The organism is Thermoactinospora rubra, assembly GCF_002093975.1.
Lineage (GTDB): Bacteria > Actinomycetota > Actinomycetes > Streptosporangiales > Streptosporangiaceae > Nonomuraea > Nonomuraea rubra_A.
In genome coordinates, this window is record NZ_MSZZ01000064.1 from 1 (window position 1) to 50,312 (window position 50,312).

Here is a 50,312-nt window from a genome sequence, read left to right on the forward strand (position 1 = left end):
CGGCACAGGCTGAATCCCCGGCATTCATGCCGGGGAGCACGTCAACAGCTGGAGCGACGACATGTGGGACGAGCCGCTCTACCCCCAAGACAAGATCGTGGGCGTGGGCCGGTGTGTACGGGGCTGGGTTCCGTTCGAGGCCCCGAAGACGGCCAAGCCTGTGCGGGTGGTGTACCAGCCGAGCACCGGCCCGATGATGGAGTGGGAACTGAATTGACGTCCTCTCCGGCTTGACTTCCTCCCCGCCTAAAGGCGGGGGAGGAAGTCAACATGCCACGACCTACCGCGACCGCACCGGCTCGCCGTACTCCAGCACATACCGCTCCGCCGATAGCACGATGTCCGCCGTCTGCACCGGCCGGCCCTGCGCATAGCAGGTCCGCTCGATCGCGAAGACGACGCTCCTCGGCGGGATCTTCAGCCCGGCGCACTCCTCGACTTCCCCGGTCCGGGCCTCGACCAGCTCGGTGCAGCCATCGATGACGACGCCGATCGAGAGCATCCTGTCGGCCACGCCGACGTGGGGGCCGTCCTCGGGCATGACGATCGGCGTGCCTCTGGTGAGGGCGAGGGGCTCCCAGCTGGTGGACAGCATGACGGGCTCGTCGTCGCGGCTGTAGACGTAGGCCGTACGGACGACGTCCTCCACACCGGTCGCCTCGGGCAGGGCCAGGCGCTCGCGGATGTCCGACGGGGCGACGGTTGTGCGCGAGTCGTAGGACCAGATCCGGTGCCCCCGCCGCTCCATCTCGTCCGGGCCAGAAGAGCCCGGCATCTCCAGGCGCAGCGTGAAGGCACGGGTCATCTTCTGTCGCGTAGGTCTGCCCCGCACGAAGGTGCCGGCGCCCGCCCTCGCCTCGGCCAGCCCTTCGGCCTTCAGGATCTCGCCGACCCGCAGCGCCACGGTGTTGGAGACACCGTAGTCGCGCATGATCTCCGGCCGCGATGGCAGGCGCGCGCCGGGCGGCAACTCGCCGGAGGCGATCTTCCGGCGGAGGTCGTCGACGATCTGGAGGTACTTCGGGCGCTCATCGGTCACGGGAACAGCTTGACAGGCTGTACCGTCAGGTATCAAGCTAGCGGTACAAGCAATAGCCTGTACCTACAGCTCAGGCGGTGCCCCTGTGTATGACCTGACCCTGCCCCCCAGCCCCGACAGCATCGAGTCCGCCGGCGTCTGGGCGCGCAACATCGCCCTCGCCGAGCGGCCCGACCGCGCCGACGACGCCGAGCGGATCGCCCGCAGCCTCGTCTCCCAGCTCATCCCGCTCACCGGCCTGGGCGACCAGATCCGCGTCGCCATCACGTCCACGGCGGACGGATGGCTGCGGATCGAGGCCCACACCCCCGGCAGGCGGCGCGACCTGCGCGGCGGCCACGAGTACGCGCAGACCAGCGCGGTCACCACCCGCATCGGCTCGCTCGACGGCCCCGAGGGGCACACCGAGTGGGCGGAGCTGCCTCCCCAGCTGGCAGTGACGGCATGACGGTGCTGATCACCTGCCCTGGCCTGCACCTCGCCCGGCCCACCCCCGGCTGGCAGCTCATCACCTGGAACCCCATGATCGACTACGTCGACCGGGTCCGCGTCGTCACCGCCACCTGCTGCTCCTGCGGCAGCGGCCAGCCATACCGCCAGTGCTGCGGTCGCTGACCGCCCACAGCCCCCGGCACGGGCTCATCCCCATAGCCGCCCGTGCCGGGCCGGGCCTCCCGCCCCGGTGACCTCCGTACGGCACCCGGCCCCGTCCCGGGCGCCGAGCGGACCGACACCGGCCCACCCCACCACCGACACGCCCCGGAGCGTCAGATGAGCAAGTCCCGCTGGAGCGACAACTACAAGCTCACCGCCGAAGCCCGCACGTCCGGCCGCTGCTCGCAGTGCGGCAAGCCCTTCCACGAGCGCGCCTGCGGCCCCACCCACGCCGTGGCCGCCGAGCTGTACTACGCCGAGACCAACCGCGGCACGCACTGAACCCGGCCGCGACTCCACCACGACTCCACGAGGAGAGCACCACATGCCCAGCAAGACCATCCCGGCCGACGCCGCCCGCCCCTGCAACCGGCCCGGCTGCGGCGGCACCTGGCGTCCCACCGGCAAGCCCGACTACGACAGCGACGGCTCCGCCCTGGTCGGCCTGAGGTGTGACAGCGGGTGCGGCATGCAGTCCTTCTACTCCTGGATCTGGAAGTAGCCATGCCCGAGCTGCGTAAGTCCCAGATCACCAGGATCGAGAACGCCCGCAGCGAGCTCGCTCGCGCCGAAGCGCGGGGCGCCGATGAAGACGAGATCAAGCGGCTGCGGACCGTCCTGGCGCGGGTCCAGGACAACGCCAGCGACCTCGAACTCAAGGTCGCCTGGCGGCGCATCTACCTCGGCAAGACCCGCGACTGAGCGGCCCCGGCCCGGCGACTGCACCGCCTGGCCGGGGCCTCACCCGACCACCTGCACAACCAGGAGATCGAGCTGATCGCAGTGATATCCCACACGCCCCAACCGGCGCCAGAGAACACCCGTTCGACCGCGCCCGTACCGCCCACGACCGCCCCGGCCCGGCCCAGCGGCGACCGGCACATCCGCGCCGCCACCGTCACCGTCGTGGTCATCCTCGCCGTCGTCGCCTTCTACGTGTCGTACCGCCACCAATACGACCTCGCGCTCGGCTACGGCGAACCCGCCGACACGGCACGCCTGTTCCCGATCACCATCGACGGAATCATCATCACCGCATCGCTGATCATGCTGTACTGCGCCCGCTGGGAAAAACCCGTACCGCGCCTGGCCCGCCTCGCCCTATGGCTCGGCATCGGCGCCACCCTCGCCGCCAACGTGGCACACGGATGGCCCGCCGGATGGGGAGGACGCCTGGTCAGCGCCGCACCCGCAGCGGCACTGGTGATCGCCTACGAGCTGCTGATGTGGCTCATCCGCACCATGCGAGTCGAGACCCCCCAACCCGTCGCCGAGCGGGTGGTGTACCGCGACCGCACGATTGAGATACCCGTCGAGGTCGAGATCCGGCAGGTCCCCGCCGACCGGTTCGAGGCGGCACGCTGGGCCGTCGACGACGCCCTAGCCGCCGGACGCCGCCCGCCCGGCCGCCGCGCCCTGGCGGACCGGTTCGGGCTGGAAACCCGCGAGGCTGTGGAGATCCTCGACCAGGCGGCACAGGACCACGACCGGCAGGCCCGTCCGGAGCCGGGCCCAGACGGCGGGCCTGTGCCGGTCGCCGCCGTCAACGGCACCCCCGGCGCCAGCCGTACCGAGGAGGTGGCCTGATGACCGCCGCCCTCGTCCTCCTGGCCGTCCTCACCATCGTCCTGTCCGCTACCCGCACCACCCGCGGCGCGCTCACCGCGGCCGAGATGTGGCACCTCGCCCACGCGGCCGGCTGGCGCACCCTCACCTACGCCGCGGCCGGACTGTGCGCCGTCGCCGCGCTCGCGCTCGGCGCCGGGCTGGCCGCTCTCCTCGACCTGGCCGTCGAGCTCGGCATGCGGGCCGCCGTCTGCCTGTGGCTCATCTGCGCCGCCGTCTGCTGGCACGTGCGCAGCCTGCGCGGCGAGGTCACCCTCATCCCGCGGACGGTGGCCGCGTGAGCGATGACCTGCCCCGCCTCCGGGTGGTCCGCGGCGACCACGCCCGCGGCCCCGGCGACGAACCCGCACCCGAGAAGGTGCTGCACACCGACACCGCTGGCCGTGCCGAGCTCGCGCTGCCGGAGGAGTACGACGCCGAAACCGTCGAGGACGGCGACGAGGTCGTCACCGACCGGCCCGTGGACATCGACGACGGCGACGAGCCGGTGCTGTACGGCAAGGTCGTCACCCGGCACGACACGGCCCGCGCGCCGATCGTGCCGCTGTGGCTGCGCTCGGCCCGCGAAGCCCGGCAGGTGCTCGCCCACGAGCTGGACCTGGCCTGGTACCGGCTGCGCAAGCATGCCTGGAACAGCCCCAAGTACCTGCTGCGGATCCTGCGGTGGGCGCCGGTCGGCCTGGCCCGCACGCTGGGCGCGTTCTGGCGGTGGGCTTGGTGCAGCGAGCAGGCGCCGCTGCGCAGGCAGCTCGCCCAGCCCGGTGGGGACGTGGCCGCTTACCTGAAGCTGGAGGAGCTGCGCGCCGAGCGGGTCCGCATCCGCCTGCCGATCTTCGCCGCCACGATCGTCGCCTGTGCGGGCGGCACGGCTGCTGCGATCACGCTGGCGCCGCGCGGCTGGCTGCTGCTGGCCGGCCTCGCCGTGGCCGCCGTGCTGGCCCGCGTCGGCCGGCCCGTCGACCGGCCCATCGTGGAGGTGGCCGTCACCATCGAGCGCAAGCGGCGGCTGACCGCGCTGGAGGTGCGCGAGGCGCTGTGCACGCTGGGCATTCCCGGGCTGAAGGACCCTGCCAAGGTCAACTTCCCGGTGGAGATCCACCGCGACGGGCCCGGCCAGCTCGCCCGGGTCAACCTGCCGCGCGGCATCGAGGCCGTGGAGGTGTGCGAACGCCGCGGCAAGCTGTCCTCGGCGCTGCGGCGGCCGGTCGATCAGGTGTGGCCCAAGGGCGGGCCCGACCACGCCGGGCAGCTCGATCTGTGGGTGGGCTATAAGCCGGTGTCGCAGATGACGCCGCCCCGCTGGTCGCTGTTGAGGGACGGCGCCCGCACCAGCGTGTTCGAGCCGATCGAGTTCGGTACCGACCAGCGGCAGAACCCGATCTCCGCACCGTTGTTCGAGCTGAACTGGCTGATCGGAGGCCGGCCAGGCAGCGGCAAGTCGTACTTCGCTCGGGCGGTCGCGCTCGGCGCCGCGCTTGATCCGACCGCCGAGTTCATGATCGCCGAGTTCAAGGGGACCGGCGACTTCATGGACTTCGACGAGGCCGGCCTGTGCTCGTCCTACGTGTGCGGCGTCGATGACGAGGCGTTCGACGAGGCCGCCGACATGCTGGGCTGGCTGCTGGCCGAGTGCGGGCGCCGCGGCAAGCGGATCAAGAGGTATCGGGCGCAGGGCCGTGCCCCTCAGGGCAAGGCCACCCCCGAGCTGGCCGCCGAGCCTGGATCCGGGCTGCATCCGATCGTTGTCGTGTTCGACGAGGTGCACGAGCTGTTCGGTGCCCGCTCGGCGGCGGCCGACGCCGCCGAGCGGATCATCAAGCGCGGCCGGGCGTTGAACATCATCGTCATCCTGGCCACGCAGATCCCCGACAAGGACAGCCTGCCGAAGAACATCACCCGCTGCGCGGCGATGCGCGCCTGCCTGGCGGTGGATGACTACATCGCCAACGACATGATCCTGGGCACCGGTGCCCACAAGCGCGGCGTGACCGCGACGCAGTTCCGCCCGAAGATCGACGCCGGATGGGCGATGGTCACCGGTCTGGAGGAGCCCACCGCCGTCCGGGCCGCCTTCCCCACCGAGGCCGAGGGACGCGCGCTGCTGGCCCGCGCCGTGCAGCTGCGCGGCGGTGTGCTGCCCGGCCGCGATGAGGAACTGCCCAAGCTGGACATCCTGGTCGACGTCGAGCGTGTCTGGCCTGCCGGACGTGGCGGCTTGCAATGGCCGCAGCTCGCCGAGTTGCTGCGGCTGCACCGTCCTGAGCTGTACGGCGAGGACACCGCGGAGACGATCAGCGCCCGCCTGCGCCGTCTCGACGTCCCCTCAGTGGATGTGAAGGCGGACGGCAAGACCTTGAAGGGCTGCCGCAGGGAGGCGGTCGAGGAGGCGCTGAGACGGCGGGAGCTCGGCCATGGGTAGCGCCGACATCTGCCTCCACACCACCCTCCAGGAGGCCATTTCCGGGGGTTGGCGAGGCTGCCGCGACCCGCGACCTTGGCCTGTTTCCGCAGCTCACCATAGGTCGCCCCCCTGGTCGCGGTACCGCGACCTTCATGATCGCGCCGCGACCTCTCAGAAGGAGATCACGTGGAGCAGTTAATCGCGACGGTCACCCCCTACGTCGTCGTCCTCGGCGGCGGCGCCTGGGTCCTGTACAAGCTCGTCGCCTACCCCCTCCGCAAGTGCCCCCGCTGCCGCGGTGGCGGCAACCTGCCGGCGGGTCTGCTGGGCCGGTACCGGCGGTGCGGCCGGTGCGGCGGCACCGGTGAGGTGCGCGGGATGTTCGGCCGCAGGACCTGACCCGGGCGGTGGTTGCGGACGCCCCTTCCGACCGGGAGGCGTGTCCGGAGCCACCGGCTCCACGATCCCCACACACCAGATCAGCAAAGGGAGGAATCCCATGGGGCTTTTCAGCAGCAGCATGACCCCCGAGCAGCTCGCCCAGGCGCGCCAGAAGGCCAAGACCGCCGGCCAGGTGCGGAAGCTCGCCCAGGCCGCGAACGGCCACGGCGTCACCCGCGCGGAGAAGGAGAAGGCCAACAAGCAGCTGGAGCAGATGTACGGCAAGCGCGGCGCAGCCCGGCTGAAGGAGGCCGAGCTGCGGTCCGCCGGCGCCCAGCCGCGCGGCTTGGGCCGGTTCTTCGGCTGAGCGCTGAGGTTGCGGATGCTCCGCCCGCTCCGGCGGGTGGGGTGTCCGGAGCAGAGCGCTCCACCACGAGAGGAGACAACAATGATCAAGATCATCGGTAGCAAGGCGGACCGCGACAAGCTCAAGGCCGCACGTAGGAACCTCCAGCGCGTCAGCGACGAGGAGGTCCGCAAGAACGGCGGCCAGCCGATCAGCGACGACAACGAGCGGTACCGCAAGGCGAACAAGGCCGTGCTCGACGCCGAGCGCAACGTGCCGTTCCTGGGCCGGTGGTAGCCGCGGCCGACAAGCGACCCCAGAACATCAGCGACGAGGAGTGGAAGCGCCTCCAGGAGAAGGCCCGCAGGGCAAACCCGGACCTGGACCACTGGACCCACCCGCAGGCGGCACGCGCCGCCACCCGCCAGCCGGGTCGGCCGGACCCCGCTGTGGGAGCAGGCCGACGTGGACGCCTGGCTGGCCGGCACGTGGAGGCCCGAGAGGGACGAGGTTTGACGTGCATGCGCAGCACGGAGCAGGAGTTCGGCACCACGACCGGCCGCTGACCTTCGCCCCGGCCGCTCTCCGCGGATGGGGCCTCTTTTTGTCTTGCATATCTGACCTATCCAATGCATACTTGTCTTATGCAGAACGCAACGGTTGTGAACCCCCTCGGGATCGACGTCTTCGACACCTCCGGCTACGCGCCGCTGCACGAGGTCCGCGACGAGGACAAGCTCGACGCCATCGCCGACGACATGCGCCGACGTGGCTGGCACGGCCCGCCCCTGGTCGTCATGCGCGACAACCTGAGCTCCCTCACCGGCGTCCACCGCCGCGCCGCCGCCGAACTCGCCGAGCTGGAGGAGATCCCCGGCGTCGAGCTGGCGGACCTGTTCGAGGCGTGCGGCCTGGACATGTGGGAGATCGTCGTCGGCGACGAGAGCCTCGACGACGAGGTGGCCCACAACGACTTTCGGCGCCTGCTCGACTACCTGCCCGAGGACGTCCGCGAGGCGTACGGCCTTGACATGCACTGACATGCCACACCGCCCCCACGACATCTCCTGGCACGAGGAGTTCCTGGCCCAGGTCCGGGACGGGAAATCGTTCAGCGAGGCGATCAAGGACGTGGGGTCAACCAAGCAGACCCTCTACCAGCATTTCCAGGCGTTTCCCGACTTTCGCCAGCAGGCACTGACGTTGCGCCGCACGTCGGGACGCTCCAGGTCTGGTCCTCTACCGTACGTCCACGGCCGAGAAAAACAGCTCGTCGGCCTGGCTATCGCCGGGCTCACGGTGGAGCAGACCGCCTACGTCCTCGGCGTCGCGTACCACACGGTGTACAACTGGTTAAGGCGGCACCCCAAGGCGCAGGCGACCATCAGGGAGAGGCGAGCCGAGCAGGGCCTCCCCAGCACCCGATCCCTCGACTGGCCGGTGGACATCGACGACCTGCTAGAGCTGCTGCGATTGATCGCCTCCGGGCTGGATCTCCGCGCCGCCTGCGGACAGGCCCGCATCCCCGAGCCGACGCTGAAGCGATGGCGGCGCGGCTGGCCACAGGTCGATGCCCTCGTCGTCGCCGCCGCGGCAGACGGCCGACAGCGCGCTATCCGCCCCTACCGGCGGCTGGAATGCCCGGGACGGTACTGCGGCACCAGCACCGGCTACGACTACGGCTGCCGCCGTACGGCCTGCCGAACAGCAGCCGTCACACGAGTCACCCAGCAGCGCGAAAGTGAAAGGAAAACCCGTGAACGACCCGAGTAGCACCCTCGGCTATGAGGCCGAGAAGACCGACGTGGACGCGATCGTCTCCGACGTCCTGGCCAGCCTCGACGACATCACCGACCTTGGCGAACGATACCACCGGCTGACCGCCGAGCAGGCCCTCTATGAGGCCGTCGTACGGCGCCTGGCCGAGCTGCGCGAGGAGACGGTGGCCCGCCTCAACATCGGCGACGGCACCGGCCGCCGCGCTGGCCGGATGAGCTATGAGCAGATCGCGCAGGTGATCGGCAAGAGCCGGGCCGCCGCCCAGCAGATGGTTGAGCGAGGCCGTGCGCGCCTGTAGCCCGGACAGCACGAAGAAGGCCCCCGCCCTCTCCCGAAGGAGAGAGCGGGGGCTTGCGCTTCCCAGGCTCGCTCACACCGTACGTCAAGGCGCGTGCGTCGTGAACCCCGCCGTCTCCGGGTCCGTCGTCGTACCCGCCACGATGGACGCCAGCAGGCTCGCCGCCGCGGCGCCCGCGGCGATCGAGCCCACCGCAGGCCAGGCGACGTCGAGGATGCCGACAGCGCCGGTGCCGATCGTAGCCAGCGCCGAGCTCGCGGCAGCCCGGATCATCCGCTCCAGGGCGTCGCCCCAGAAGTGGCCGGTCAGGAGTCGTCGGGTCGTCATGGTCATCACCTCACGAGAGGTTGTAGGGCCCGGCCAGCCCCTTCGCCGGCCGGGAGTCTGTGTGCGCAGCAGGTAGAGCTGCGCCAATGGGTCGATCACCCGCGCTCGGGCGCAGGGTCGGGGACGTCGAGCCGGACCGTGACGCTCTCGACCGCCGTCTCGATCTCGGTGCGGATCCGCTCGACCAAGGCCTCGACGTCGACCGCGGAATCCCGCCCCGCCAGAGCGTCGACCAGGGCGTCGATCGCGGCAGTCTGCGCCTGGAGCAGCGCGAGCACCTCGGCGCCGCGCTGGTAGCCCACCTTGGAGTAGGCCCAGATCTGCCTGAAGGCGGTCTTGGGGTCGATCCGCTGGCCGGGGGTCAGGATGCCCTCGCGGGCGGCCCACACGTCGTCTGGGACTTCGTGGGTGAGCCGTTCGTAGACGGCGTCGGCGATCTCTTTCGCGGTGGGCATGTCGTCCTCCTCATAGTCGGGGTTCCAGAAACCGGCGATCACGCTCGGGCCGCGCACACGGCGCGCACAGGTGTCAGCGGTGTTGCCCTCGATCGTCACCACGCGGCCGTCGCCGAGGTTCCGCTCGATCAGGCCCACGTGGTCGATCGCACCGATCGTGTTGGTGCCGTCCCAGTCGAAGAACACGATCGCCCCGGGTCGCGCGTACCGGCGGATGTTCTCGGCGGTGCCGGCATGCCAGAGGCCGAGCCGCTGCCCGTCCTGCGCGTGCCACACCGTGTAGGCTCGATCCCCGGCAGGCAGCACGGCGTCGACGTTGTCGGACTCGTGCGCCCAGTGCGTGATGCTCATGTCGCACCACGGCGCGTCCAGGAACTCCTCACCGTGCCGGGAGGCGTACTCGCGGGTGATCGGATTCGGCCGGCCGCTCATGCCCAGATCTGCGCGGGCGGCGGCCAGCATGTCCGCTGCGGTGCCCACGTCAGGCCCCCTCGCCGTAGTACACGCCGTCCTCGCCGGCGGGGCCGTACAGCTCCTGGAGGACCTGCTCCTCGTCGGGCTCGGTCGGCCCCCACTCGTGCCGGTCCACCCCGGCAACGACTAGCTCGGCCTCGCTCTTGTCGCTCGTCATCGCATCCTCTTCCGTTTTCACGTGCTGTCGTCGTCTTCGCTGCTCACCACGGGCACCAGTCCCGCGTCGCGCACTTGCCGCATGAGCCGCGCCACCTGCCGCTGCAACGCGTTGATCTGGCGGGCCTGCCGGTCGATCTCCGCCTGCATCCGCCGCAGCGCCGCCTCGTAGGCTTCCTCGGCCCGCTTGTAGGCGCCTGCCTCGATCTGCCGTATCGCGGCGCGGTCGTCCGCCTCCACCTTGGCCTGGCTCGCTTTCGTCGCCGCGCGGGCCGTGAAGTAGGCCGCGGCGACGGACGCCGCTGCGCCGATCACGGCGACGACGATCGCGGTGTCCATCACAGCCGCCGCGGCTCGGGCCAGGAGGCGATCACGGCGACGAACCCGGCGAACGCCAGCCAGATCACCGCGGCCACGTAGCCGCGAGGGATCTCGCCGAGCAGCCAGCCCGCCAGGTGGAGGGCGCCCCAGCCGACTTTCAGTCCGGAGGCGGCGACGAACGCGAGCCGGTCTTCGGCCATGAACGCCTGGACGAGGCAGACGGCCCCGACCGTGGCCCAGGGGATGGCCCACGCCCACAGGGGCAGCAGCGTGGCCAGGAAGGCGTAGGTGGGGCTGGAGGCCGCCGAGGGCGGGATGGCGACCATGCTGGCCGCGAACACCAGGTCCAGCAGGGCGAAGAACAGCAGCGCGCTGCCCCGGCGCCCGATGCGGGCCCGGACTGCTCGTATCCACCGGACGGCGCTGGTCATGGCATCGGGATGACGGTGATGTCACGGCTGGCGATGTCGGCGGTGTCGGGGTCGGTGCCGTTGCCGACGGCGTACATCGTGCGGGCGTAGTAGCGGCGACCCGGGGTGAGACCCTCCAGCATGGTCACGTGGGACTGGTACTGAAATTCAGTGGATTCTGCCGGGCTGCCGGCGCCTCGCTCGTTGGAGGGCGCGAGGACCTCGGTGCCGCCGGAGTCCTCGAGGAACACCTGCGGGACGATGAACACTCTCTCCCCGGCGGAGTTGTCGCGGAGGCCGCCGCCGACGGTGATGCGGACCCGGCCGCTGGTGGGGGCGATGAAGAACACGCCGATCTCCGGGTTGCCCGCGACGTAGGTGACGCCGGTCGCGGCGATGTTGGTGATCAGCGTGTCGTCGCTGTTGTAGGCGGCCGGGGTGTGGGCGTCCGCGGTGCGGATGTCCTTCCCGACCGTGATGTCCGCCATCGTGTCACCTCCTCGGCTAGGCGCCTGCTGGCGGGGATCAGACGTCTTGGAGGACAGCCGCGCCCGCGAGAGACAGGTAGCCCGCGAGAGACAGGTAGATGGTGCCGACGGTCAGACCCGCGTCCTCCAGGGCGTCCTTGATCTGGCCCATGAGCGTGGCGAACTGGGTCGGATTCATGCCTTCGCCTGAGTTGACCGCTGTGCAGTCGATGCCGACGACGCCGTTGCTGATGCTGAAGATGATCGGCTCCTGGTAGGTCGTGGTTGCCGGGTTGGTCCACTGGTAGGTCATCGGATGTTCCTTCCTGCTGGGTCATGGGAGCGGGGCGACGAGGATTTCCCGCACGGCGATGTCGGCGGTGGTGGTCCCGGCCGGGTCGTCGATGCGGACGTACTTGACGGCCGCCCAGTACTGCTGGCCCGGCGTGAGCCCGTCCAGCACGGACTCGCGGCTGCCGTAATGGAAAGCGGCGGCCTGGTTCTGGGAGCCGTAGCCGCGCTCGGTCACCGACGCCTGGACGATGACCGCGCCCGCGCTGTTGGTGAGCCGTACCTCCGGACTGAGGAAGATCCGATCCGAGCCGGCGCTGTTGCCGAGGCCGCCGCCGACCACCAGCAGTACCCGCCCCGAGGTGGGGGCGATGAACGTCACGGACACTTCGGGCGTGCCGAGGATGTAGCCGGTGTTGGCAGGGTTGTTGATCTGCGTGGAGTCCTGGCTCCAGACGGCGGGTGGGTAGTCCAGCGCGCGGATGGGCTGGCCGGCGTAGTTGCCGCCGAGCGGCAGGGGGCAGACGATCATCTCCCGCACGCCGATGTCCGCCGAGGTGCCCCCGGACACTTTGTGCAGCCCTTGCACGTGGTAGGTGCGGCCCGGCGTCAGCCCCTGAAGGAGGGTGGTTCTGCTGTGGTACTGGTAGTCGGCCGACGCGGAGCCGGAGCCGACGCCGCGCGACCCGACGTCAGCGGCCAGCACGATCGCCCCGGCCGCGCTGTCCTGCCGCACCTGCGGGGCGAAGTGGACGCGGTTGGTGCCGCCGTTGTCCCTCATCCCGGCGCCGACGGTGAGGAGGGCCTGGCCGCTCGTGGGTGCCACGAAGGTGAACGCCAGATCCGGGCTGCCGGCCGCGTAGGCGGTGTTGGCCAGGTTGGCCAGGGCGGTGGAGTCCTGCATCCACACGGCGCGGGGGAAGTCGCCGGCCTTGATGGTGGCTCCGACGAGGGTGTCAGGCACGCGCGTACCTCCCTAGAGTCCGTATCGGCTGACGCGGAACAGCTGCACCTGGGCGCCGCTGGAGTGGGATTTCACGACACCATTGACCGAGCGGATCACCGTGAACGTCTGGGGGCTGGAGGAGCCGCTGATATCCAGCACGGTCATCCGCTCGCCGCCGATCATCAGGTCGAACGGGAACTCCTCGTCATCCGTGGTCCACAGCGGCCCCGCCGAGGTGGCCACCGACAGCGACGTCGCCGTGGTGTTGATGCCGGCGGCGAGGGTGGAGGCGTGCGGCTGGTAGCGGTCCACCAGGTCTTCGGTGGCGACGTTGCGTATCTGGACGGCGTCCACGTACGCCACCACCTGGCCATTCGAGTGCGTGTTGTCGACCTGGAACCTCACCTGGACGTTGTCGATGTCCGCGCTCAGGGCGCCCGTGACGGCGATGCGGGTCCAGGTGTCGGCCGCCGGGATACCGCTCACCGTCGTGGTGGCGAACCCGGTCGCCGAGATCTCGATACTCGTGATCTTCGGGCGTGAGGCGGCCGGGATCCGGACGTAGCAGGAGATGGTGACCACATCACCCGACGTCCCGGTGCCGTCGACGTCCTGCCCCTCCGCGTAGTGCAGCGTCGAGGCGGCCGAGCGGGAGATGGCCAGCGACGCGGTCCCGGCGTACGCCTGGCCGGTGTCACGGGCAATCGACGTGTTGGCCCCCGCGACCCAGCCGGTCGTCGCGGTCTCGAAGTGACCGTTGTTGATCAGGTTGCCCGAGCCGTACACACCCGGCCGGTACGGCGACTCCGGCACACAGTTGAAGGTCAACTGGTGCTCGAAGTTGCCGAGCAACTCGCTGTAGCCGACGACGATCTGGGAGATCGCCTCGGGCGGCAGCCAGGCGGGCAGGCCGGTGATGGCGAGCCGGTCGCCCACCTCGGCCAGCCGCAACGCCTGGGTCAGCGCGCTGTCACCGGCGATCTGCGGGCGGGACAGGTCCACGTGGATCTGGGGGTAGCGGGCTTCGTCGACGGTGCCCAAGTGCAAGCGCCACCCGGCTTGGTCGAACAGGTCGAGGTCGTACTCGACGTTGACCGTTTCGCTGACGTCGTAGCGGCCGACGCCGTTCGGCGGGGCCAGCACGGACAGGGTGCCGGTCTCCTGTACGGCCCGCGCCGAGGATCCTCCCTCGCGGCTGACGGTGACGTCGTTGCGGACGTTCTGGTCGTCGTCGACCGGGTCCAGGGAGTCGGCCAGGTGCTTGCCGCTGTAGGACAGCGCCACCCGCGCCGCCTGGTTGTAGAGGCTGCTCCTGGTCCTGTAGCCGAGGCCGAAGCAGTCGCGCGGCTCGTACAGCAGGCCGCCGTCCGCCTGCGCGCACGCTCTCACCAGGTCCAAGAAGGCGCCGGGGGCCTGGACGCCCATCCGCGTGCTGTCGTCCAGGTCCCCGATCGCCCGGAACGCGATCCCCTCCTCCTCGCACAGACGTTCGATCCGGCGTCCGGCGGTCTCGCCCTTCCACCCGGCGAGCTGCGCGCCCAGGTCGAACAGCGTGGTGACCGCGTTCTGCACGGTCACGTGGCCGATGCTGATGCCGTCGATCCCGCCACCCGGGCTGATGGTGACGGTGCCGATCCGCCCGAGCGTGTTGCCCGCGAGCGTGCCGTTGAAGGTCCCGCCGACGGTGGCGCCGGGCTCCAGCGTGCTGATGCTGTAGTCGATGTCGGCCCCGAACTGGTCCAGCTCGATGCTGACCCGCAGCAGCTCGCCGTTGACGTTGAAGGTGATGTTGCCGGTGGTGAACAGCTGCGTGCCACCGCTATCGAAGCCGCGCAGGCCCAGCGTGCCGCCGGTGCCGTAGAACAGCTCCCAGCGGCGGACGGTGCCGGTGCCGTACAACATCATGATCACTTCGCCGTTTTCGGCGCCGGCGGCGGGGACGTTCATCAGGAAGCGGATCTGGATCAGGCCGCCGGAGGTGTCGTAGCTGGGCACGCTGCCGGTGAAGCTCGCGCCGTTGAGGGTGACGATCGGCAGCGAGCACGCGAACCCCTCGAACGCCGCGAACTCGGGGCTGCCGGTGAAGGTCATGCCGCCGTGCGTCGCCAAACCGGGCCCGGCCAGCTGGGCGCCCTGCTCGTCCTCCAGCGGCCAGTACGCCACGAGCGCGGCGGTGTCGCGCAGGATGGCCCGATACATCGCGCTGCCGTCGACCCTGGCTTGGCCGAGGCGGCGCATGATCCCGGCGGCCTCGATGGGGACGTAGACGTCGGTGCCGGTCTTGTCCCACCTGGACGGCCAGGCGGACACCTCGCCCCAGAACCGGTAGACCTTGTTGGTGATCTCCGCCCCGTTCTGCACCGTCCAGGTACGGCCCGCCGAGTCGGCGAAGCTCGTGGTGCCCGCGGCCAGGTTGCGGAAGTCGGGGCCGGCCACGACGGTGCCGCCGATGCCGTTCCTGACCTCGAATCGGTGCACCTGCCCGGCCATCGCCCCGGTGACGAGGTCCTCCACCATGCCGAGCTCCAGCGCCGCCGTCGACGCGAAGATCGACGTGGTGCCCGACGTGACCACGGGGTCGCCGAGCTGGGCCCACGGCCCGTCCATCGATGGCGCGGTGTAGAACACGACGGTGTGGCCGCCCGCCCCGTTGTTGACGTCAAGGGTCACGCGGAGCGCCTGCCGCCCGGAGGCGGGCGCGGGTACGGGGACGGTGGAGTTGCGGGTGGAGAGGTTGATGTTGCCGCCGTCCGTCGACCAGGAGAAGCTGAGCACCCCGTCGTGGTTCAGCCACCACGTCCAGCTGCGTTGACTGGACGTGTCGTACTTCCCGGCCAGGTCCTGCTCGCGCCGCCACGAGCCGAGCGTCACCTCCAGGCGGACGTCGATGTCGCCCGTGATGTCCAGGCTGGCGTGGTCAGGGGTAGTGATCCGACGTCCGGTGGTGCCGTCCAAAGCGAGGTAGCTGGAGCTGCCGGTCAGGCTGGCGCGGATCTGCGTGTTGCGGCCCAAGATGCCGTAGTACGGCGAGATCGGATTCCGCGGCGAGTATCGGCCGTCCCGGTTGTTGATCGTCGCCGTGAGCCGCGAGGCATCGACGTCGCCGGCCTCGGCGGACCGGCCGCGGGTGACGGTGACCATGCCGTCGCGCCGCTGCACATGGCCGAGCGCGGTGATGCTGGTCCACGTGGAGCCGAGCAGCAGCTCGATGTTGAGCGGTAGCGGGGTCTGGGGGAAGGCCACGGCTCACCTCACCCTCGGCCCAGGACGGCCTGGACGTTTCCGCCGCGGGTGCGGACGGCCTTACGCAGCGGGTCGATGATCAGCTCCCCGAGGGTGGTGGTGCCGATCTGCAACGTGACGTGCAATTCGCGCGGCCCCGACCAGCCACCACCCGCCAGGGCCGCCGCCGACGCCCCCGCCGGCGTCACGTTCGACCCGTACGGCAACCTGACCAGTTCGGCGCCACGCTCCCCGACGAGCGTCCAGCCTCCGGCCGGGCCGCCGCCCGCCTTGCCCTGGGCGGCCTCAACCTTCTTGTTGTAGGCCAGATCCCGCTGCTCTTTGACGAGGATGCCCTTGACCTTGGACGGGACGAGGCCGAGCCGGTCGGCCATCGCCCCGGCCTGCTTGCTGGTGAGGCCGAAGCTGCGGGCCATCGAAATGAACTCGCGTCGCTGCTCGGCCATCTTCTTCGTCACCGCGGTGATGCTGGAGCCCTTCTCCCGCATCGCGATCACGACCTGGTGCGCCGCCTCGGCCAGTCCCAGCAGCGCCGCACGGTTCTCGCGGCCCTTCTCCTTCGTGATGTTGAGGGTCTTGCCGTTCTCCTTCAGCGCCGTCCGGGCGCGGTCCCAGGCTTCCTCGTAGCCCATCAGCGCCCGGGTCTGGCCGAACACGCTGCCGGTGAGCTTGTCGATGCTGTCCCGCAGGGTGACGATCTCCCGCAGGGTGTCGGCGATGTCCCGCAGCGAACCCGCCGCATCGCCCAGCCCACCGCCGCCGCCGACGCCGCCCGGCCGGAACGCCATGCTGACGGAGCCGAACCCGCCGGACATGAGGCTGCGGGTCTGCCCGGCTGGCATCACGCTCGAGCCGTACGGCAACCTGACCAGCTCCGGCCCCTGCTCACCCACCAACGCCGTCGCACCACCCGCCACCCCGCTGCCGGCCACACCGCCCTGGGCGAACCGCCGCATGCCCAGGCCACCACCGAGGCCACCGCCGACGATGCCGCCATGCGCCCGAGCGGTGGCGTACGCGCCCTGGCGCAGGCCGGTGTTGGTGTAGACCGTGTTGCGGACCGTGGTGATGTGGACCGTCTTGTCCCGCAGCGAGTTCAACAGGGCTTTGGCCCGCGCGATCGCGGCCTGGAGCTCGCGGATGTCCCCCCGCAGCTTCGCCCGCTCCGGCCTGGTCAGCTTCGGATCCCGCAGCCGCGCCTTGGCGACCGCCAGCTTGGCCTCCAGATCGGAGATGTTGCCCCGCACCTCGGTCTGCACCGAGTCCGGGACCTTCAGCCACGCCTCGGCCAGCCGCTCCGCCTCGGCCTTGGTGGCACCCGCCGCCCGCAGCGAGGAGATCAGCTCCTTGCGGTAGCGGCCATACGCCGTGGCGATCTTCTCGGTCGAGGCGCCCTCGGCCTGCATGCTCGCGATGCGTTCCTGCGCGGTCCGCGCAATTTCGAGCATGGCCTCCCGGTTGGCCCGCCCCTTCTCGGTGTGGACGTCCAGCGTGCGGCCGTTCTCCTTGATCGACTCGGTGGCGCGGTCGATCGCCTCCTCCACCCGGATCTGCGCCTCAGCCGCGTCCAGCGCCGGGCCCGTCAGCTCCTCCATCTCGGCCGCCAGGTCGCGCAGCCCGGCGGAGGCGTCACGCGCCGAAGAGCTCAGGTCAGAGGTGGCCTGGGCGGCCTGCTTCACCCCCGCGTTGCTGGCGGCAGCCGCATCGGCGGCCTTCCACCGCTCCTCCGCCTCCCGCATCTCATCGGTGTAGATCCCCAGGCTCTTGTAGAAGTCGTGCAGCGACCGCTGGACGTTCTCACCCCAGCTGCGGGTCGTCTCACCGGCCCCCTTCACGGTGGAGGTCAGGCTGTCCCACTCATCAGCCAGAACGCCGAGAGCACGGGTGGCCGCCTCGGCACTGCCCGCGACGAACTCCAGAGCGGCGGCGATGTCGTCGGCGTGCTCCTCCGCCGTGCGGCCGAGGTTCTCCATCGCCCGCTCCAGCGACCCGAAGATCGCCGGACTACGTGCGCTGATCGCGTCCAGCACCGCGCTGAAACCACGCTGCAACGGCACCAGCGCCGGGCCGAGCGAAGCCACCCCGTCCCCGATGGACTGCACGAACCGGTCAACGGCCGGTTTGGCCCCGGCGAAGAAATGCGCCAGATACGGCTGGAGCTGGGCGAACGTACGGCGGGCGACATCGGAGGCGCGGATCGCCGACTCCTCCAGCGGCCGGGCCGCATTCGCCAGACCGGCCCGCACCTCGCGCCCCACGGTGCGCCAGTGGCGGCGCACGGTCTCCGACTGTGCGGCCGACACCACGCCGACCGCCGTCAGCGCACCCCCCACCGCCGCCGTGATCGCCCCGGCCGCGGTGCCCGCGCTCGCCGCCACACCGGCCAGACCGGCACCAACTACGGCGCCGATACCCGGCCCGAGCCGGCCGAAGATGGCCAGGGTGCTGCTGGCGAACCCGGACACGATCCTGGTGCCCCGGTCGGTGCCGTCCTTGATCCCGTCGGCGAGGCCGTCGCCGAGGTCCCGGCCGCCCTTGACGAACCGGTCACGCGCGTCGCGCAGCCGGCCGTCGGCGGTGCGGGCGAGGCCCTGCCCGAGCGCGGCGCCGGCTTCCTGCCCGGCCCGGCCCATGCTGGTTTTGAGCTGGGTCTGGAATCGGCGCACCTCGGACTGGGCAGCGGCCATCCCGGGGCGTGCCCGGTTACTCGCCGTAATGGTGATCTCAACTTCGTTGCTGATGGCTCACCCCTCCTCCCACTCCTCGATGCCGGGCGGCGGCCCGGCCAGCTCCTCGATCTTCAGCAGGCGGATCAGCCCGGCGTCCTCAGCCAGCAGCTGCGAGGGCAGGCATTTGAACCGGTCGCACAGGCCGAGGATCCAGCGCGCCCGACTCAGCTCGCCAGGCTCGGCGACAACGCCTCCATCGGCAGTGACGCCTCCAGGGACGGATCGCCACCGGGCGATGAGCCGTCCAAAGGGGCCGACACTCCGACGAGGGCCTCGGCCCATTGGTCGAGGACCTCGCGCACGAACCGCGGGTCGAGGGCGACGAACTCGTCCGGCGTGCACGGGACCGGCCGGTCGTCTTCGTCGTGCAGGTTCCAGCTGACGAGGTACTTGCCGAACTCCCGGAGCAGCTCCAAGAACTCGGCGCGGCCCTCCGGCGTGGACGTGTCGATGCCGCCGTCGATGATCGGGGCGAGCTGGAAGAACGTCTCCACCGACGATCGCCTAGCCCGGATTTCGAGGCCCTCGAATTCGCCGTCAGCCCATGTGAGTTTGACGGTCCTCGCGCGTGTGTAGCCCATCCGTATTTCCCCTATGCCCAGGTAGGAACATTCCCATCCGCCAAAACCCCGGGCGCCTGGAACGTAAGCGCCCCATCAGCGGCTCTGGTGAGCGCGTAATCCGTGAAAAGGCACTCGTTGGCGAGGGTCTTTCCACCGATGGTGAGGGTGACGGTCCTGTTCACGGACGTGGACGGCACCGTCTTGAGCACGTCGTGCGCCCGGTTGGCGTCGGGATTGAATACCCCGTTCAGTGTGATACTGAAATCGGCGAGAAGCAGAAGCCTCTCCATCGCCGACTTGTCCACGCCCGTAACGTCTTGAACCGCGCGTGGGGTTGCGAACTCGAAATTAGTGACATCATTTCTGATGTCGCGTGCCGTACCGGCGGAATCGTCCACACTCAGTGTGGTCCACGCCAATCCGCTTTGCTTCGGCATGGCCTATCCCCTTTCGATCTGCCGCGCGATGCGGTCCTGATGCTCGGCGAAGTCCTCCACCCAGTCCTCCGCCCGCCGATGCTGGTACGGCTGGCCGCCGAGCGGGTCGCCGCGCCAGTCCCCGCCGCGCACGAGGTACAGCGGCTCGCGTTCGAGCGGCACCTGGTGCGGCTGGAAGCAGGTCTGGCCCGGGGCGAACATGAAGACGGTGAGGCCTTCGGCGTCGCGGTCCTCGACGAACTTCCGGCCGGACTGGCGGCGGATGTAGTGCGCCTGCCGCCGGCCGAGCTCGCTGGTCTCATCCACGAGGGTGCGCCAGCCGTACTCGTACGCCGGGCAGCCGGCCTCCTCGCAGGTGGCGGGCCGCCAGTGCGTCGGCAGCGGCGCGGCCACCTGGTAGGTCTTGAACGCCGCTGCGGGCAGCTGCGGCGTGATGCGGTTGAGCGGCCTCATACTCGTGCCCTTTCTCGTGGCCCGTCGCCGGGTCGCGGCCGGGGCCCGGCCCGGTCGGGGCGGCGTACCTGCCGGTCCGGGCGTGGGAGTTCGGCGACGGTCTGCTCCAAGCGCAGGACGCCGGGCAGGGAGCCGGCGCGGACCAGCCCCGTGTCTGCGGCGACGTACGGCACGCCGGCGTCGTCCCACGCCTCCACGGCGAGGGCGAGCACGGTGTCCTCGCCCTGGCGGTAGAGGGCGACGGTGCCGGTGGTACACGGTGTGAAGGCCATCAGAAGACCACCGAGACGTCGTTGCGGGTCACGGCCACCAGGAACGACAGCGAGCTGAAGCCCCCCGAGGTGGTGGTGACGACACGCAGGTACCGCTCGACCGTCTGCGTGCGCCCGGTCTCGATCCGCTGGCTTGTCGGGCCGGAGGTGACGGTGATGAACGCGCCACCTGCGACGTCGGCCCACGCATCCGCGCCGCCGTTGTCCGACGATTCTTGGATCTTGATGGTGGCGTCGGTCCCGGTGAATGCAGTGACGTGGAGGAAGGCTTGCAGGCCGAAGTTCGTCGACCCGGTGCCGAAGTCCACACTGCTGCCGTTGGTCGCGCCCGTGTCCGTCCGTACGCCGGCGGTGAGGAGGCGGCCCCAGTCGATGCCGTACCCGTTGGCGAGGGCCTGGACGGCGATCGTCAGGCTGCCGTCGGCTGCCCGCGACGGGTCGTAGTTGATCTGCTTGCCCACCATCGACGCGGCCGGCGCGCCCAGGCTGGTGCCGCGGCAGTAGGTGAGGACCTGGTCGGCCGTGGGCAGCAGCGACAGGCGGGAGTGGGCCCGGTTCGGGTCGGGGTTGAAGTAGGCGACGTACTCCAGCGACCCGTCGCGGGCCAGGCCGACCCGCTCATACGCCGACTTGTCGATGCCGGTGGTCTCCTGGGTGCCCGTCAGGCCGCCGCCGATCCGGCCGAGGGAGCCGATGTCCCCCGAGAGGTTGTAGCCCGCCACGAAGAGGCGGTCGCCGAGTCCGGACTCTTTAGGCATTGTCTGCCTCCTCGACGGGGACGAGCGGCCCGTTGGACGGCCCGCGGTGGCGGTGGGTGGCCAGATGCTTCAGGTCCGCGTCCGGGTCGCGGCGGAGCGTCTCGTAGGCGGCGTTGGCGGCCTGCATCACCTGGGTGGGGATCTCGTGCAGGTACACGTCGTTGTGGGTCTGCACGCCGCGGCGGGAGGCGGACAGGATCGGCCGGTGCGTCTCGGCGGCGGCGAGGCTGCGGTACCAGCGGACGACGGTGCCGTCCATCACGGCCGGGGTCACCAGGACGATCACGAGTGCCTCCCGAGGAGCTGGTGGGCGATGGCGGTGGCCGCCGCGATCCACGCCTGACGCTGGGGTTCGGGCAGCTCCCGCCAGGCGGGCATGCTGTTGCCTGCGTGGTTGACCCAGTTCACGTGCTCGCCGTACGCCTCGTAACCGGCGCGGGCGAGATCACGGATCGAGTGCCTGCTCATGGCGCCTGCTCCCACACGTTGTCGACCACCACGGGAACCGTGACGTCGATGATCCGATACAGCTGGTCGCCGTCCCCCATCGGCAGATAGCCGGCCCGAGCGCCCAGCGCGACGCCGTTCGCGCCGAGCAGGTCGACGTAGGCCGCCGCACCACCCAGCTGGAAGTCAGCGGTGAACGCCTCGATGAGGGCGTCGGCGGCGGCCGTCACCTCCGGGTCGATCGCGTCCGGCGGGTCGGCCAGCATTGAGGAGTACAGGCGGACCATGAAGGAGATCCGCGCGCTCGTGGTGGCCAGCCCGGAGCGGGCCGGGATCGCCGCGATGTCCTGCACCCACACCGCAGCGGTCACGCCACGGCCGGGCGCATTGGTCGCCTCGAAGGCATTCACGCGTTCGAACCGGCCCAGCCGCATGGCGTGCGTGACGATCGCGTCAAGGATGCCCTGCACACCGATGCCGTCGGAGGGGGCAGCCAGCTCGATCGCGCCGGCCCGATAGCCCTTGAGGCTGGTGGAGTCCGTGACGGAGGCGAGGATCGCCCTCAGGCCGCCGGAGGTGTAGGTGTGGGTGAAGCTGGTGCCGCTGCCCGAGCTGGTCTGCCCGTCGCCCCAGTCGATGGCGTAGGTGGCGCCGGCGAGGCCCTCGGGGTCGGTGGCGGTGATCGTGGCGGTGACGGTCAGCCCGTCCGCGGTCAGTGACAGGCCGGTGACGGTGGGGGCGGTGCCGCCGGTGCCGCCGGTGATGGTGTAGTCGGCATCGACGGCGTAGAACGTCGAGAACGATGTGTTCGGTGCGGTGGCCGGGGTGGCGTGGAACCGGCCGTTGCCGTGGCTGCTGGACCCGGCCACGAGGACGGCGCGGGAGGCGGGGAAGCACATGCCGCCGTCGGCCGCCGTGTGCGGTGAGGTGACGAACGCGTTGTTGACGATGCCGTAGTTGCCGGACGTCTCGTAGGAGATGACGACCATCTCGCCGGGGTTGAGCGGCAGGGGCGTGCCCAGCAGGTGCGTCGACCAGCCGGGCGGCAGAGCGTCCGTCATCGTGATCGTCGCGAGCAGGTTGCCGGACATGTCCCACACGTGGCCGCGCCGGTTGGTGCGGTTGACGGCGTTGGACGGGGACCAGACGCGGATGCCGTTCAACGTCACGGCCTTGAGGGCGCAGACGACGGAGCCGAGCTCGTAGTCGTTGGCGTCGGTTGCGCCGGTCGGTGTCGCGCCGCTCCAGATGTTGCTCATTGGAGCCTGCCGATGTGGCGGGCGATGACCTGCTCGGCGATGGGCTTGGCTTTCCGGTTCAGGTGCAGGGCGACGCGACGGAAGGTGAAGTAGCCCTCGAACCGGGTGACAGGGCTGTTACGCGATCCGACACCTTCCAACCACGGACCGTATACAACCCTGTTGTCGTACAGGACGTGGGTGGAGGCGAACGCCCGGTCCCGGATCTGCGACTGGTAGAACCCGGTCGGCCGCTTGAGGACGCGGTGCAGGGTGAAGTGGATGTCGCGGAACCCCTGGTCGGCGACCGCGTCGGCGACCTCTTCGGCGATGTCGTCCAGGATCGGCATGGCGCGGCCGTCGAACAGCGGCCCGTCGACCTCGACCTCGGCGTGGATCTCCAGCATGGCTACACCGCCCGAACTCTCGCCTTGCGACCGAAGGCGGCCACCGCGTCCGCCCGCAGCTGCGCCAGCCCCCGCCCGGTCACCTCACGCTGGTTCTCGCCGCTCCCCGCCGTACGCGCGTAGCCGGCCTGCTCGCCGAGCAGCTCGATCAGCGCGAGGCCGACGGCGAGGTCCCGCACCAGCGGGGGGTAGACCTGGCGAGAGACGGCCGCGGCGTTGCTGTGGGTGGCGGCGGTGGTGCCGTACGCGCTGCGAGTCACCGTGAGCGTGCGCAGGGCGTAGATGGTGGAGCCCGAGTGCGTCGCCAGGTTGCTGCCATCCCACGCCCGCCGCACGGTGAGGCTGTTGCCGGCGATGTCGACGATCAGCATCCGCTCGCTGTCGAGGAGGATCACCTCGTCCACGTTGAACGCCGAGCCGTTGGTGACGACGACGGTGACGGCGGTGTTCGACGCGGCCAGGTCGACCTGGAGCGTCTGCCCCGTCGTGAGCATGCTCTTGCCGGTGACCAGCATCCGCTCGCTGTCGACCTTGATCAGGTCGCCGACCCCGACCGCGGAGGAGTCGCTGACGTTGATCGTGGTCGCCGTCGTGGTGGACACCGCGGCGGCCAGCGTTCCCGCCGGGGCGGTGTCATCGCCGTAGTTCCAGGTCCCGGCGATCGAGATGGCCCGCTGGTGGGTGTCACCCGAGGAGAACGCCGCGCTGGAGTCGAGGTCGATCTCCAGCCTGTTGTAGGGCGGCCCGTCGCCGGGGTAGAGGAAGTAGTCCGACGCCGGGATCGTCGTCCCGCCCGCCGTCAGCGTCGAGATGCTGATCAGCTCGTGCTGGTCCAGCCACAACCGCCACGGCCGCGCCCGCTGGCTGTTGGGCCAGTCGAACGTCTTGGTGGCCACCTCGGGATAGAACCTGCGCTTGAGGATGCCGGCGCCGCGGTTGGCGCCGCGGCCACCGTCGATGGCGTCCGAGGCGGATTCGATAGCGCGGTCGATCTGCCGGTGGGTGCGCGCGGTTTCCTTGACGTCCAGCGCTCGCTGGACGTCTTCCCGGGTGCAGTAGCAGACGCGCGTCACCGCCATGGTCAGCCCTGATCCTCACCGGGTGCCTCGGCCTGTCCAGGTCCACCCGTCGAACGGGCAGTGGAGGACCCCGTTCGGCCCTTGGGTGAGCGGCTCCCCGTCGTTTGGGCAGGCTTGCGGCGGCCGGTCCCGCTCGTCGCGGGCGAGCTCGGCTGCTTCTCGGCTGATGTCGAGGAGCTGTTCCCAGGAGATGGCTGCTCACCTTCTTCCTGCTCAACCGGGGGCAGCGCCGTACCGGCGCCGTCGGCCGGCACCTCGTGCTCGTAGCTCGCGCCGCCGTGGCGTGTGATCTTCGGCATGGTGTCCTCCTCGATACGGCCGCGGGCGTGCAGCCCGAGCACCGCGGCGGCCGACCCCTGTTCGGCCCGACGCTCGGAACCGCAGTGGGGGCAGTGGTCCACCCCCACCGCATACGCCGTCGTGCAGTCCAGACAGACCCACAGCATCAGCGCGGCCCCGCCGTCACAGCAGATCGGCCAGGGCCTCGGGAGCCCGCTGCGCGGTCAGGTCGTACACGATCGCCAGCACGCAGCCGAGCTTCCCGGCCGTGGCACCCGGGTCGGTGGAGTTCACGCTGACCCACTGGTAGCCGGCCGACAGCTGCGTGGCCGCCACCTCGATGACGGCGATGACCTGGTTTTCGCCCTCGTCGTCGCCCAGGTCGATCTCCGAGGCGGCGGTCTGGGTGTGCTTGACCCAGGTCTCGTCGTTGTCGAGGGTGGCCTCCCGCTTGGAGTACCAGCGGGTGACCACATCGAGATCCTGTGTGGTGCCGCCGGTGGCGGCGTTGTGCTGCTGCACGTCGAGGTCGACGTCCTCGCCGTTGGTGCCGGCCTGGGCGTAGTAGACGAAGGCGACGCCTTCGCCGTCGCGCAGGTGCACGCGGGTGCCGGTCTGGGCGCCGGTGGACAGGTCGACGGGCGGGATGACGCTGGCGATGTTGAAGAGCCGCCCCAACGCCTCCATGATCGTTCTCCTTTTCTGGTAGGGCCTTGGTCAGGCGGCGAGCTTGACAATCGGGCTGAGCGTCGAGCCGCCGTTCTGCGGCGTGATCGCGGACTGGAGCCACGGCCGGCCGTCGACCCGCTCGATGATGCGGAAGGCGACCTCGTCGGTCTCGAAGTACCGCTCTTCGGACTGGCGGGCCTGCATCGCCTGCCGGTCACCGATCAGGTAGAACCCGAAGTCGACGAAGCTCAGGTCGCCCGCGCTGCCGCTCGCGGGCACCTTCTCGGTGAACACGACGGGGCGGCCGAACAGGGTCATGGGCGGGGAGCCGATGGCCTGCCCGTTGTTCAGCCACAGCGCCGGGGAGGCGATGCCGTCGGTGCCGCGGGTCAGCGCCATCTTCGCCAGGCTCGGGAAGGTGTCGATGCTGGCGAGCCACACCGCCCGGGAGAGGGACTGCGGCAGCATCCGCGCGTACATGTTGACCACGTCGTCGAAGTCGACGGCGTTGCCGCCGCCGGTGCGGGCGACCTCGATGGCCGCCTGGCCCCGTAGCACGCCGAGGGGTTCGCCGACGCCGGTGCCGTTGAGGAACGCGATGTCCTCGAACCAGGCCAGCGCCTCGGGGAACAGCTGGTCGATGAGCGCCGTCAGGCTGATGAGGCTGTCGGCCAGCAGCTCGCTGGGGACCTTGGTGAACGCGGTCAGCTTCTTCGCGTCCAGGACCACGCGCGAGAAGCGGGCCTGCGACTCGGTCAGCGCGGCGCCTTCCTCGGTCCAGTAGCCGACGATGCCGCCGTGCACGGAGTTGGCGTTGCTGGTGGAGTCGATCGCCGGGAACGGCACCCGCAGGCTCTCCATGGGGATCACGCGGGCGCGCGGGCGGACCACTGCGGACTCCAGCGCGACGCGCAGCAACTCCGAGCGGAGCGTCTCGGGGATGAGGAACCCGCCGTCGGACGGCACCGTGCTGCCGAAGTTGCGCAGCTTCTCCAGCTTCTGCGCGACCTCGGGGCTGTTCTTGTCCGGGTTGGACCGCCAGATCGCGTGGAAGTACTCGCCGGAGCTGGCGAACAGGCCGTCCACGCTGGCGCCGATCGCCTTCGGGTTGTACAGGCCCTTCGCCTGGACACCCTTCGGCACCGAGGCGTAGGGGTCGGCCGCCTTGGGGCTCATGTCGAGCCGCTTGACGCCGTCGCCGTCGACGCTGCTGTCCTTGAGGAACGCGGCGAGCCCACGCTGCACCTCGGCGGCGACCTGCCGCTGCAGGACGGTGCCCTCGCCCTGAACCTTCTCGCCGTAGGCGCGGATGAACGCCTGGAGCGTCTCCGTGCTGGCCAGGACCGGCTTGTAGCGGCCGGGGTCGGCCATGAACTCGGCGAGCTCCTCGGCGTTCTTCGGGATCGGGATGTCCTTCGGCAGGACAGGAGTGGTCACGTTGCCTCCCTCAGCTGGGCGAGCAGATCGTCCGCGCTGACCTGCGCGGGGGGTTCCATCAGGTGCGCCACGAGCTCGGCCCACTCGGGGGGCTGCTCGGGGGCTTGCGTACGGCTCCCGGCGGCGGCGCGCAGCGGCTCCACGGGGGCCGTGACGTGAAGGGCAGGCGCCGGGCCGGGCTCGACGGGGGCCGAGGCCGCTACGGGGAGGAACGGCTCGCCCGACGCCGGCGCCTGGTCTGCGGGAGCCGCCGTGGGGTCGTCGGCGTGGTCGTCTTCGTCGGCGGGCAGGTGGTCGCGCAGGTGCCGCTCGATCGTGGCCCGCTCCTCATCGGTCAGGCCCTGGGTCTGCGGCAGGCGGGCGAGAGCGTTGCGGACGCCGTTGACGGACGCGGCCCCGGGCGTGCCGTCGGAGTTGACGAAGTGGTGCGGCAGCTTGCACGCGCTCTTGGGGACCTTGCCGTCCTCGACCTGGTCGCCGTCGTACCAGCCGTACATCGCCCTGGCGGTCGCCACACTCATGGGAGAGGGGAGCTTCTTCTCCTCCGCGCCCGCGTCCCACGTGCCTTCCTTGCTGGCGGTCTCGTGCGGGCCGACCGCCGTCGCCACCACGGCGGCCGGGGCCGGCGCGGGCGCGTTGCGGAACACCGACAGGTCCCAGCGGGCGGTCATCCGCCGGGTGACGTCGTCCGGGTCGTCGCTCCTCGGCGGGACGAGCAGCTCATCCGCCAGACCCGCCTCGACGGCCTCCTCGGCGGTGTACCAGGTCTCCTCCAGCATCCGCTGCCGCCACTCGGCGCGGGTGCCGCCGGCCTTGGCGGCGTAGGCGTCGGCGATGTTGTCGCTGATCTTGTCGAGGATCTCCGCCATCTTGGCCATCTCAGAAGCGGGGCCGACACAGCCGCCACTCGCGTCATGAATCATGACCATCGAGTTGGGGGCGGCGACGACCCGGTCCCCGGCGATCGCGATGACGGAGGCGATGGAGGCGGCCAGGCCCTCGATACGGACGGTCACGGTGGCGGGGTGGGCGCGCAGGGCGTTGGCTATGGCCAACCCCTGGAAGACCGCGCCCCCGGGGGAGTTGACGCGGAGCGTGATCTTGGAGGCGGTGACCTGGTTGAGCTGCTCCACGAACTCATCCGCGTAGATCCCGAACCAGCCGCCGACCTCGTCGAACAGAAGGATCTCGGCCTCATCGCTCCCGGTGTTGCGGAACTCGAACCACTGCCGCGGCTCACGCACCTGGGCCTTGAACCCCGGGGCGGCCAGGTCGGTGGGCAGGGGAATCCACGGCTTCGTCATGATCCACCCCAATGCGGAAGTATGGTGCCCCGGCAGCGGATGGTGCCCAGGCACCCGAAGTAGCCGCCGTGCGGGTAGCTCTCGCGGACTTCTTCGAGGGAGTCGAACCGCTCGCCGTCGATGTCGGCACATTGCACGCATCGGTTGCGGTCGCGGATCTCTACGGCCTCGTACCAGGTCGCGCCCTTGTCTTCTGCCTCGGCGGCTTCGAGTGTGGCGATCTTGCCCTCGTTCTCCGCTGTCCAGATGGCGCCACCGAGCTCGGTCCGCAGCGTCGCATCGGACAGGCTTTCGAGGTGATCGCGCACGCGCTGGGCGACGGTACGGCCGTCCGCGCCCGGCCGCCAGTGCCGCAGGGCTTCACGAGCGGCGGCGATCGCCAGCCCGGCCGCGAGGCTGGCGGCCACCACCGCGGCCGTGGCCGCGAGCCCGGCGGCGAGAGCGCCGGCCACCACGAGCGGGCTGATGGTGACGCCCTGCTCCTCCGCAGCCTGCACCATCCGGTCGCCGGCCGCCGTCGCTTGGGCGGCCATGGCGGCCTCCAGCAGTTCCGCTCCCCTGCTGCTGGAGGCCGCCAGTCCGGACAACCCCGCCATGTTGCCCGCATCCACCAGGGCTTGGATCTGCTGGGCGAGTTCGGCCCGCTGGTCGGCGGACACCTGCTCCCACTCCCGCAGTAGATCTTCGAGGCGGTCTTCCCAGTCTTCCCGCTCCTCCGGCTCTGGCTCGGCGGCGTTGCGGAGGCGGGCGAGCAGGTCCTCCGGCGACGTCGCGGGCGCGGGGGCGGGCGCAGGCTTCGCCGGCTCCTGCCACACGAGCGCGTCGGGCAGCTCCAGCGCCTCCTTGACCGACTCGCCGTCGTAGCCGGCGTCGACGTACAGCTTGGCCGCTGTCGCCTTGCTCGTCAGCGCGGCGGTGGCCGCCTCCTGGTCCTCGGGGACCGGGTCGTCGTAGTCGAATTCGAGGTCCTCGGCGGTGGGTCCGAAGAGGGGGAGGAACTCGTGGTTGAGCGCCTGCCTGATCGCCTCCAGGCGGGGCTTGATCAGCCAGCGGGCGAACATGACCTCGGCGGCTTCCATGTTCGCGCGGTTGGCGTCGTCGACGGTGCCGAGCATCGGCTTGGGGAAGCCGAACGCCTCGCGGATCACCTCGCGGCTGATCTCGCGCAGCTCGGTGAACTGCATGTCCCGCTGGCTGTAGCGGCGGTCCTTCCAGACCAGGCCGCCCTCCAGGATGGCGACGCGGTGGGCAGCGGCGACGCCGCGGTGTTGCTCTTCCCACCGATCCCTGAGCTGGTCGAAGTCGGTGTCGGTGAGGTTGCCGGGCGCCTCGATGATCCCCGAGGGCAGCGCGCTGTTGAGGAAGAAGTTGCGGTTCCACTCCGCCGAATACTTCGTCGCGTCGAGGTCGGCCAGGATCGCCTGCACCGGCCCCATGCCGCGGTAGATGTCCAGCGGGTTCGGCATCCGCAGCTGGATGACCTCATCCAGCTTGAGCGGGACTTTCTCGCCGTCCGGCGAGATGTAGATGTAGCCGGCCAGGAACTCGGTGGGGTGGGGTACCGGGTGCATGCGGTCGGGGCGGACCGGCCACAGCTCCAGCGGGATGGACCGCACGCGGGGGTTACGAGCGACGACCCACCAGGCCTCGCCGACCAAGTCTCTGTGCTGCTGAAATGTCTCGACGAACTCGGCGCACGGCATGAAGGGGTTCGGCTTGCGCCAGATGTCCAGGGCCAGGTGGCTGGTGACCTGGGTCCGGTCCTCGGACTTGCCGGAGGGGGCCTTGCGCCACAGGTGCCAGCCGATCTGGCTGGTGGCGTTCGACAGGCGGTGGACGATCGCGAACAGCGTCCCCACGCTGCCCATGGCGGCCATCTGCGCCTCGCGGTCGGACCGCATCGCCACGGCCTGGCCGAGCCTGCCGAACCGCGAGGTGTACGGCACAGGCGACTTGTTCCGCACGCTACGGACGAGGGTGCCGAGGGGGCTCCTCATCGGCGGTCACCGCCGGACAGCGCCTCCAGTACGAGGAGGCTGATGCCGGCGGCGGCGAGGCCGGCGGCGATGTGGAGGGTCCAGGCGGCGGCGGTGAGCAGGCCGAATCCGGCGGTTGAGAGGGTGAGGGTGCGGATGGTGTGCCAGCGGGGGAGGCGGCGGGCGAGCCAGCGGGCGGCGCGGACGGTGTAGGGGGTGCGCGGGGGGCGGGGTCGGCTGGTGGTGGCGCGCTCGGCCCGGAACGCGTCGAAGACGGCGGTCACGGACGGGTCCGGTGTGGCCAGAGCGTTGCCATACCGCTGATGGTACGCCTGGCGGGAAGATTTCCGGTAGATGGGCCGTCAGGCGGGAAGATTTGTCGTCTGGCGTGGTCGGGGGTGTGGCCGCGCCGTACGGCGGAGCCGCCCCGGGTCAGCTTGTGGGATGAGGGTATTCCCGCAACTTACCAGCCGGTAGGCGTGTCCGGCTCGATGGACGGCACTCACCGGCCGAGGGTACGGATCCGCGGCCGGGAACCCAGATCCCGATGCGCGACCGCGTACCGCAGCGCGTCCATCCCGTGATCGTTCTCCTTCAGCGGCTCTTCCTTCAACGCCCCTCCCGGCTTGATCGCCCACACGTAGCCGGGAAACTCCTCCTCCGTGCACGTCGGCAGCTTCGCCTCCACGAGATCGGCGTCCCGCTCGGCCAGCGCGCCGCGCACGATGAACAGGCGGGGCCGCCCGTCCGGCTGCACCTTCAGCCGGGACTGGACCGCCTGGATGCCGTCGCTCACGGTCTTCTTCGCCGCGGTGGTGGAGATGCCGAGATGCCGCTCCAGGGTCGCCCGGTCCTCGGCGTCGTGGTCGCAGACGACGGCGCGAGGGCGCGGCTCCAGCCACCGGCCGCCCGGGGCCACCAGGCGCAGGATGTCCTTGGCGTGGTCCTCCACCAGCCTGCGCGTGCGGTAGATCTCCCGCACGAGGTACAGCCGGCCGTCCGGGTCCTCACGGTAGTCCTGCCAACAGAAAGGGTTGGTGAACCCGAAGTCGACCGACCACCAGCGGCTCCAGTCCTCCGGCACCGGGAACGGGTCGACGATGTGCACATCCGGCGTGAAGTTCTCGTAGATCACGCCCTCGGCGGCGGCCCAGATGCCGTCCCGGAGGCGGAGCCGCCGCACGCCGGTGAGCGCGTCGAGCTTGGCCATGTAGTCCCGGCCAGCGTCGGTCAGCGTGCCGTCGGCGTTGACGTAGGCGGGGTTGTCGGCGTGCCGCGAGTAGAGCATGACCATCGCGCCCCGGTCGGCGCGCTGCTTGAGGAAATGCGTCGGATGGGCCGGATTACAGGCCGCGACGATCTGCTTGTAGGTCGGGGCCGTACCCCGCAGACGGGAGATCAGAGTCTCCAGCGCGGTCTCGCTGATCTCGGTGGCTTCGTCGATGGAGATCCGGTCGAACTCGGAGCTGAGGAATTTTTCCGGCCGGTCGAGCCCGCCGACGAGGATCGTGGAGCCGTTGGCGTAGCGGTAGGCGGCGGGCTGGCGGGCCGACCCGCCGAACCACCGCACGAGGCCGGCGGCGAGCGCCTGGGCGGCGACGGCCCGTTCGAAGGTGACCAGGGTGGTGCCGGTGAGGGAGGCGTGGGTCTGGCGCACGAGCAGGGCACGTAGGCCGGGTACGGCCAGGCAGCTCAGGTGCAGCTTGAACAGCATCGCCAGGCTCTTACCGGTTCCGGCGGGACCTGCGATCAGGACCTCGGAGGCTCTGCACTCCAGGAGTTGCTTGGCCGCGCCGCGCGGCTCATACCGGATGACGGCGCCGGTCATTGAAGCTGGCTCAGGTCCACGCCGACGATCTCGTACCGGACGCCGCCGTCCACCTCGACCTGCTGCTTGACCGGCGTGTCCAGGCCGAACAGTTTCGCCCGCCGCTCCTCGATGGCCAGGATCGTCTTGATCGCCATCAGCGTCGGCCCGTCGTCCTCGACCGGTTGCCCGTCGAGCCGCACGACCTGGCCGTTGGAGACGGTGATGTGCCGCCGCTGGAGCACCTCATGCGCCTTGCGCAGCAGCTCATCCAGCCGCTCGGCCTGCTCGGCCCGGTACTCGGCGACCTGCTGGGCGGGGATCTCGCGCAGGGTCTGCCAGTAGATCTGATGGGCCCGCTGCCGGGTGACGCCGAGCTGTTCGCCGATCTCCTCGAAGGTCTGGCCTTGGCGTCGGAGGCGCATGACCTCGGCTTTTTGCCGCTGGGTTTCCTCTTTGCGTTGTGGTGAGGTGCCCATTGTCAAGAGCTCCTTACGTCAAGTGACCGGGTCATGGGATGACCTCGATGAGGTCGGTGGTGATCCAGCAGGCGAGGCCTGCGGCGACGAGGTTGATGCGTCCGCCTACGCCGAGGGTGGCCAGGCCGAAGCAGACGAGGCCGGCGATGAGGAGGATCAGGGTGATGATGCGCATGGCTGCTCCCTGGGTTCGGTGTGGGAGCGGCTTCCCTGATCATTCCCTCTCCTCGGGGTTTATGCCCTCGCGGAGGGCTGCCCGCAGTTCGCATGCTGCATGGTTGTAGGCGCTCCACCAGCGGCTTCCGTGGCTTTCGGCGTCTCTCCAGGCGAGGTTGCGTTCGATGATGGCCTGGATGTCTGCGCGTAGCTGGGTGTTCTCGGCTCGGAGCCGTTCCAGTTCTTCGTCTCGTACGGCGACGAGGGCGTCCAGGACGCGGTCTCGGTCTTCGTCTCTTCGCGGGTGCCAGCGTGCGTCCAGAAGCGCTTCGGCGTACCGCTGGCGGAGGTCGTCAGCCACGGCCGGCCTGCCTTTCACACTCGTCGTCGCAGTAGTCCTTGCCACCCGGACGTGCCAGCCTCGCCGGAAGGTCGGCCGGGATGGAGCGGCGAGCCTCCTCCGCCGTCTTGCCCGCAGCCATGAGCGCCGAGCAGTGGTCGCACACGATCGTCACCTCAACCGACATCGGTCCTCTTCTCGGGTAGGGCGGCACGGAGGCGGCCACGTGCGGCGGGGTCGTTGATTCCGCCGAGTCTGCTGGCGATGACCTGTTCAGGGCTGGGTTTGGCCATGGTGGTGATCACCTTTTTCGAGGTCGACGATGCGGAGCGGTGCGAGGGCGGGGTCGTGTTCGACGTGGCCGGTGGGTGTGGTCCACGCGTACCGGGCCGGGCTGATCCTGCGGTGGCCGTCTCGGACGATGCGGAAGCAGCAGCCGCAGGCGCCTTCGGGGACCGGGGGGATGTCGATGGTCACGGTGAGGGGGCCGTACCGGTGGATGCTGCTCATTGCCACTCCTGCGGGTCTATGCCGGCGATCCACGCGCCGAGGCGGTGCCGGGCGTGGTGGATGGCCGCGTGGATGCGCCGGCGGAGCCGCTGGCGCCAGGGGGTTGGGGTGGGGGTGCGGGTGTCGGGGATGAGGCCGAGGTCCATGGCGTCGTCGGCGGGGATCGGGACGTGGACGATCATCTTGTGGGCGGTGAGGTGCCGCCGCTTCCAGGCTTCTTCGAGTTCGCGGGCTTGGGCGTCGGTGAGTGGTTCGATGATCTGGGGTGGTCCTTCGCCTTCGCGGGGTTCGGGCCAGGTGAAGCGGAACGGCATGTCAGGTGTCATGGGGCTTCTCCGATCTGGCGGGCGAGCTTGGCGGCGCGGTCCATGGCGGCCTTGTAGTGGTACGCCTTGGCCTTCTCGCCTGCCGTGTCGATCGCTTCAGCGATCTGCTGGGCGGTCTCTCTCCGTATGTGGGCGGCAAGAAGGGGGTAGGCAGCCTCGACGATCTTCCCTACGTCGTATTCGCTGATGTACTGCCACAACACGGGGTGCGCTTTGACCCGCTCCCAGGCGGCTTCGATGGCTTTCGCTGGGATGTCAGGCATGGTGGGGGCCTTTCTCGATGCCGAGTTCATGTTCGAGTTCGGCGATGCGCTGGGCCTGGGCGGCGTGTTCGGCGCGGAGTTGCTTGTCCGTCTTGGGGAGGCGGCCGTTGACGAGCGCGCCGAGGAGGATGACGGGCCACATGCCGCCGACGAGGAAGCCGAGCATGCGGGCGGCGATCTGGTCGCCGAGGTCGGGTTGGTCGTGGGGTGTGTCGTTGAGGAGGAGGTGGGCGGCTTTGCGGGCGGTGATGACCCAGCCGGTGGCGTAGAGGGCGAGGATGATCCATGTGGTCAAAGGAGGGTCTCCTGTTGGTCGTGGCCGGTGCAGTCGGGGCAGAGGCGTTGGGCCTGGTCGGGTGGGATGGTCTGCCAGAGTTCGGCGGGGTTGGTGAGGTCGAGGCCGCACAGGGTGGTGTCGCCGTCGGCGATGTGCTCCACGGTGTAGAGGCGGCGGGCCGGGGCGACGTAGCGGACGCTCACGGGCTGCCTGCCGGGATCAGCGCTCGGGCCTGGTCGGTCATCTGCTCCAGCTCGCGGACGGCGTCGGGTCCTTCGGCTTCGGCCTGAGCGTGGAGGATCGGGAGGCCGGATTCGATGGAGGCGAGGACTTCGGCGCGGGTGGCTGGCCGACCCTCGGCGTACCAGAGGGTTTCTACAGGCTGGCCGACCTGGAAGAGGATCCCGCCCTGGGCGCGGAAGGGCTTGTAGGAGCGGGTGATCCAGATGAGGGTGACGCCGGGGTTGCGGCGAATCATCGTCCCGGCCGGGTCGCCGGTCTCGGCGGGCAGGTGCCGGTCGCGGCGCGTCATGGCTGGGGTGGTGAGGAACGGGCACGCCTGGGCGGCGTAGACGGCGCAGTCGCGGTGCGAGGGCGGCTCGGCCGAGACGCGGTTGATGGCGCACATCGGGCCGATGACGAACGCCTTCCACGAGCCGAGCGTGCCCCCGCACAGCCAGCACAGGCCGCACCGGACCGCGTCGGCGATCTTCCCAGGGCCGATGACGCGGAAGTCGGGCTGGCCGTCGATCCAGGCGACGAACCACGGCACGGGACGGCCGTGCTTGTCGCGCGGCAGGTGGGCCATGCGGGCGGGGACGGGCGGGCGAAGGTCAGCCACGGCGGCCCCCGAGGAGTTCGCCCAGGAGTTGCCAGACGGTGATGCCGAACCCGACGCCGCGGGCGGTTTCGCGGACGCGTACGCGGGGCTGTGGTGGTCTGTGAGGCTCGTGTGGGGGTGGGGGTGGGGGTGGGTCTGGGGTTGGGTTGGGGGCTTGCGTGGCCCGTGGGGGCTCCTGGGGGGCTCCTGGGGCCTTCCCAGCCGCGAGGGTGTCGCAGACGCGGCAGACCGGCGTGGTGATCTCAGCCGGGAGGACCTGCCAGCCGTCGCCGACCGGCTGGCCGCAGAGGGTCTGCTCGTGGGTGGTGCCGGTGTCGGGGTCGGTGTGGAGCGCTCCGAGGTGGAGGCGGTGGGCGATCGCCCACCGTTGGCCGGGGGCGTGGATGAGGGTGGGGATCATGCGACCCTCTGCGCGGCGATCTCGGCGGCCAGCTGCTCGCGGTCCGCGCGTGTGAGGTAGGCGGTGACCGCGGCGCCGTTGCCGTGGTGGCCTCCGTCGTGGTGGACCGTCACCAGCTCGTGGTCGCCGGGCCCACGGTCACGCCGGAGTGCCTCGGTGAGGGCCCATTCGGCGGTGTCGTGACTCACGTAGGTGACGCTGGTGGACCCGGGGCCGGTGGTGCCTCCGTCTGTGCAGAGGGTCAGCCGGTGCAGGTCGGTGACGCGCAGGTCATCAGACACGGGATCTCCTTTGGATTCGGATTCGGGTCTTGCGGCAGGTGGTGCACTGCTGGGTGATCACCAGGCCGATCTGTTCGACCGTGGCCCAGCGGTGCCGAAGGTGGATCATGGCGGTGTTCGCCACCTCCCGAGCAGCAGCCGGACCAGCAAAAGCGCCGGCCATGCCAGGCCCAGCAGGAAGGCCCCGGTGATGGTGCTGGCCCAGGTCCATACGGTGAGCAGCCCGCCGTCCAGCCCGGGGTTGCGGCGCGCGATGGCGGCCCCACAGCGCGCCGTACACCATGACCGAGGCGGGCCGCTGGTCTGGTTCGGGCCAGAGTGGTGGCTGGGTCATGGCGGGTCGCGTTCCTCGAGGAGATGGCGGGCGAGCTCGACGCCGCGGGAGGCGGAGGCCCGTACCGCCTCGGGGTCGACGTGGCGGGCTATGCGGTGGTGCGGGGGGATCAGCTCACGCGGCGTGGCGTGCCCGTCGACCATGAGCCGCACCAGGCCGACGAGGGCCTGTTCCCAGGTCATGCCGACCGTGTGGGCGGCGGCGAGGGCGGCCCTGACGTCGGGTTCGGGCCAGTCGGGGCGTACGGCGAGGGCGAGGGCGATCAGGACGTCGGTGGCGCGGTGGACGGGCGCGCCGGGGTGGGGCTGCTGTCGGGCCTGGCGGCGGCAGTCGGGGCACATGCCGGGGTTGGCCAGGCCGTGCGGGCAGGCGTTCATGGTCATGTCACCGCCTCGGGATCTTCGGTGCCGCGTAGTACGGCGCGGGGGACGCCGTTGATCTCGACCCAGTCGGCGAGGCCGGCGGCGACGAGACGACCTTCGTGGGGCTGGTCGAGGAGGCGGCCGGAGGCGGTGCGGCAGCCTTCGTAGGGCATGGCGCGGCAGGTGTCCCAGGGGCAGGGAACGCGCATCGCGGCTTGCCGGTGGGGGGCTCGGTAGGGGCCACGGGCCTGGTCGTAGACGCTGCTGGGGGCCGCGCCACGGCCGATGGCGAGGGCCTGGCCGACGGCGTGCCCGTCGGCGATGTCCTTGATCGCGGCGCGTAGCGCCTGCTGATAGGCGCGGGGGTCAGCGGCCAGTTCGGGCGCGGGCTCGGGGATGGGCCGGGCGGCCAGGCGCAGCTCGCGGGCGCGGCGGACGAGGGTCCGCACATCGGCGGGCATGATCCAGTCGCGGCTCTCGCGGTAGTGCTGGATCACCGCGGCGCGGGCCTCGTCGAGGGTGATGTCGTCGAGGGCTTGGGCCCAGGCGATGGCGTCGGCCTCGCCGACGGTGCGCCGGTCGTAGGCGGCGCACACGCCGAGCAGGACGGCCGCTTCCGGTGGCGTCATGGGATGGCTCCTTGGGCGTGTTGGGCTTCGCGTTGGGCGAGGCGGTTGGCGACGTCGAGGGCTTCGGCGACGCGTTGGTCGGTGGTGGACCGGGTGGGGCCTGGTCCGTGCCGGTCTCGGCTCGGCACGGCGTTCATGACCTCGTTGACGACGCTGGACAGCGTGGAGGGGTGCAGACCCTTGGCCGCCCAGGCGGCCAGGCCGCGGCGGAGGTCGGCGGGGTCGATGCCTTCGTCGAGCATGGCTTTCAGGTGCTTGCCGACCTGGGCGATGACGTCGCCGGGGGGCTTTTTCGGGACGTGGTCGATCCACTCGCCGATGAGGGTCTGGGCGGTGATCTCGCCGGCGGGGGGCGCGTCGCGCGGCGGCGGAGCCGCGCCCGCCGGGGGCGGAACGGCAAGGGGTTCCGGGGAAAGGGGAACCACTACTTGCTCACCGTAACTACTCCCCTTTCCCCTGGGCTCGCTCGGATGCTGGTCGGAAGGGGTTGGCGAAGGGGTTCGGGAACCCTTATCACCTGCGGAAACGCCGCTCGTGCCTCGCTGCTCCTGGTCTGGGGTCCCAGGTTGCTGGTGATGGGGTTGCGTGGCCGGATCGGGGTTCTGCCCGACGGTCTCCGGAAGGGGGTCGAAAGGGGGTGTCGAAGGGGTTGGCGAACCCCTTCCGGAAGGGGTAGCCGAAGGGGTAAAGCTGTCCCTTCCCGCGAACTCGGCAAGATCGGAAAGAAGGTCTTCATAGACCCTGCGCAGATCACCCTTCAGCTCCCCAGCCGGGAGACGACGCAGCTCCTCTACCAGCACCGCCTTGATGCCCGGCGAGGACACGGCGCGGATCTGCTCGGCAGCCGCCTTGAAGACGTTGGGCTGGGCATACACCTTGTCCCGGCGGATCAAGGACCGCACCAGCAACTCCTCGGTGTCGTCGTCGATGACGACGAATCGCCGCTCGGCCAGCACCTCCAGGTCGGCACGGACCTGGTCGACGGTCAGGCCGGCGGCACCTTTGGACCAGCGGCGCTCGCGCAACGCGATGACGCCGCAGTGCTGAAGGTCCTGCTGCGAGATGAGGAACATGAACATCCTCTGCGGCCTGGGAGGGAGCGCGAGGAAGTCAGCGTCCGTCCAGATGCATGCGAAAAGCCGGGCATGGCTGCGTGCCACTTACTGCTCCAAGCGCTTGAAGGGATTGGTCTACTCGCGGAGCTGGCTCTGTCTTCGGTGTCCCATCGGTCCCTCCTGTCGCTTGAGTGGAGCTGCGAGATCCATCATATGCCAACGCCATGTGTGGCATTGGCCTACATGCCAAGTTGCGCGTGTGCCATCATGGTGGTAGGCCAACCCGTGAGACCATGAAGGGATGTCCGACCCGATGGGCGAAGTCGTCGCAGCGCGTAAGGCGTACGAACAGGCCCAGGAAGAGGCCCGCGCACTGGTCGAGCGTGCTCGCCTCAACCTCGGCCGCGCGATCGCCGATGCCCGCCGGCAGAACGTGTCGCAGGACGCGATCGCCAAGGAGCTGAAGCTGACTCGCGAACAGGTGCGCCGCTTCCAACGCGAGTACGAAAGCCGAGCAGGCGAGCAGGCGTGACGAGGAGCCCCCACCACCCGTAGGGGCTCCTCCGCATTCCAGGTCGCGCACGTCCCTCCCGCTCCGCCGCCTAGTCGCTCCCACCCGGCGGGGCCTGTCTTCGCAGCCACTCCTCCCCCCGCCGGCGCGTGACGGCGCTGGGACGGCCGGCCCGCAGCCGCTCCCGCTGCGTGTTGCTGATGTCGGCCTGGACCTCGACCTCCCACCAGAGCAGGCCGAGCTGGCGGCGGCGGGCGTCGACGGCGGCGTACAGCTCCAGAGGGGTCAACGGGCACCTCCCATGACGGGCTTCGGGCCGCGCCTCGGGGCACGTCTGGGGGTGGCGGGTGTCGCCCTCCCACACCGCGAGGGCGCAGCAGTACGGCGGCGTCGGGCGGGTCATGGCGCACCGACCGGGATGACGTCGGCCGCGCGGAGCGTGTCCAGCCACGCCATGTCCTCATAGCCGGGCTTGCGCTGCTCCCAGGCGATGTAGACGACGTCCTCCCCGCGCATCTGGCCGAGGCCGACGATGCGCCCGTAGCGGGGGCCGCGCGGGCCGGAGTCGAGGACCCGCTGGCCGACCGTGCGGGGGATCATGGCCGGTCTCCGATCAGGCCGGTCAGCATCTCGTTCCGGGCCCGCAGGGCGGCGTTCTCCGCCTCTACCTTGCCCAGCTGCTTGCACGCCTCATCCCGGTCGGCGCAGGCGTTCTCCAGCGCCAGCGCGGCGGTGCCCAGCTGCCAGCGCAGCCGCCGGATGACGGCCTGCTGGTGGCGGCCGTGCGCCCACCACCACAGGCCCTCCAAGGCGACCAGGGCGACCAGGCCGGCGATGAGGATGAGGGTGTTCATCAGCCGACACCCGCCTCTCGGATCTCGGCGAAGCACGGCTTACACCAGACCGCGAGCCCATCCAGATTGGCGTCGTTGCGGTAGTAGTCCCGCCTCAGGCGGACATGCCGGCAGCGCGGGCACCGCTTGCCACGCTCGCCGGCCTTTCCCGGGGCGACACGGTCCAGCACGTCCCTGGCGAGCTCGCACTCCTCCTCGGGGATGCCGAGCATGTCCAGCAGATCGTCAGGCGCCTCATCCCGAAGCAGGCACGTCAGGGCCGCCTTGACCCGCGCACGCCGGGCGGCCCGCTTGTATGCCTCGTCGGTGGGGATGTAGGTGAGGACCTTCTCCCGCTCCTCGTCGCGGTGCGAGAGCCCCCACGGGGACACCTTGGCCTTGTGGGGGCGACGGCGCGTGTGTGCCGCGCCGTCGATCTGCGGAGTGGCCATCACGGCTCCTTCGCGGGGTTGAGCTCGGTGAGCGCCTGCCGGACGGCGGGGGCCTGGGCGTCAGCTGACTCCTGGGTGGCGGCCACGATCAGGGCGGCGGGCTGGCCGTCGCGCTCCCAGGCGGCGACGCCGTACCCGGCCGCGGTCAACGTGGCGGCGTAGTGGCCGAGGTGCTGGGCGATCGCGGACCGTACGGCCTGGCCGGGCATGGCCTGCCACATCCCGCCCACCTCGCACACCACCAGGAGGTGGTCGCCGGAGTCGACGGGGCGGTGCATCCGGTAGCCGAAGTCGTCCTCCCCGGCGGGCCGGTGGCCGGCCTGGTCGAGGGCCGCGGCGACCTGGTCGCGCAGTGCCGTGAACGGGATCGCCCGGGTGGGGATCACGCCCAGCTTTTCCAGCGTCTCGATGATCACGCTGGTGGCGGTGTGTGCCTCGGCAGGCGAGAGCCGGATCAGCCAGGCGTCGCCGTCGCGGTGGTGCGTTGGGCCGCGGTCGGTATCGGGCACGGTGAACCGGATGACGGTGCGGTTGCGGAGCTCGGCGGCCAGCCGCCGATGCAGGCCCTCGCGGGAGGGGGTGTCCATCAGCGCTCCCCGGCCAGCCGGGCGCTGGCGAGCGCCTGGGGGAACGCGGCCGGCGGCGTGTCGCCGGCCGCGTCGGCGGCCTCGTCGCTGGTAGATGGTCATGTTTCCTCCTGGGAGCGGATGGATGGTGGAGCGGGGTCGAGAGGGGTGCTGGCCGCTGAGTCCCGAACTCCGGCCAGCACCCCTGGCCCGCACGGCGCGGCACCCTCAATGCACGCCGGCGGGCAGCCTGTTACGGGTCGCGGGCGGGCAGGTCCAGATGCCAGTTGAAGGCGGCCAGCCAGCGGATCAGCGACGGCGCCGTCGGCGGCCTGTTCCCGCTCTCCCACTCGCAGATCTGGGACTGCCTGAGGCCGGACGCCGCGGCGACCTCCCGCTGCAACAGGCCTTGGGCCTTCCGCTCGCTGACCAGGAGGGCGGTGAGGTCTGGCAGCGAGGTGACGGCCATGGGCCCGTAGTGGGTGCGCAGGATGAGCTGCCGGTCCAGGGCGTGGGCCCAGGCGATCAGGTGCTGTGCCCGGGGTGCGCTGACGTGGCGTTCCCAGGCCGACAGGGCGGCCCCGGAGACCCCCATCCGGTCGGCTACTTCGCGGAGGCGCAGGCGGCGGCGGTGGCGCTCGATGTAGAGCTGTTCGACCATGGCGGCGACGGTGGCGGTGTCAGCCATGGCTGCCCCCGGTACGGCTCGCGCGGCGCCGAGCGCGCCGAGTTCGGCGGCCGGGCCGGCGGATGTGGAGCCGGCCGCAGGCGCATTCATACGGCTCGCCGTCGCGTGGGTAGGGCTCGTGGCCCGGTTCTGGCGCCTGGAGTTCGGCGTGCGTGGCGTAGCCGGGCAGCAGCGGGTGCGGGCAGTCCAGCACGAACGTCCACTCCTCGCCGGGCCACAGCTGGTCGTGCAGCTCGGCCAGGTGCACGTCGGTCCAGTCCTCCTGCTGCGGCCAGGTTTCGGGGTGCCAGCCGGGCATGAAGACGGGGTAGTCCAGGCCCTCGGCCAGGCGGCGTCCCGACGGGTGGCGGTGGCGTGCCCCGCGCCGGGCGGTGCGGCGGCGGATCAGCACGCCGGCCCCGGCCGCGGCCAGCACGCCCAGGACGGCGCCGTTGATCAGGAGGAGGGCCATGGTCTGATCGGTCATGGTCAGCTCCAGGAGACGGTGCCGGGCATGTGGGTGTCCCAGCGGCTGGTGTGTACGGCCCGGCCGGGGTGGTGGCGGTGACGCCCGCGGTGGTGGCCGCGGCGGCGGAGCCGGGTCCACCAGCGGCGCAGGCCGCTCACGGCCCCGCCTCCTCGTCGCGGTTGCCGATGTCGGCGGTGCTGCTGTCGGGGCTGTCGGGGTTGCAGGTGGGTCCCCAGGCGTGGGTCAGGCCCTTCTCCTCGCGCCAGACGGGGTTGCCGCACCACACGCAGTAGCCGGCGGGCGGGTCGTTGTTGGGGTGTTGCGGGGGCGGCGGCGCCCACATGCCGGTCTGCGGCATGTACGGCTCGGGGCGGGCGGTCTCGGTGTGGCCGAGCCGCTGCCGATACCGGGTGATGGTCGCGTCCAGCTCGGCGCCGAGCGTGTCCTGGGCGTCGATCTCGGCCGCGAGGGCGGCGTCCCTGCGCTCGTACTCCTGGCGGAGGGCGTCACGCTGGCCTTGGTAGCTGGCACGCCGGTCGGCCACGGCCTGCCGCTCCTTCACCGCCTGCTCCAGCAGGCCACGCATGATCTGAGCGGCGTCCTCGGTCAGCGGCGCCGGCGTCATCTCCGAGGTGTAGGGGTGGCTCATGCCGTTCTCTCCAGGTGCAGCTGGCCGGTCAGCTCCGGCAGCACGTCGGCGGTGGTCATGTCGTCGGTGGTGAGCAGCGGCACGACCAGGTCGTAGGCGGCGTCGATCCGGTCGGCGTAGCCGGTGGCGTTGTCGGCCTTGGTGCGCGCCTGGCGGCGGGCGGCCTCCCAGTCCCTTTTGGTCATCACGGCCTGGGCGGCGAACCGGCCGGGCGAGATCTCCAGAACGAGCGGCAGACCGGGCAGCAGCACGAGCTGGGCGGAGTCGAGGCCGGCCATGTCGGCGGCGGCCCGCTTGGTCATCCAGGCGCGAAGCGCTTTGCCGATGTACTCGTCGTAGACGGCATAGACGTGATCGGGGTAGTCGCGGGCGGACTGGAGCCGGATCTGCTGGACGGCCTGCTCTTCGGTGATCTCCTCGTTGAGGATCCGCGCGCCGAAGGCGGCGATCTCCTCCTTGAGCCAGAGGGGAGTTTTCAATGGTGTCTCCGTAGGGGTGCGACGGCCGCCAACGGCCGTTCAGGTTCGGCGTTCATCTCGGTGTCGGGGTCCGAGGTCGGGGTGGGGGTCTCACCGGCGGTTTGAACGCCGCTCTTGAACGGCAGTTCGGTGACCTTCGCGCCCACCTCGCCCCAACGGGTGAGATCGCCGTGAACGGTGCCGACCGACACCCCCAGGTACTCGGCGATCTGCCGAATGGACAGACCCCGCTCCCGCAGACCCGCCACTCGCACCATCCGCCGGTCCCGCTCGGGCCTCTCGTCCTCGCACTGCCGTACCCGGCGGCGGATCTCGCGAGCGAGTACACCGCGGACCCAGTCCATGTCGCGCACCAGCACCAGGTCGGTCAACCGGTCGTAGACGTCCAGCTCATCGCGTCGGCCGGCCTCGATCAGGTAACGCTCGCGAAGCAGCTCGTTCTGGATCTCCAGGAGGAGCTCGCGGCGCCGGTTGATGTACGGACGCTTGGTCACGCGGTCCCTCCCGCGAGGCGCCGCTCGATCTCGGTCTGTGTGATCAGCGCGACGGCCAGCTCGTCAGCCGTGTCGGCGCCTACCGTCATGTCCAGCCCGGCTCGGCGTTCGGCGTTGGACAGGTCGCGCACCAGGCGGCTGGCGTAGCAGCGGGGCCTGTCGCCGTGGCTGGCGGTGCTGACCCAGATGGACCAGGTGTCCTTGTAGGTCTCTTGGAGGTCGGCGAGAGGCTTGGGGAGGGTCTGGCCCGGTTTAGGGTGGATCATGAGTGCTCCTGAGTGGTGCATGGTGCTGGTGGGACTGGTCAGGCCCACGGGCGGTCCCCCGATAGGTCCGCCCGTGGGCGGCGGTCAGAAGGGCGGCTCGGTGGAGATCGGCTGCCACGGGGTGGCGTAGACGGTGCGGCCCCACAACTGCTCCCCGTCGGCGAGCTGCCTGCCGGTGTCGACCCGCATGGGCGGGGCGTCCGGCCCCGGTACGGCGCCGTCGCGGGTGATCGTGTACTCCCACCGCTCGCCGGCGCGTAGCCGCTCCAGCTCGGCGCGGGCCTGGCGCAGCTCGATGATCAGCTGGGGTACGGCGTTCAGGATGAGGGCCGTGCGGAACGCCGCGCCGTCCGTGCTGGGGTCGGTCACGGTGGTGTGCCAGGCGGTCTCGATCTCCTCCAGGTCGATCGGCTCCTCGGGCTCGGGCTCGCCTTCGAGGGGCTCCTCGAAGTCCTCGCGGGTCCAGATCTGGCCGTTCTCGTCTTCGATGATCACTTGGTCCTCCAGGTCAGGGACAGGTGCAGGGGCAGCTGGAGTCGCCGATGCTGTCGGTCGGGCACTGCGAGTTCGGGCCGCCGCACCCGCCGAAGGGGCAGCAGAAGCAGTCCTCGCAGCCGCCCCGGTCGTCGAGGTCGCCCAGGAGCTCCTGCTCCAGCTCCTCGGCGAGGGCCTCGTCCCCCACCATCCGGTCGGTGTACTGGTCGCTCATCAGGTCCTCCTGGCCGAAGCCGGGTCGGTGCGGGCGAGGAATGTCTCGACCACCTCGCGCGGGAACCGCGCGTGCCCGCCGAGGGTGCGCAGGCAGCGCAGGCGGCCGGTCTTGGCCCAGTGGGAGACCGTCTTGGGGCTCACACGGAAGATCCGCGCGACCTCGCCGACGGTGAGCAGGTCGGGCGTGCCGGGCGGCAACTGGTACGGCTCATGCATCGCCGCTGACCCGCACCTTCAGGTGGATGGCCACCTGGCCCGGCTCGTCGCGGCGCGGGAACGCCTTGGACTGGCTGACCACGACGCCGGCGAACGCGGCGCGGGCGATGTAGGCGGTCACGTCGTCGGGGGCGCCGACGACGCGGACGCGGACGACACCGGCCGGCGGGACCGGGGGCGTGGGCTGGCCGCTGTAGCGGCCCCGGGTGGTCACTGGTCCTCCAGCGGCTTGCCGGTCCGGGCGGAGACGGCGACCTTGCCGGGCGTGCGCAGCCGGTAGTAGCGGACCGTCATCGCGCCTCACCGCCGCTCGCGGGCGCGGCGCCGGTGGCCGACTTAGCGTCGGTGGCCGGCTTGGCTTCCTTCCACCGGCGGCGGATCAGGTCGCCGAGGCTGGTCGCGTCGCCGTGCTCGTCGATGACCGCCGCGCCGAGCAGGCCACGCTCCTTCACCTCGCCCGCGAGCGCGGCCAGGTCCTCGCGGGTGGCGTAGGGGTCCACGGCCATGTCGCGGTAGTGCTTGGCGTCGGGGGCGGGCGTGCCGTCGCTGAGCCAGTCGAGGATCTCCTGGGCCAGGTCCGCGCCCGGCTTGGGGATGACCCGGCCGGAGATCTTCGGCGCCCGCGACTTGGTGACGATCAGCGTGTTCTCGTGGTCGAGGTCGCCGACGATGTCGAACTCGTACTCGATGCCCTCGCGCTGCTCGGGCTTCAGGCCGACCTTGCGCGGCACTTTCTTGCCGCGGTGGTCTTCCTCGATCACGTAGTCGGTCTTGGACCGCATGGTGACGATGACGTGGCCCGGGTAGGAGACCAGGGCGTCGATCATCGCCCGCTCCATCGGGCGGGCTTCCTTCCAGCCGCCGAAGGAGTTGCCGTTGTAGCCGCGCCGGGAGGCGGCGTCGACCTGCTCCAGCATGCCGCCGGTGCCCGACCAGAAGTGGGACAGCGAGTCCACCACGACCACGTCGTGGCCCTGCGCGCCGGCGGCGGCGAGGGCCTGGACCAGCGTGGTGGGCTCGAAGCTCTGGAGGTTGAGCCGGGAGAAGGAGAACAAGTCGGAGTACTTCGAGGCGCTGCCGCGCTCGGTGTCGATGACGGCGACCTTGCTGCCGAGCGTGGTGGCCAGGGCGAGCGCGGTGTAGGTCTTGCCGGACCCCGACGGCCCCGTGAGGGCGACGCGGGCCTTGGCCTCTTCCTTAGTGGCTGGGGTGAAGACGAAGTTCATGACACGCCTCCGTCCTGCTGGGCGGCGGCGAGCAGCGCGGGCGGGATGACCCACTCGGTGATCTCGCGCTGCTCTCCCTGCGCGGTGTAGACGGCGATCGTGCGCTTCTCGCACACGCGGTCGGCCCTCAGGTAGAGCTCCACCCCGTAGCCGTGGATGCGGCCCTGGATACGGAGCGCGTAGACGCCGGTTTCCATGTGGAGGAGGGGCGGCTCTTCCATGGCGGCGATGTAGAGCAGCGCATGGGCGACCGCGTCCTCGGTGTCCACGAAGATCAGCTCTTCGCCGCTGCGGCTGCCGTGGTACGGCATCGGCAGGTCGGGGTGGGCCTCCAGCAGGTCGGCCACGGCGCGCAGGCCCTGGATGTAGGCGGTACGGTTGCTCACTGTCCACCGCCTTCACGCAGGTACAGCGTCGAGGTGGCCTGGTGCAGCCGGTCCAGGTTGCGGGTCAGCACGGCGGCGTACCCACGTGCGTCGGTCAGCGCGACCTCCGCGTCGGCCCGCCGGGCGGCCGGGTCGTCGCTGTCGTCGGCCAGCCGCCCGGACTCGGCCCACTCCCGCAGGCGGGTCTCGATCTGGCGGAGCAGCTGGGGCAGGCCGGCGGTTCCCTCGCGCAGGCTGCCGACGAGGGTGTAGACGGTGGAGGGGTGGGGCAGGGCGTCGGGGTGCATGGTGGCGTGGTTGAGGACGCGGACGGCCTCGGCCATGCCGTCGGCGACCTGGCGGGTGTAGTCCGCGCTGGGCGGGTGGTGCGGGTCCAGGTGCAGGTCCATCACGGCTCCACCTCGCCTGCGGGCAGCGTCGCGACCCAGTCGGCGAACCGGTGGCACGGCACGGTCTCGTGCGGGGCGACCGTGAGCACGCCGCCGCCGAGGCGGGGGTCGCCGTCCATCGGCACCCACCGGATCTCGACCACGCCGGGGGTGCTCGCGTCGACCTCGGTGACGCATCCGACCCCGTCGCCCAAGGCGAGCAGGTGCCGGGGCTTGATCGCGGTGGCGTCGATCTCGATGACGGGAAGCGTGATCATTGGGTCGTCGCCTCCTGCGAGGTGGCCAGGGCGATGAGGGTCGCCCGGTCGGTGGCGTCCAGCCGGTCGACGTGGGCGACGATCTCGACCGGGCGGCCGTGGCGGGTGCCGGTCACGCTGATCCGGCCGAACGTGACGAATCCCTGGTGGTAGCCCCACGCCCAGCGGCTGTTGTCGAGGAGCCCCGCCCATGTGTGGAGGGCGTCGGCCACGTCGGTCCAGGTGGCGCCGCGCGGCAGGTGGCCGGCCAGGGTGCCGGTCTCGCCGATGACCCACTGGCGGCAGGGGGCCTGCCGGGCAGCGGGCTCGCCGAGGAGGTCGGCGAGGTAGGCGGCGGCGTGCTGCGCGCCCAGGCCCGGGATGGGGGCGTTCACCGGGTCACCGCCTGGCCGTACTCGGCGGCCTGCGCGGTACGGCGCGCCTGCTCGATGAGCTCGTCGGCCTCCGCGAACACAGCCCGGATGTCGGGGTCCCAGCACTCCTCGCGCACCAGGTCCATCGCGGTGGCCGGGTCGACGCCGTAGGCGGCGGCGAGCATGGCGACCTTCACCTGCGAGACCGCGTGCTGACCACCGGAGTCGAGGCGGTACTCGGCGGCGTAGCCGGCCAGGGCGGCCATCACCGTGGCGATGGGCGGGCAGACGCGGCAGCGCCACAGCCGCCAGGGGCCGGTGTCCTCGTAGGTGACGGTGCCGGCGAGATCGACCACGGCGTCGTCGGCGAAGAGGGTGTTGCAGCGGATGCAGGCGCGGGCTTCGAGGTGGGCGACGGAGACGAGGTCACGCGGGAACGTCTGCGCCGTCTGGGTGGTGTTCGGTGCGATGATGGTCATGAGGCTTCGCGCCCTTTCTTTGTGTGTTGGGTCGGGTGCGGGGTCGGCGGGCTCTGGCCGATGCGGCGGCTGGGGCCCGCAGTCATGCCAGGAGGCGTGCGGGGCCGCTCCTACTCGGTGGCGTTCTCGTAGGTCTCGCGGAACCACTCCAGGGCCTTGGAGCGGCGGATCATGAGGCGCTGGCCTCGCGGGAAGAAGTCCGGCCCTTTGCCCTTCGCGCGCAGGTCACGCAGGGTCTTCACGGGGATGTTGAGGAGCTTGGCGACCTCGTTGAAGTACAGGTAGGGGTCGTCGAGCTCGACGGCGGGGCTGGCCATGGGGTCGTCCTCCGGATCATCGTTGTCCGAATCCTCGGACACGGCGGGGCTGATGAAAAGAGCCTTGGCAGGCACGCCCAGCTCCGAGGCGATGGCGTCGGCCACGGCGGGGCGGCACGTCCGCTGTCCCCTCATGAGCAGGCTGATGAACTGCTTGGACACGCCCACCTGCTCGGCCAGGGTCTTGCCGTTGTGGCCGGCGGCGGTGATGGCGGCGCGGAGCTTGCCTGGTCGTGGGAGCAGTAGGGCGCGTGCCATGTGCTGGATTCCTCACAGTTCCGTTGTCCGATAGCCCGAACAGTACCGAGCGGGGATGACCCGTGTCTAGTGTTGCTGGGTAGATTCTTTTGGAGCTCCCGGCACATACTTACCGGCCGGTTCTGGTTTACTCGCCTTTACTAGTTGACCGGCTTACCGAGCGGGTAGAACTGAGGCGGCCGTTGACGCACCCGACGGCCCCCGACGAAAGAAGGGCACATGCCGACGAGTGGTGGGACTCACGGCAAGACGGACCAGCTCAGCGCATTCGTGCGCACCTATCTGGCCGAGCATGACGAGAGCGAACGAGCGCTGGCGCGCCGGGCCGTGGACCCGATGACAGGGCTCACCCTCCAGCACACCTGGATCAACTCCCTCGCCCACGGCACCATGTCCCGCGCGCCGGAACTGTGGCGGCTGCGCGCTCTGGCGGCCGGCATGAACGTCCCGGTTCAGATGCTGGCGGAGCTGGCCGCGGCTCAATGGCTGGGCGTGGAGGTCGCGGAATTTTCGGTTGGCGGAGGCAGGGACTGGGTGGCCGTGTCGGTTCCCGAGGGATTGTCACCGGAAGAGCGTGCCCGTTTTATCCGCATGGTGGAGGACATAGCACGGCATATGACGAAATAACGGACTGCGACCTTTCGAATACGCAGGTAACAACCTGATTTCCGTTCGCGAACGGCGACAACAAAATACGGACACGTGTGGTCACACTCGGCAGCCTAGGCAACATCCGCCCAGAGAGGCCCGCATGACCCCGTCGCTCCACATCCACCTCGCCGCCCCCGCCGACCTCCTGGCCAGCCGCGTGAACACCCGGTGGTCGAATGGGCAGCTCACCATGTACATCGACCGGACCGGCGTCGACCCGGCCGTCATCCAGCCGCTTCGCGACGTCGGCGAGAAGACCCTGGCGGACCTCGTCCCCCAGATCGACCCGCGGCGCCCGCCGGTCGTGCGCTACTTCCTGGAGCGTGGCATTCCGGGATCGCGTCTGGTGCAGATCGAATTCACGCCGTACCAGGCGGACGTCTACCTCCAGCGCGGACTGCTCCCCCAGGACCTGGCCGACGAACTCGCCGCGCACTCCACTTTCCTGCTGAGCAGAATTCACAATTTGTAGCAGGCCGGAATTCGTTCTGTTCGAGGAGGCCACCATGGCTGGGCACGTCGCCAAACGGTGCAACTGCCGCGACGACAACGGCAGGAAACTCGGCAAGAAATGCCCCCTGCTGGCCAAACGCAGCCACGGCACCTGGTGGGTCCGCTACGAGCTGCCCGCCGGCCCCGACGGCACACGCCGGCGTCCCTGGGCGGGGCCCTACCCGAACGAGACGATCGCCAAGAAGGAACTGACCAGGCTCCTGGCGGAGGCCGAGTCGGGGGCGCCGGTGCCGGACCGGCAGCTCACCGTCCGCCAGTTCCTCCGCGACGTGTGGCTGCCGAGCAAGAAACGGCTCAAGCCGAGCACGCTGCAGTCCTACACCGAGGTCGTCGACCTGTACGCCGACCCGGGCCTGGGCCACCTACGGCTGGCCGACCTGCGCGAGACCCACCTGCACGATCTGTATGAGGCGATAGCGCAGATCAACAACCTGCCCAAGGGGGCCAAGCCGAGCGAGCTGCTGCGCCGGCTGCTGGCCGTCCGGGCGACGGCCGAGTGGCGCGACGGGCGGAACGGCGGGCTGCACTCCTCCCGGCCGATCTCCCCCGCCCGGATCCACCTGGTCCACCGGGTGCTGTCCTCGGCGCTGTCCTACGCCTACCGCACGCGCCGCATCGGCCACGACCCGTCCAAGCACGCCGAACCGCCCCGCGTCGTGCGGCCCAAGCCGATGGTGTGGACCGCCGAGCGGGTGGCCCGCTGGCGGCGCACCGGCGAGGTGCCCGGCCCGGTGATGGTGTGGACCCCGGCCCAGGCCGGGGAGTTCCTCGACTACTGCGAGGAGACGAGCGAGCGGCTGTATCCGCTGTTCCACCTGGTGGCCACCCGCGGGCTGCGCCGCGGCGACATCCAGCGCATGCAGTGGCCCGACCTCGACCTGGAGGCCGGGACGCTGGAGGTGGTGCAGACCGCCGAGGCCGGGCCGAAGACGGAGGCCGGTGTGCGCACCATCGCGCTCGGCGCCGAGAACGTGCGGCTGCTGAAGGCGTGGCGGGCCCAGCAGGCACGCGAGCGGCTGCGTGCCGGCGAGGCGTGGGTGGAGTCGGAGGCGGTGTTCACGCGCCGCAACGGCGAGCCCTTGCGGGAGGAGTTCGCCAGCCAGCGGTTCGAGATCCTCGTGCGGCGGTGCGGGCTGCCGCCGATCCGGTTCCACGATCTGCGGCACAGCGCGGCGACGATGATGCTCGCCGCCGGCGTCGACATGGAGTACATCTCCGAGACGCTCGGCCACGCGCGGCACAGCTTCACGGCGGACACCTACACGAGCGTGCTTCCGGATGTGGCGCAGGAGGCGGCGAACGCGACGATCGCGATCATCCCCCGGCGGGGCCGGAAGAGCGCCGGCTGACGCGATGGTCTGGCAATGGTCTACCAGGCCGGTTTACGATCACTGCCAGACCCCGCGCGCCCTGAGGGATTCGAACCCCCGACCGTCGGATTAGAAGTC

Annotated in this window: 82 protein-coding genes; 18 read left to right on the forward strand and 64 right to left on the reverse strand. The window is 70.5% G+C overall.

Annotated elements, in window-relative coordinates:
• Nucleotides 1-280: 280 nt before the first annotated feature.
• Nucleotides 281-1,039 carry a GntR family transcriptional regulator gene (locus BSB02_RS34675; protein WP_143591549.1) on the reverse strand — a complete coding sequence of 253 codons (759 nt, stop codon included), beginning with the start codon at nt 1,037-1,039 and terminating at the stop codon, nt 281-283.
• An 85-nt stretch (nt 1,040-1,124) separates the two neighbouring features.
• On the opposite strand from BSB02_RS34675, the gene BSB02_RS34680 reads away from it, so the two are divergent.
• The 14 genes from BSB02_RS34680 (at nt 1,125) to BSB02_RS34730 (ending at nt 8,524) form a co-directional block, all read left to right on the forward strand.
• Nucleotides 1,125-1,487, forward strand: coding sequence for a hypothetical protein (locus BSB02_RS34680; RefSeq protein ID WP_084965234.1), 363 nt, complete (start codon nt 1,125-1,127; stop codon nt 1,485-1,487).
• Nucleotides 1,484-1,654: a hypothetical protein gene (locus BSB02_RS40825; RefSeq protein ID WP_158088812.1), complete on the forward strand. Its 171-nt coding sequence runs from the start codon at nt 1,484-1,486 to the stop codon at nt 1,652-1,654. The genes BSB02_RS34680 and BSB02_RS40825 overlap by 4 nt, the downstream gene beginning before the upstream one ends.
• A gap of 156 nt (nt 1,655-1,810) precedes the next feature.
• Complete coding sequence (locus BSB02_RS40830) at nt 1,811-1,975, forward strand: hypothetical protein (RefSeq protein WP_158088813.1); 165 nt, start codon at nt 1,811-1,813, stop codon at nt 1,973-1,975.
• 43 nt (nt 1,976-2,018) lie between these two features.
• Entirely contained in the window at nt 2,019-2,195 is a 177-nt protein-coding gene (locus BSB02_RS40835) for a hypothetical protein (protein WP_158088814.1), read from the forward strand.
• A gap of 2 nt (nt 2,196-2,197) precedes the next feature.
• Nucleotides 2,198-2,395, forward strand: coding sequence for a hypothetical protein (locus tag BSB02_RS34685; protein ID WP_084965235.1), 198 nt, complete (start codon nt 2,198-2,200; stop codon nt 2,393-2,395).
• A gap of 81 nt (nt 2,396-2,476) precedes the next feature.
• On the forward strand, nt 2,477-3,280 hold the full coding sequence (locus tag BSB02_RS34690) for a DUF2637 domain-containing protein (protein WP_084965236.1): 804 nt from the start codon (nt 2,477-2,479) through the stop codon (nt 3,278-3,280).
• Nucleotides 3,280-3,600, forward strand: a complete 321-nt coding sequence (locus BSB02_RS34695; RefSeq protein ID WP_084965237.1) for a hypothetical protein — start codon at nt 3,280-3,282, stop codon at nt 3,598-3,600. Before BSB02_RS34690 ends, BSB02_RS34695 begins: the two co-directional genes overlap by 1 nt.
• The gene (locus tag BSB02_RS34700) at nt 3,597-5,738 is read left to right on the forward strand and encodes an FtsK/SpoIIIE domain-containing protein (protein WP_084965238.1); all 2,142 of its coding nucleotides are present in this window, start codon (nt 3,597-3,599) and stop codon (nt 5,736-5,738) included. The genes BSB02_RS34695 and BSB02_RS34700 overlap by 4 nt, the downstream gene beginning before the upstream one ends.
• 168 nt (nt 5,739-5,906) lie before the next feature.
• Entirely contained in the window at nt 5,907-6,119 is a 213-nt protein-coding gene (locus tag BSB02_RS34705; protein ID WP_084965239.1) for a hypothetical protein, read from the forward strand.
• Between the two features lie 100 nt (nt 6,120-6,219).
• Nucleotides 6,220-6,468, forward strand: coding sequence for a hypothetical protein (locus BSB02_RS34710; RefSeq protein ID WP_084965240.1), 249 nt, complete (start codon nt 6,220-6,222; stop codon nt 6,466-6,468).
• Nucleotides 6,469-6,549: 81 nt separating this feature from the next.
• Nucleotides 6,550-6,744 (forward strand): hypothetical protein, encoded by a 195-nt coding sequence (locus BSB02_RS34715; protein ID WP_084965241.1) that lies wholly within the window; start codon nt 6,550-6,552, stop codon nt 6,742-6,744.
• Between the two features lie 347 nt (nt 6,745-7,091).
• Complete coding sequence (locus tag BSB02_RS34720; RefSeq protein ID WP_158088815.1) at nt 7,092-7,487, forward strand: ParB N-terminal domain-containing protein; 396 nt, start codon at nt 7,092-7,094, stop codon at nt 7,485-7,487.
• A 1-nt stretch (nt 7,488) separates the two neighbouring features.
• Nucleotides 7,489-8,220 (forward strand): helix-turn-helix domain-containing protein, encoded by a 732-nt coding sequence (locus tag BSB02_RS34725; protein ID WP_084965243.1) that lies wholly within the window; start codon nt 7,489-7,491, stop codon nt 8,218-8,220.
• Nucleotides 8,204-8,524: a sigma-70 RNA polymerase sigma factor region 4 domain-containing protein gene (locus BSB02_RS34730; RefSeq protein WP_084965244.1), complete on the forward strand. Its 321-nt coding sequence runs from the start codon at nt 8,204-8,206 to the stop codon at nt 8,522-8,524. The genes BSB02_RS34725 and BSB02_RS34730 overlap by 17 nt, the downstream gene beginning before the upstream one ends.
• A gap of 84 nt (nt 8,525-8,608) precedes the next feature.
• On the opposite strand, the gene BSB02_RS34735 is transcribed toward BSB02_RS34730, so the two are convergent.
• The 40 genes from BSB02_RS34735 to BSB02_RS34915 all read right to left on the reverse strand — a co-directional run bounded on the left by BSB02_RS34735 (nt 8,609) and on the right by BSB02_RS34915 (nt 37,740).
• On the reverse strand, nt 8,609-8,851 hold the full coding sequence (locus tag BSB02_RS34735) for a holin (RefSeq protein WP_143591551.1): 243 nt from the start codon (nt 8,849-8,851) through the stop codon (nt 8,609-8,611).
• Between the two features lie 95 nt (nt 8,852-8,946).
• A complete protein-coding gene (locus BSB02_RS41715; RefSeq protein WP_240506940.1) occupies nt 8,947-9,786 on the reverse strand; it encodes a CHAP domain-containing protein in 840 nt (279 codons plus the stop codon).
• A gap of 1 nt (nt 9,787) precedes the next feature.
• Complete coding sequence (locus tag BSB02_RS40840) at nt 9,788-9,937, reverse strand: hypothetical protein (RefSeq protein ID WP_158088816.1); 150 nt, start codon at nt 9,935-9,937, stop codon at nt 9,788-9,790.
• Nucleotides 9,938-9,954: 17 nt separating this feature from the next.
• Nucleotides 9,955-10,275 (reverse strand): hypothetical protein, encoded by a 321-nt coding sequence (locus BSB02_RS34745; RefSeq protein ID WP_084965246.1) that lies wholly within the window; start codon nt 10,273-10,275, stop codon nt 9,955-9,957.
• Entirely contained in the window at nt 10,275-10,688 is a 414-nt protein-coding gene (locus BSB02_RS34750) for a hypothetical protein (RefSeq protein WP_084965247.1), read from the reverse strand. The genes BSB02_RS34745 and BSB02_RS34750 overlap by 1 nt, the downstream gene beginning before the upstream one ends.
• Nucleotides 10,685-11,155, reverse strand: coding sequence for a hypothetical protein (locus BSB02_RS34755; RefSeq protein ID WP_084965248.1), 471 nt, complete (start codon nt 11,153-11,155; stop codon nt 10,685-10,687). The genes BSB02_RS34750 and BSB02_RS34755 overlap by 4 nt, the downstream gene beginning before the upstream one ends.
• Before the next feature lie 37 nt (nt 11,156-11,192).
• On the reverse strand, nt 11,193-11,447 hold the full coding sequence (locus BSB02_RS34760; RefSeq protein ID WP_084965249.1) for a hypothetical protein: 255 nt from the start codon (nt 11,445-11,447) through the stop codon (nt 11,193-11,195).
• A gap of 21 nt (nt 11,448-11,468) precedes the next feature.
• On the reverse strand, nt 11,469-12,389 hold the full coding sequence (locus BSB02_RS34765; RefSeq protein WP_084965250.1) for a hypothetical protein: 921 nt from the start codon (nt 12,387-12,389) through the stop codon (nt 11,469-11,471).
• Nucleotides 12,390-12,401: 12 nt separating this feature from the next.
• A complete protein-coding gene (locus BSB02_RS34770) occupies nt 12,402-15,614 on the reverse strand; it encodes a carbohydrate binding domain-containing protein (RefSeq protein WP_084965251.1) in 3,213 nt (1,070 codons plus the stop codon).
• Nucleotides 15,615-15,622: 8 nt separating this feature from the next.
• Complete coding sequence (locus BSB02_RS34775; RefSeq protein ID WP_084965252.1) at nt 15,623-18,301, reverse strand: coiled-coil domain-containing protein; 2,679 nt, start codon at nt 18,299-18,301, stop codon at nt 15,623-15,625.
• A 206-nt stretch (nt 18,302-18,507) separates the two neighbouring features.
• Nucleotides 18,508-18,837, reverse strand: coding sequence for a hypothetical protein (locus BSB02_RS34780; RefSeq protein ID WP_143591555.1), 330 nt, complete (start codon nt 18,835-18,837; stop codon nt 18,508-18,510).
• A gap of 98 nt (nt 18,838-18,935) precedes the next feature.
• Nucleotides 18,936-19,343 carry a hypothetical protein gene (locus BSB02_RS34785; RefSeq protein ID WP_206185046.1) on the reverse strand — a complete coding sequence of 136 codons (408 nt, stop codon included), beginning with the start codon at nt 19,341-19,343 and terminating at the stop codon, nt 18,936-18,938.
• 3 nt (nt 19,344-19,346) lie between these two features.
• Complete coding sequence (locus BSB02_RS34790; RefSeq protein WP_084965255.1) at nt 19,347-19,796, reverse strand: hypothetical protein; 450 nt, start codon at nt 19,794-19,796, stop codon at nt 19,347-19,349.
• Nucleotides 19,793-20,068 (reverse strand): hypothetical protein, encoded by a 276-nt coding sequence (locus tag BSB02_RS34795; protein WP_084965256.1) that lies wholly within the window; start codon nt 20,066-20,068, stop codon nt 19,793-19,795. Before BSB02_RS34795 ends, BSB02_RS34790 begins: the two co-directional genes overlap by 4 nt.
• Nucleotides 20,068-20,826, reverse strand: coding sequence for a hypothetical protein (locus BSB02_RS34800; RefSeq protein ID WP_084965257.1), 759 nt, complete (start codon nt 20,824-20,826; stop codon nt 20,068-20,070). The genes BSB02_RS34795 and BSB02_RS34800 overlap by 1 nt, the downstream gene beginning before the upstream one ends.
• Nucleotides 20,819-21,112, reverse strand: a complete 294-nt coding sequence (locus tag BSB02_RS34805) for a hypothetical protein (RefSeq protein WP_084965258.1) — start codon at nt 21,110-21,112, stop codon at nt 20,819-20,821. The genes BSB02_RS34800 and BSB02_RS34805 overlap by 8 nt, the downstream gene beginning before the upstream one ends.
• The gene (locus tag BSB02_RS34810) at nt 21,109-21,294 is read right to left on the reverse strand and encodes a hypothetical protein (RefSeq protein WP_084965259.1); all 186 of its coding nucleotides are present in this window, start codon (nt 21,292-21,294) and stop codon (nt 21,109-21,111) included. Before BSB02_RS34810 ends, BSB02_RS34805 begins: the two co-directional genes overlap by 4 nt.
• Complete coding sequence (locus BSB02_RS34815) at nt 21,291-22,532, reverse strand: DUF4082 domain-containing protein (protein WP_084965260.1); 1,242 nt, start codon at nt 22,530-22,532, stop codon at nt 21,291-21,293. The genes BSB02_RS34810 and BSB02_RS34815 overlap by 4 nt, the downstream gene beginning before the upstream one ends.
• Nucleotides 22,529-22,918, reverse strand: a complete 390-nt coding sequence (locus tag BSB02_RS34820; RefSeq protein WP_084965261.1) for a hypothetical protein — start codon at nt 22,916-22,918, stop codon at nt 22,529-22,531. Before BSB02_RS34820 ends, BSB02_RS34815 begins: the two co-directional genes overlap by 4 nt.
• Before the next feature lie 2 nt (nt 22,919-22,920).
• Complete coding sequence (locus BSB02_RS34825) at nt 22,921-23,997, reverse strand: hypothetical protein (protein ID WP_084965262.1); 1,077 nt, start codon at nt 23,995-23,997, stop codon at nt 22,921-22,923.
• Nucleotides 23,998-24,459: 462 nt separating this feature from the next.
• Entirely contained in the window at nt 24,460-24,963 is a 504-nt protein-coding gene (locus BSB02_RS34830; RefSeq protein ID WP_084965263.1) for a hypothetical protein, read from the reverse strand.
• Between the two features lie 30 nt (nt 24,964-24,993).
• Nucleotides 24,994-26,382: a phage major capsid protein gene (locus BSB02_RS34835; RefSeq protein ID WP_084965264.1), complete on the reverse strand. Its 1,389-nt coding sequence runs from the start codon at nt 26,380-26,382 to the stop codon at nt 24,994-24,996.
• Entirely contained in the window at nt 26,379-27,686 is a 1,308-nt protein-coding gene (locus tag BSB02_RS34840; RefSeq protein WP_158088817.1) for a head maturation protease, ClpP-related, read from the reverse strand. The genes BSB02_RS34835 and BSB02_RS34840 overlap by 4 nt, the downstream gene beginning before the upstream one ends.
• Nucleotides 27,683-29,650, reverse strand: coding sequence for a phage portal protein (locus BSB02_RS34845; protein WP_158088818.1), 1,968 nt, complete (start codon nt 29,648-29,650; stop codon nt 27,683-27,685). The genes BSB02_RS34840 and BSB02_RS34845 overlap by 4 nt, the downstream gene beginning before the upstream one ends.
• A gap of 29 nt (nt 29,651-29,679) precedes the next feature.
• Complete coding sequence (locus BSB02_RS34850; protein WP_084965267.1) at nt 29,680-29,946, reverse strand: hypothetical protein; 267 nt, start codon at nt 29,944-29,946, stop codon at nt 29,680-29,682.
• A gap of 218 nt (nt 29,947-30,164) precedes the next feature.
• Nucleotides 30,165-31,490 carry a phage terminase large subunit gene (locus BSB02_RS34855; RefSeq protein ID WP_084965268.1) on the reverse strand — a complete coding sequence of 442 codons (1,326 nt, stop codon included), beginning with the start codon at nt 31,488-31,490 and terminating at the stop codon, nt 30,165-30,167.
• Nucleotides 31,487-31,894 carry a sigma factor-like helix-turn-helix DNA-binding protein gene (locus BSB02_RS34860; protein WP_084965269.1) on the reverse strand — a complete coding sequence of 136 codons (408 nt, stop codon included), beginning with the start codon at nt 31,892-31,894 and terminating at the stop codon, nt 31,487-31,489. The genes BSB02_RS34855 and BSB02_RS34860 overlap by 4 nt, the downstream gene beginning before the upstream one ends.
• Nucleotides 31,895-31,979: 85 nt before the next feature.
• Nucleotides 31,980-32,123, reverse strand: a complete 144-nt coding sequence (locus tag BSB02_RS40845; protein WP_158088819.1) for a hypothetical protein — start codon at nt 32,121-32,123, stop codon at nt 31,980-31,982.
• A gap of 39 nt (nt 32,124-32,162) precedes the next feature.
• A complete protein-coding gene (locus BSB02_RS40190; protein ID WP_143591559.1) occupies nt 32,163-32,465 on the reverse strand; it encodes a hypothetical protein in 303 nt (100 codons plus the stop codon).
• Nucleotides 32,458-32,631 carry a hypothetical protein gene (locus BSB02_RS40850; protein WP_158088820.1) on the reverse strand — a complete coding sequence of 58 codons (174 nt, stop codon included), beginning with the start codon at nt 32,629-32,631 and terminating at the stop codon, nt 32,458-32,460. The genes BSB02_RS40190 and BSB02_RS40850 overlap by 8 nt, the downstream gene beginning before the upstream one ends.
• A gap of 86 nt (nt 32,632-32,717) precedes the next feature.
• The gene (locus BSB02_RS34865; protein WP_084965270.1) at nt 32,718-32,954 is read right to left on the reverse strand and encodes a hypothetical protein; all 237 of its coding nucleotides are present in this window, start codon (nt 32,952-32,954) and stop codon (nt 32,718-32,720) included.
• Nucleotides 32,951-33,280 (reverse strand): hypothetical protein, encoded by a 330-nt coding sequence (locus BSB02_RS34870; RefSeq protein WP_143591561.1) that lies wholly within the window; start codon nt 33,278-33,280, stop codon nt 32,951-32,953. The genes BSB02_RS34865 and BSB02_RS34870 overlap by 4 nt, the downstream gene beginning before the upstream one ends.
• Nucleotides 33,277-33,543 carry a hypothetical protein gene (locus tag BSB02_RS34875; protein ID WP_084965272.1) on the reverse strand — a complete coding sequence of 89 codons (267 nt, stop codon included), beginning with the start codon at nt 33,541-33,543 and terminating at the stop codon, nt 33,277-33,279. The genes BSB02_RS34870 and BSB02_RS34875 overlap by 4 nt, the downstream gene beginning before the upstream one ends.
• Complete coding sequence (locus BSB02_RS34880; protein WP_084965273.1) at nt 33,536-33,838, reverse strand: hypothetical protein; 303 nt, start codon at nt 33,836-33,838, stop codon at nt 33,536-33,538. Before BSB02_RS34880 ends, BSB02_RS34875 begins: the two co-directional genes overlap by 8 nt.
• A complete protein-coding gene (locus BSB02_RS34885; protein WP_084965274.1) occupies nt 33,835-34,023 on the reverse strand; it encodes a hypothetical protein in 189 nt (62 codons plus the stop codon). The genes BSB02_RS34880 and BSB02_RS34885 overlap by 4 nt, the downstream gene beginning before the upstream one ends.
• On the reverse strand, nt 34,020-34,661 hold the full coding sequence (locus BSB02_RS34890) for a hypothetical protein (protein WP_206185047.1): 642 nt from the start codon (nt 34,659-34,661) through the stop codon (nt 34,020-34,022). Before BSB02_RS34890 ends, BSB02_RS34885 begins: the two co-directional genes overlap by 4 nt.
• Before the next feature lie 396 nt (nt 34,662-35,057).
• Complete coding sequence (locus tag BSB02_RS34900; protein WP_084965276.1) at nt 35,058-35,342, reverse strand: hypothetical protein; 285 nt, start codon at nt 35,340-35,342, stop codon at nt 35,058-35,060.
• 330 nt (nt 35,343-35,672) lie between these two features.
• Nucleotides 35,673-36,059: a hypothetical protein gene (locus BSB02_RS40855; protein WP_158088821.1), complete on the reverse strand. Its 387-nt coding sequence runs from the start codon at nt 36,057-36,059 to the stop codon at nt 35,673-35,675.
• Complete coding sequence (locus tag BSB02_RS34910; protein ID WP_084965278.1) at nt 36,056-36,667, reverse strand: zinc finger domain-containing protein; 612 nt, start codon at nt 36,665-36,667, stop codon at nt 36,056-36,058. The genes BSB02_RS40855 and BSB02_RS34910 overlap by 4 nt, the downstream gene beginning before the upstream one ends.
• Nucleotides 36,664-37,740: a hypothetical protein gene (locus BSB02_RS34915; RefSeq protein ID WP_143591567.1), complete on the reverse strand. Its 1,077-nt coding sequence runs from the start codon at nt 37,738-37,740 to the stop codon at nt 36,664-36,666. Before BSB02_RS34915 ends, BSB02_RS34910 begins: the two co-directional genes overlap by 4 nt.
• Nucleotides 37,741-38,023: 283 nt before the next feature.
• Here BSB02_RS34915 and BSB02_RS34920 point away from each other — a divergent pair, with 283 nt between their 5' ends.
• The gene (locus BSB02_RS34920) at nt 38,024-38,254 is read left to right on the forward strand and encodes a hypothetical protein (RefSeq protein ID WP_084965280.1); all 231 of its coding nucleotides are present in this window, start codon (nt 38,024-38,026) and stop codon (nt 38,252-38,254) included.
• A 70-nt stretch (nt 38,255-38,324) separates the two neighbouring features.
• On the opposite strand, the gene BSB02_RS40205 is transcribed toward BSB02_RS34920, so the two are convergent.
• From BSB02_RS40205 to BSB02_RS35030, 23 genes are all read right to left on the reverse strand, one after another.
• Nucleotides 38,325-38,636, reverse strand: a complete 312-nt coding sequence (locus BSB02_RS40205; RefSeq protein WP_143591569.1) for a hypothetical protein — start codon at nt 38,634-38,636, stop codon at nt 38,325-38,327.
• Nucleotides 38,633-38,833, reverse strand: a complete 201-nt coding sequence (locus BSB02_RS34930; protein ID WP_084965282.1) for a hypothetical protein — start codon at nt 38,831-38,833, stop codon at nt 38,633-38,635. Before BSB02_RS34930 ends, BSB02_RS40205 begins: the two co-directional genes overlap by 4 nt.
• Nucleotides 38,830-39,087 (reverse strand): hypothetical protein, encoded by a 258-nt coding sequence (locus BSB02_RS34935; protein WP_084965283.1) that lies wholly within the window; start codon nt 39,085-39,087, stop codon nt 38,830-38,832. Before BSB02_RS34935 ends, BSB02_RS34930 begins: the two co-directional genes overlap by 4 nt.
• Complete coding sequence (locus tag BSB02_RS34940; protein WP_084965284.1) at nt 39,087-39,518, reverse strand: hypothetical protein; 432 nt, start codon at nt 39,516-39,518, stop codon at nt 39,087-39,089. The genes BSB02_RS34935 and BSB02_RS34940 overlap by 1 nt, the downstream gene beginning before the upstream one ends.
• Entirely contained in the window at nt 39,518-40,105 is a 588-nt protein-coding gene (locus BSB02_RS34945) for a hypothetical protein (RefSeq protein ID WP_084965285.1), read from the reverse strand. The genes BSB02_RS34940 and BSB02_RS34945 overlap by 1 nt, the downstream gene beginning before the upstream one ends.
• Before the next feature lie 232 nt (nt 40,106-40,337).
• Nucleotides 40,338-40,772 (reverse strand): helix-turn-helix transcriptional regulator, encoded by a 435-nt coding sequence (locus BSB02_RS34950; RefSeq protein WP_158088822.1) that lies wholly within the window; start codon nt 40,770-40,772, stop codon nt 40,338-40,340.
• Nucleotides 40,765-41,238: a hypothetical protein gene (locus tag BSB02_RS34955; RefSeq protein WP_084965287.1), complete on the reverse strand. Its 474-nt coding sequence runs from the start codon at nt 41,236-41,238 to the stop codon at nt 40,765-40,767. The genes BSB02_RS34950 and BSB02_RS34955 overlap by 8 nt, the downstream gene beginning before the upstream one ends.
• Nucleotides 41,239-41,240: 2 nt before the next feature.
• On the reverse strand, nt 41,241-41,378 hold the full coding sequence (locus BSB02_RS40860) for a hypothetical protein (RefSeq protein ID WP_158088823.1): 138 nt from the start codon (nt 41,376-41,378) through the stop codon (nt 41,241-41,243).
• The gene (locus tag BSB02_RS34960; protein WP_084965288.1) at nt 41,375-41,869 is read right to left on the reverse strand and encodes a hypothetical protein; all 495 of its coding nucleotides are present in this window, start codon (nt 41,867-41,869) and stop codon (nt 41,375-41,377) included. The genes BSB02_RS40860 and BSB02_RS34960 overlap by 4 nt, the downstream gene beginning before the upstream one ends.
• Nucleotides 41,866-42,348 (reverse strand): hypothetical protein, encoded by a 483-nt coding sequence (locus BSB02_RS34965; protein WP_084965289.1) that lies wholly within the window; start codon nt 42,346-42,348, stop codon nt 41,866-41,868. The genes BSB02_RS34960 and BSB02_RS34965 overlap by 4 nt, the downstream gene beginning before the upstream one ends.
• Entirely contained in the window at nt 42,345-42,842 is a 498-nt protein-coding gene (locus BSB02_RS34970; RefSeq protein WP_084965290.1) for an RNA polymerase sigma factor, read from the reverse strand. Before BSB02_RS34970 ends, BSB02_RS34965 begins: the two co-directional genes overlap by 4 nt.
• Nucleotides 42,839-43,108: a hypothetical protein gene (locus tag BSB02_RS34975; protein ID WP_084965291.1), complete on the reverse strand. Its 270-nt coding sequence runs from the start codon at nt 43,106-43,108 to the stop codon at nt 42,839-42,841. Before BSB02_RS34975 ends, BSB02_RS34970 begins: the two co-directional genes overlap by 4 nt.
• Nucleotides 43,109-43,192: 84 nt before the next feature.
• Nucleotides 43,193-43,603: a hypothetical protein gene (locus tag BSB02_RS34980; protein WP_084965292.1), complete on the reverse strand. Its 411-nt coding sequence runs from the start codon at nt 43,601-43,603 to the stop codon at nt 43,193-43,195.
• Between the two features lie 13 nt (nt 43,604-43,616).
• Nucleotides 43,617-43,817, reverse strand: a complete 201-nt coding sequence (locus BSB02_RS34985; RefSeq protein ID WP_084965293.1) for a hypothetical protein — start codon at nt 43,815-43,817, stop codon at nt 43,617-43,619.
• On the reverse strand, nt 43,817-44,035 hold the full coding sequence (locus BSB02_RS34990) for a helix-turn-helix domain-containing protein (protein WP_084965294.1): 219 nt from the start codon (nt 44,033-44,035) through the stop codon (nt 43,817-43,819). Before BSB02_RS34990 ends, BSB02_RS34985 begins: the two co-directional genes overlap by 1 nt.
• Complete coding sequence (locus tag BSB02_RS34995) at nt 44,028-44,249, reverse strand: hypothetical protein (RefSeq protein ID WP_084965295.1); 222 nt, start codon at nt 44,247-44,249, stop codon at nt 44,028-44,030. Before BSB02_RS34995 ends, BSB02_RS34990 begins: the two co-directional genes overlap by 8 nt.
• A 76-nt stretch (nt 44,250-44,325) precedes the next feature.
• Entirely contained in the window at nt 44,326-45,261 is a 936-nt protein-coding gene (locus BSB02_RS35000; RefSeq protein WP_084965296.1) for an ATP-binding protein, read from the reverse strand.
• Complete coding sequence (locus BSB02_RS35005) at nt 45,258-45,647, reverse strand: hypothetical protein (protein WP_084965297.1); 390 nt, start codon at nt 45,645-45,647, stop codon at nt 45,258-45,260. The genes BSB02_RS35000 and BSB02_RS35005 overlap by 4 nt, the downstream gene beginning before the upstream one ends.
• Complete coding sequence (locus BSB02_RS35010) at nt 45,644-46,036, reverse strand: hypothetical protein (RefSeq protein WP_084965298.1); 393 nt, start codon at nt 46,034-46,036, stop codon at nt 45,644-45,646. The genes BSB02_RS35005 and BSB02_RS35010 overlap by 4 nt, the downstream gene beginning before the upstream one ends.
• Nucleotides 46,036-46,293, reverse strand: coding sequence for a hypothetical protein (locus tag BSB02_RS35015; RefSeq protein ID WP_084965299.1), 258 nt, complete (start codon nt 46,291-46,293; stop codon nt 46,036-46,038). The genes BSB02_RS35010 and BSB02_RS35015 overlap by 1 nt, the downstream gene beginning before the upstream one ends.
• Nucleotides 46,290-46,667, reverse strand: coding sequence for a hypothetical protein (locus BSB02_RS35020; protein ID WP_084965300.1), 378 nt, complete (start codon nt 46,665-46,667; stop codon nt 46,290-46,292). The genes BSB02_RS35015 and BSB02_RS35020 overlap by 4 nt, the downstream gene beginning before the upstream one ends.
• On the reverse strand, nt 46,664-47,125 hold the full coding sequence (locus BSB02_RS35025; protein ID WP_084965301.1) for a hypothetical protein: 462 nt from the start codon (nt 47,123-47,125) through the stop codon (nt 46,664-46,666). The genes BSB02_RS35020 and BSB02_RS35025 overlap by 4 nt, the downstream gene beginning before the upstream one ends.
• A 110-nt stretch (nt 47,126-47,235) precedes the next feature.
• Nucleotides 47,236-47,700 carry a helix-turn-helix domain-containing protein gene (locus BSB02_RS35030; protein WP_084965302.1) on the reverse strand — a complete coding sequence of 155 codons (465 nt, stop codon included), beginning with the start codon at nt 47,698-47,700 and terminating at the stop codon, nt 47,236-47,238.
• A 219-nt stretch (nt 47,701-47,919) separates the two neighbouring features.
• Between BSB02_RS35030 and BSB02_RS35035 the strand changes: the two genes are divergently transcribed.
• From BSB02_RS35035 to BSB02_RS35045, 3 genes are all read left to right on the forward strand, one after another.
• Entirely contained in the window at nt 47,920-48,327 is a 408-nt protein-coding gene (locus BSB02_RS35035) for a hypothetical protein (protein WP_084965303.1), read from the forward strand.
• 124 nt (nt 48,328-48,451) lie between these two features.
• The gene (locus tag BSB02_RS35040) at nt 48,452-48,823 is read left to right on the forward strand and encodes a hypothetical protein (RefSeq protein ID WP_084965304.1); all 372 of its coding nucleotides are present in this window, start codon (nt 48,452-48,454) and stop codon (nt 48,821-48,823) included.
• A 34-nt stretch (nt 48,824-48,857) separates the two neighbouring features.
• Nucleotides 48,858-50,213: a tyrosine-type recombinase/integrase gene (locus BSB02_RS35045; RefSeq protein ID WP_084965305.1), complete on the forward strand. Its 1,356-nt coding sequence runs from the start codon at nt 48,858-48,860 to the stop codon at nt 50,211-50,213.
• The last annotated feature ends 99 nt before the right edge of the window (nt 50,214-50,312 follow it).

Bases quoted from the DNA above. Each gene is read 5' to 3' on its own strand.
- BSB02_RS34820 (WP_084965261.1), bottom strand. From the start codon at position 22,918: ATGCTGGAGATCCACGCCGAGGTCGAGGTCGACGGGCCGCTGTTCGAC.
- BSB02_RS34945 (WP_084965285.1), bottom strand. From the start codon at position 40,105: ATGGACACCCCCTCCCGCGAGGGCCTGCATCGGCGGCTGGCCGCCGAG.
- BSB02_RS34955 (WP_084965287.1), bottom strand. From the start codon at position 41,238: ATGACCGATCAGACCATGGCCCTCCTCCTGATCAACGGCGCCGTCCTG.
- BSB02_RS34775 (WP_084965252.1), bottom strand. From the start codon at position 18,301: ATGGCCGCTGCCCAGTCCGAGGTGCGCCGATTCCAGACCCAGCTCAAA.
- BSB02_RS34930 (WP_084965282.1), bottom strand. From the start codon at position 38,833: ATGATCCCCCGCACGGTCGGCCAGCGGGTCCTCGACTCCGGCCCGCGC.
- BSB02_RS34855 (WP_084965268.1), bottom strand. From the start codon at position 31,490: ATGACCGGCGCCGTCATCCGGTATGAGCCGCGCGGCGCGGCCAAGCAA.
- BSB02_RS35025 (WP_084965301.1), bottom strand. From the start codon at position 47,125: ATGACCATCATCGCACCGAACACCACCCAGACGGCGCAGACGTTCCCG.
- BSB02_RS35045 (WP_084965305.1), top strand. From the start codon at position 48,858: ATGGCTGGGCACGTCGCCAAACGGTGCAACTGCCGCGACGACAACGGC.
- BSB02_RS34960 (WP_084965288.1), bottom strand. From the start codon at position 41,869: ATGAGCCACCCCTACACCTCGGAGATGACGCCGGCGCCGCTGACCGAG.
- BSB02_RS34695 (WP_084965237.1), top strand. From the start codon at position 3,280: ATGACCGCCGCCCTCGTCCTCCTGGCCGTCCTCACCATCGTCCTGTCC.
- BSB02_RS34720 (WP_158088815.1), top strand. From the start codon at position 7,092: ATGCAGAACGCAACGGTTGTGAACCCCCTCGGGATCGACGTCTTCGAC.
- BSB02_RS34950 (WP_158088822.1), bottom strand. From the start codon at position 40,772: ATGGCTGACACCGCCACCGTCGCCGCCATGGTCGAACAGCTCTACATC.
- BSB02_RS35030 (WP_084965302.1), bottom strand. From the start codon at position 47,700: ATGGCACGCGCCCTACTGCTCCCACGACCAGGCAAGCTCCGCGCCGCC.
- BSB02_RS34875 (WP_084965272.1), bottom strand. From the start codon at position 33,543: ATGCCTGACATCCCAGCGAAAGCCATCGAAGCCGCCTGGGAGCGGGTC.
- BSB02_RS34910 (WP_084965278.1), bottom strand. From the start codon at position 36,667: ATGACGCCACCGGAAGCGGCCGTCCTGCTCGGCGTGTGCGCCGCCTAC.
- BSB02_RS34840 (WP_158088817.1), bottom strand. From the start codon at position 27,686: ATGACGAAGCCGTGGATTCCCCTGCCCACCGACCTGGCCGCCCCGGGG.
- BSB02_RS40835 (WP_158088814.1), top strand. From the start codon at position 2,019: ATGCCCAGCAAGACCATCCCGGCCGACGCCGCCCGCCCCTGCAACCGG.
- BSB02_RS34810 (WP_084965259.1), bottom strand. From the start codon at position 21,294: ATGAGCAGGCACTCGATCCGTGATCTCGCCCGCGCCGGTTACGAGGCG.
- BSB02_RS34710 (WP_084965240.1), top strand. From the start codon at position 6,220: ATGGGGCTTTTCAGCAGCAGCATGACCCCCGAGCAGCTCGCCCAGGCG.
- BSB02_RS34865 (WP_084965270.1), bottom strand. From the start codon at position 32,954: ATGAGCAGCATCCACCGGTACGGCCCCCTCACCGTGACCATCGACATC.
- BSB02_RS34815 (WP_084965260.1), bottom strand. From the start codon at position 22,532: ATGAGCAACATCTGGAGCGGCGCGACACCGACCGGCGCAACCGACGCC.
- BSB02_RS35010 (WP_084965298.1), bottom strand. From the start codon at position 46,036: ATGGACCTGCACCTGGACCCGCACCACCCGCCCAGCGCGGACTACACC.
- BSB02_RS34785 (WP_206185046.1), bottom strand. From the start codon at position 19,343: ATGCCGAAGCAAAGCGGATTGGCGTGGACCACACTGAGTGTGGACGAT.
- BSB02_RS35035 (WP_084965303.1), top strand. From the start codon at position 47,920: ATGCCGACGAGTGGTGGGACTCACGGCAAGACGGACCAGCTCAGCGCA.
- BSB02_RS34755 (WP_084965248.1), bottom strand. From the start codon at position 11,155: ATGGCGGACATCACGGTCGGGAAGGACATCCGCACCGCGGACGCCCAC.
- BSB02_RS35040 (WP_084965304.1), top strand. From the start codon at position 48,452: ATGACCCCGTCGCTCCACATCCACCTCGCCGCCCCCGCCGACCTCCTG.
- BSB02_RS34735 (WP_143591551.1), bottom strand. From the start codon at position 8,851: ATGACGACCCGACGACTCCTGACCGGCCACTTCTGGGGCGACGCCCTG.
- BSB02_RS34935 (WP_084965283.1), bottom strand. From the start codon at position 39,087: ATGAACACCCTCATCCTCATCGCCGGCCTGGTCGCCCTGGTCGCCTTG.
- BSB02_RS34800 (WP_084965257.1), bottom strand. From the start codon at position 20,826: ATGCCTAAAGAGTCCGGACTCGGCGACCGCCTCTTCGTGGCGGGCTAC.
- BSB02_RS34985 (WP_084965293.1), bottom strand. From the start codon at position 43,817: ATGAGCGACCAGTACACCGACCGGATGGTGGGGGACGAGGCCCTCGCC.
- BSB02_RS40845 (WP_158088819.1), bottom strand. From the start codon at position 32,123: ATGCGCATCATCACCCTGATCCTCCTCATCGCCGGCCTCGTCTGCTTC.
- BSB02_RS34990 (WP_084965294.1), bottom strand. From the start codon at position 44,035: ATGCATGAGCCGTACCAGTTGCCGCCCGGCACGCCCGACCTGCTCACC.
- BSB02_RS34940 (WP_084965284.1), bottom strand. From the start codon at position 39,518: ATGGCCACTCCGCAGATCGACGGCGCGGCACACACGCGCCGTCGCCCC.
- BSB02_RS34750 (WP_084965247.1), bottom strand. From the start codon at position 10,688: ATGACCAGCGCCGTCCGGTGGATACGAGCAGTCCGGGCCCGCATCGGG.
- BSB02_RS34685 (WP_084965235.1), top strand. From the start codon at position 2,198: ATGCCCGAGCTGCGTAAGTCCCAGATCACCAGGATCGAGAACGCCCGC.
- BSB02_RS34760 (WP_084965249.1), bottom strand. From the start codon at position 11,447: ATGACCTACCAGTGGACCAACCCGGCAACCACGACCTACCAGGAGCCG.
- BSB02_RS34725 (WP_084965243.1), top strand. From the start codon at position 7,489: ATGCCACACCGCCCCCACGACATCTCCTGGCACGAGGAGTTCCTGGCC.
- BSB02_RS40205 (WP_143591569.1), bottom strand. From the start codon at position 38,636: ATGACCCGCCCGACGCCGCCGTACTGCTGCGCCCTCGCGGTGTGGGAG.
- BSB02_RS40825 (WP_158088812.1), top strand. From the start codon at position 1,484: ATGACGGTGCTGATCACCTGCCCTGGCCTGCACCTCGCCCGGCCCACC.
- BSB02_RS40840 (WP_158088816.1), bottom strand. From the start codon at position 9,937: ATGACGAGCGACAAGAGCGAGGCCGAGCTAGTCGTTGCCGGGGTGGAC.
- BSB02_RS40850 (WP_158088820.1), bottom strand. From the start codon at position 32,631: ATGTCGGTTGAGGTGACGATCGTGTGCGACCACTGCTCGGCGCTCATG.
- BSB02_RS40855 (WP_158088821.1), bottom strand. From the start codon at position 36,059: ATGACCATGAACGCCTGCCCGCACGGCCTGGCCAACCCCGGCATGTGC.
- BSB02_RS34870 (WP_143591561.1), bottom strand. From the start codon at position 33,280: ATGACACCTGACATGCCGTTCCGCTTCACCTGGCCCGAACCCCGCGAA.
- BSB02_RS34860 (WP_084965269.1), bottom strand. From the start codon at position 31,894: ATGCGCCTCCGACGCCAAGGCCAGACCTTCGAGGAGATCGGCGAACAG.
- BSB02_RS40830 (WP_158088813.1), top strand. From the start codon at position 1,811: ATGAGCAAGTCCCGCTGGAGCGACAACTACAAGCTCACCGCCGAAGCC.
- BSB02_RS34915 (WP_143591567.1), bottom strand. From the start codon at position 37,740: ATGTTCCTCATCTCGCAGCAGGACCTTCAGCACTGCGGCGTCATCGCG.
- BSB02_RS34790 (WP_084965255.1), bottom strand. From the start codon at position 19,796: ATGAGGCCGCTCAACCGCATCACGCCGCAGCTGCCCGCAGCGGCGTTC.
- BSB02_RS35000 (WP_084965296.1), bottom strand. From the start codon at position 45,261: ATGAACTTCGTCTTCACCCCAGCCACTAAGGAAGAGGCCAAGGCCCGC.
- BSB02_RS34975 (WP_084965291.1), bottom strand. From the start codon at position 43,108: ATGATCCACCCTAAACCGGGCCAGACCCTCCCCAAGCCTCTCGCCGAC.
- BSB02_RS34830 (WP_084965263.1), bottom strand. From the start codon at position 24,963: ATGGAGGCGTTGGGGCGGCTCTTCAACATCGCCAGCGTCATCCCGCCC.
- BSB02_RS34745 (WP_084965246.1), bottom strand. From the start codon at position 10,275: ATGGACACCGCGATCGTCGTCGCCGTGATCGGCGCAGCGGCGTCCGTC.
- BSB02_RS35015 (WP_084965299.1), bottom strand. From the start codon at position 46,293: ATGATCACGCTTCCCGTCATCGAGATCGACGCCACCGCGATCAAGCCC.
- BSB02_RS34715 (WP_084965241.1), top strand. From the start codon at position 6,550: ATGATCAAGATCATCGGTAGCAAGGCGGACCGCGACAAGCTCAAGGCC.
- BSB02_RS34795 (WP_084965256.1), bottom strand. From the start codon at position 20,068: ATGGCCTTCACACCGTGTACCACCGGCACCGTCGCCCTCTACCGCCAG.
- BSB02_RS34825 (WP_084965262.1), bottom strand. From the start codon at position 23,997: ATGGCGGTGACGCGCGTCTGCTACTGCACCCGGGAAGACGTCCAGCGA.
- BSB02_RS34920 (WP_084965280.1), top strand. From the start codon at position 38,024: ATGTCCGACCCGATGGGCGAAGTCGTCGCAGCGCGTAAGGCGTACGAA.